This window comes from Klebsiella sp. V115_8, assembly GCF_029967715.1.
Taxonomy (GTDB): domain Bacteria; phylum Pseudomonadota; class Gammaproteobacteria; order Enterobacterales; family Enterobacteriaceae; genus Klebsiella; species Klebsiella quasipneumoniae.
In genome coordinates this window covers 1-53,452 of record NZ_JASCAR010000049.1, presented here as the reverse complement: position 1 = coordinate 53,452, position 53,452 = coordinate 1, and the positions used below count along the sequence as shown (strand labels likewise).

Sequence of the window (53,452 nt, the reverse complement as noted above, 5' to 3'; positions counted from 1 at the left end):
CGGGAAACGAGACTCGAACTCGCGACCCCGACCTTGGCAAGGTCGTGCTCTACCAACTGAGCTATTCCCGCTTAATCTTTGGCTTTCGCCCCGCATCTGCGAGATGAAATCCTTTGATCAGGATGGTGCTTTCAAATTTTGGAGCGGGAAACGAGACTCGAACTCGCGACCCCGACCTTGGCAAGGTCGTGCTCTACCAACTGAGCTATTCCCGCGTTACTGCATTTTTTGCCATATTTTGATGGCGTCGTAATTTGCATTTCTGCGTCGTTACGGGAGGCGCATTATACGAGAATTCGATGCACCTGCAACCCCCTGTTCATCACTTTTTTGCGTTTTTTGTTTAAATGGATATTTTCTCGCCACCTACGCCGCTGAATTGTATAAATAAGCGTCATTTCGGGCAAAATCGCTTTTTCCGCCCGCCTGAATGACGCAAAATCGCTCGCATCATACAGCGGTGGCGCGACGTAAAACGAGGCCACCACGCCGCCAAACAGGGAATTAGCATGAGAAAAGTCCTCACCGTCCTGCTGCTGAGCACGCTGGCCATCGGAACCGCGTCAGCCGAGACGCTCCATTTTGGCACCAGCACGGCCAATCCGCCGTTTGTCACCGCCAACGGCAAAAATCAGCCTGTCGGCTTCGATATCGATCTTGCCCAGGCCCTGTGCCAGCAGATGCAGGCGCAGTGCCAGTTCACGGCGCAGCGTTTCGATACGCTGATCCCGGCTTTACGCTTCAAGAAATTTGACGCGGTGATTGCCGGCATGGAAGTGATCCCGATGCGTGAGAAGCAGGTCGCCTTCAGCCGTCCTTATCGCCAGGCGCTCTCCGGGGTGGTGATCGTCAACAAAGATGTCGCCCATACCTTTGCCGACCTGAAAGCCAAAAAAGTCGGCGTGGTGAAAGGCACACTGCATCAACACTATCTGCGTGATAAACAGAAAGCCGTACAGGCTGTTCCTTACGACGACGTCGCCAGCGCCCTGGCCGCGCTGAAGGCCGGGCAAATAACCGGCGTCATGGGCGACTTCGCCACCCTCGACGCCTGGCAGCAGGAGAACCCTGACTACGCCATCATGGATGAACGGGCCACCGACCCGGCTTATTACGGTAAGCAGTATGCGATTGCGGTGCGCAAAGACGATCCGGAGCTACTGAATGCGATCAACGATGCCCTGACCGCGGTCATGGCGACGCCTGACTTCCAGCAGATGCAGCAGAAGTGGTTTAAATAACGCAGAAAGGTGTACCGGGCCGCGCACAGGGCCCGGTCGCGGTTTACAGCTTAATGAAATGCTCGCGGTAGTAAGCCAGCTCGGCGACTGACTCGCGGATATCATCCATCGCCTGATGGGTACCCTGCTTTTTAAAGCCGTCGAGAATTTCCGGCTTCCAGCGACGCGCCAGCTCTTTCAGCGTGCTAACGTCCAGATAGCGATAGTGGAAATAGGCTTCCAGTTGCGGCATGTACTTAAACAGGAAGCGACGATCCTGGCCGATGCTGTTGCCGCAGATCGGCGACTTGCCCGCCGGCACCCACTGCTTAAGAAACTCAATGGTCGCCAGTTCGGCGTCGTGCTCGCTGACGGCGCTGGCCTTCACGCGATCCACCAGCCCGCTGCCGGTATGCGTCCGCACATTCCACTCGTCCATCAGCGCCAGCTGGGCATCCGATTGATGCACCGCGATGGTCGGCCCCTCGGCCAGAATGTTCAGGTTGGCATCGGTCACCAGGGTGGCGATTTCAATAATGCGATCGCGCTCCGGATCCAGCCCTGTCATCTCAAGATCGATCCAAATGAGGTTGTTTTCATTTGCACTCATGCTATTTTCCACCCTTCTTGCGTGACTATATTCATCTAAAATAGCGTGTATCATAGAGGTTTTGCCCCATCAGGGCGACCAGGAGCCAGTTCGATTGAGTAAAAATAAACTCTCCAAAGGCCAGCAGCGCCGCGTCAAAGCCAACCACCAGCGCCGTCTGAAAACCACTGCGGAGAAGGCCGACTACGATGACAACCTGTTTGGCGACACGTCGGAAGGCATTGTCATCAGTCGCTTTGGCATGCATGCCGACGTCGAATCCGCTGACGGCAGCGTGCATCGCTGCAATATCCGCCGGACGATCCGTTCGCTGGTCACCGGCGACCGCGTGGTCTGGCGGCCGGGTAAAGACGCCGCCGACGGCGTAAGCGTCAAAGGGATCGTCGAAGCGGTTCACGATCGCGCCTCCGTCCTGACGCGCCCGGATTTTTACGACGGCGTGAAGCCTATCGCCGCCAATATCGACCAGATCGTGGTGGTTTCCGCGATCCTGCCTGAGCTGTCGCTGAATATTATCGATCGCTATCTGGTGGCCTGCGAGGCGCAGGATATCGAGCCGTTAATCGTCCTGAACAAAATCGATCTGCTGGATGACGATGGCCTGCGCTTCGTCAATGAGCAAATGGACATCTACCGCAACATCGGTTACCGCGTACTGCTGGTCTCCAGCCGTACTCAGGACGGCCTCAAGCCGCTGGAAGCGGCCCTGACCGACCGCATCAGCATCTTCGCCGGGCAGTCCGGGGTGGGTAAATCAAGCCTGCTGAACGCCCTGCTGGGGCTGAATGAGGATCAGATCCTCACCAATGATGTCTCGGACGTTTCCGGCTTAGGCCAGCACACCACCACCGCGGCGCGCCTCTACCACTTCCCGCACGGTGGCGATGTGATTGATTCACCGGGGGTACGTGAGTTCGGCCTGTGGCATCTGGAAGCGGAACAAATCACCAACGGCTTTGTCGAATTCCATGATTATTTAGGTCGTTGCAAATATCGCGACTGTAAACACGATACCGATCCTGGCTGTGCGCTTCGCGAAGCGGTAGAGAGCGGCAAGATCGCCGAAAGCCGTTTCGAGAACTACCACCGCATCCTGGAAAGCATGGCGCAGGTACAGGTAAAAACGCGTAAAAACTTTTCCTCGACCGATGACTGACCATTAAGCTGAGCGTCACGTCAGGCGCTGCCGGGCAGCGGTGATGACGCGGCTTACGCGGATGCCATTTGGCGAGTTTTACGTATAGAATCGTCCCCTTTTTTCAGGTCCCCGCCCGCAGGCGGGGTCAGGAACGACATATCATGGCCTGGAGGCTACTTTGTTAAACGATCTTAAACTTTCACTGCAATACATTCTGCCTAAACTGTGGCTCACCCGCCTCGCAGGCTGGGGTGCGAGCAAACGCGCAGGTTGGCTGACGAAGCTGGTCATCGATCTGTTCGTGAAATACTACAAGGTCGATATGAAAGAGGCGCAGAAGCCGGATACCGCGGCCTATCGCACCTTCAACGATTTCTTTGTGCGCCCGCTGCGCGACGACGTTCGCCCGCTGAATACCGATCCTAACGTACTGGTGATGCCGGCCGACGGCGTGATCAGCCAGCTTGGTGCCATTGAGAACGATAAAATTCTGCAGGCCAAGGGCCACGACTACAGCCTGGAAGCCTTACTGGCCGGCAACTACCAGATGGCCGCCCTGTTCCGTAACGGCAGCTTCGCCACCACCTATCTGTCGCCGCGCGACTATCACCGCGTGCACATGCCGTGCAACGGTATCCTGCGCGAAATGATCTACGTTCCTGGCGACCTGTTCTCCGTTAACCATCTGACGGCGCAGAACGTGCCGAACCTGTTCGCCCGTAACGAGCGCGTCATCTGCCTGTTTGATACTGAGTTTGGCCCGATGGCGCAAATTCTGGTGGGCGCGACTATCGTCGGCAGCATCGAGACCGTGTGGTCCGGCACCGTAACCCCGCCGCGCGAAGGCATTATTAAACGCTGGACCTGGCCCGCTGGCGACAGCGAAGGCTCCGTCGCCCTGCTGAAAGGCCAGGAGATGGGCCGCTTCAAACTGGGCTCCACCGTGATCAACCTGTTTGCCCCGGGCCAGGTGAAGCTGGTCGACACGCTGCAAAGCCTGTCCGTGACTAAAATCGGCCAACCGCTGGCGACAACGGTGGAAGCAACCACCGCCGCTGAACCGGCGCCGTTACCGGAAGAAGAGATCCGCGCCGAACATCGCGCCAGCCCGCTGGTTGACGATAAACAAGACCAAGGTTAATTCTTCAGCAAAAGGGTTATGCCGTGCGCCTGATATACACTTTCCTGTTGGCCTTGAGCCTCAGTTTCGGGGCGTACGCTGCGACAGCCCCTGATGCTAAACAGATAACCCAGGAACTGGAACAGGCGAAGGCGGCAAAGCCCGCCCAGCCTGAAACCGTTGAAGTTCTGCAGTCCGCCCTGAACGCGCTTGAGGAGCGAAAATCGTCTCTCGAGCGCGCCCGTCAGTATCAGGACGTTATCGACAATTTCCCCAAACTGTTTCAAAGCCTGCGTGCCCAGCTCAACAATCTGAGCGAAGAGCCGCGCCAGGTGCCAGTCGGCCTGACCGCCGATGCGCTGAACCAGGAGATCCTCCAGGTCAGCAGCCAGCTGCTGGAGTCAAGCCGTCAGGCGCAGCAGGAGCAGGATCGCGCGCGTGAAATCGCCGACTCCCTGAACCAGCTGCCGCAGCAGCAAACCGACGCCCGGCGTCAGCTCAATGAGGTTGAGCGCCGCATCGGCACGCAAACCGGCAACAATGCTCTCGCCCAGGCGCAAAATCTTGCCCTGCAGGCGGAATCGGCGCGCCTGAAGGCGCTGGTGGATGAGCTCGACCTCGCCCAGCTTTCCGCCAATAACCGCCAGGAGCTGTCGCGCGCCCGTTCTGAACTGGCGCAAAAGCAGAGCGAGCAGCTGGATGCCTATCTGCAGGCGCTGCGTAATCTGCAGAACAGCCAGCGCCAGCGGGAGGCGGAAAAAGCGCTGGAGAGTACCGAACTGCTGGCGGAGAACAGTGAAAACCTGCCGCCGGACATCACCGCCCAGTTTAAAGTCAACCGCGAACTCTCCCAGGCGCTGAACCAGCAGGCGCAGCGTATGGATCTGGTGGCGTCCCAGCAGCGGCAGGCGACGAATCAAACGCTGCAGGTGCGCCAGGCGTTAAACACCCTGCGCGAGCAGTCGCAGTGGCTGGGCTCCTCTAATCTGCTGGGCGAAGCCCTGCGCGCCCAGGTGGCGCGGCTGCCGGAGCGCCCTCGCCCGCAGCAGCTGGATACGGAGATGGCGCAGCTGCGCGTGCAGCGTCTGCGCTTTGAGGATTTACTCAGTAAGCAGCCGCAGCTGCGGCAGATCCGCCAGGCCGACGGCGAACCGCTGACCAGCGAGCAGAACAAGATCCTGCAGGCGCAGCTACGCACGCAGAACGAGCTGCTGAACTCGCTGCTGCGCGGCGGCGATACCCTGATGCTGGAGCTCACCAAGCTGAAGGTCGCCAACGGCCAGCTGGAAGACGCGCTGAAGGAGATCAACGAAGCCACCCACCGCTATCTGTTCTGGACTTCGGACGTCAGCCCCATCGGCTTCTCCTGGCCGCTGGAGATCGTCCAGGATCTGCGGCGCCTGATCTCCCTGGATACCATCAGCGAGCTGGGTAAAGCCAGCGCGATGATGCTCACCAGCAAAGAGACCCTGCTACCGCTGTTTGCCGCCCTGCTGCTGGTTGGCTTCAGCATCAGCTCGCGGCGCCATTTCACCCGCTTCCTTGAGCGCTCCAGCGCTCGGGTGGGGAAAGTCACCCAGGATCACTTCTGGCTGACGCTGCGCACGGTCTTCTGGTCGATACTGGTAGCTTCGCCGCTGCCGGTGCTGTGGATGACGCTCGGCTATGGTCTGCAGTCCGCCTGGCCCTTCCCGCTGGCGGTGGCGATTGGCGATGGGGTCACCGCGACGGTGCCTCTGCTGTGGGTGGTGATGATCTGCGCCACCTTCGCCCGGCCAAACGGGCTGTTTATCGCCCACTTCGGCTGGCCGCGTAACCGCGTGGCGAAAGCGATGCGCTACTACCTGATGAGCATCGGACTAATTGTGCCGCTGATAATGGCGCTGATCATGTTCGATAATCTTAACGACCGCGAGTTCTCCGCCTCGCTGGGCCGCCTGTGCTTCCTGCTGATCTGCGGCGCGCTGGCGGTGGTCACCCTCAGCCTTAAGCATGCCGGTATCCCGCTCTACCTGGATAAAGAGGGGAATGGCGACAACATGGTGAACCGCCTGCTGTGGAACCTGATGCTTGGCGCCCCGCTGGTGGCCATGCTGGCGGCCGCCGTCGGCTACCTCGCCACCGCTCAGGCGCTGCTGGCGCGTCTGGAAACCTCCGTCGCCATCTGGTTCCTGCTGCTGGTGGTCTATCACATTATCCGCCGCTGGATGCTGATCCAGCGGCGCCGACTGGCCTTCGACCGGGCCCGCCATCGTCGCGCGGAAATTCTCGCCCAGCGCGCCCGCGGCGAAGATGAGCCTGTTCACGTCAGCAGCCCGGAAGGGTCGGTGGAGACGGAGGTCAGCGAGGTCGATCTCGATGCCATCAGTACCCAGTCGCTGCGTCTCGTGCGCTCTCTGCTGATGCTGATCGCGCTGCTGTCAGTCATCGTGCTGTGGTCGGAAATTCACTCGGCGTTTGGCTTCCTCGAGAATATCTCGCTGTGGGACGTCACCTCGACGGTGCAGGGGGTGGAAAGCCTCGAGCCCATCACCCTTGGCGCGGTGCTGATTGCCATTCTGGTGCTGATCATCACCACTCAGCTGGTGCGCAACCTGCCGGCGCTGCTGGAGCTGGCGATCCTCCAGCACCTCGATTTAACGCCCGGCACCGGCTACGCCATCACCACCATCACCAAGTATTTGCTGATGCTGATCGGTGGGCTGGTGGGCTTCTCGATGATCGGCATTGAGTGGTCGAAGCTGCAGTGGCTGGTCGCCGCACTGGGTGTGGGTCTCGGGTTTGGCCTGCAGGAGATCTTCGCTAACTTTATCTCCGGCCTGATTATCCTGTTTGAAAAGCCGATCCGCATCGGCGATACGGTCACCATCCGCGACCTGACGGGCAGCGTCACCCGCATCAATACCCGCGCCACCACCATCAGCGACTGGGACCGGAAAGAGATTATCGTGCCGAACAAGGCGTTCATCACCGAACAGTTTATCAACTGGTCGCTGTCGGACTCGGTCACCCGCGTGGTGTTGACGGTGCCGGCTCCGGTGGACGCCGATACCGAAGAGGTGACCAAGATCCTCATCGCCGCGGCGCATCGCTGTTCGCTGGTCATCGATACCCCGGCGCCGGAGGCGTTTCTCGTCGACCTGCAGCAGGGGATCCAGATTTTCGAGCTGCGTATTTTTGCCGCCGAGATGGGGCACCGCATGCCGCTACGCCATGAGATGCATCAGCTGATCCTGGCGGGCTTCCGCGAGCATGGCATTGATATGCCGTTCCCTCCGTTCCAGATGCGGCTGGAAAGTATCGACGGCAGGCAAAGCAGTAAAACCATGACCTCGGCCGGGAAAACCAGCCGACGTACGGCTGGCAGCCTGTAGGCCATACCCTGCCCGGCGCCGCCGCCGGGCAGGCTTTCTAGCTCTCCATTACCAGCACACCGGACGCCAGGCGCCGACGGTAGCTTTCGTAAATGGCCAACGCCAGCAGCGAGAAGAAGATCGGCCCACCGACCATCCACAGCGTGCTGTTCCAGTCCCCGCTGTCGATGACCGGCTGAATAATGGTGAAGATATTGGCGAAGGTCACCACCAGTAGCACCACGCCGGTCGCCAGCAGCGTCGACTGGCGGTTTTTGAAAATCACGAACGGCCGATCGAGATGCGCTTTTGACTTGAAGAACGGGAAGGCGATGGTCAGGAACAGGTAAGGCAAAGTCATGGAGACATTGGCCATCAGCGTCAGCTTGTTATAAAACGCGGAAGCGCTGTCCCCACCGAACGACACCATGATAATAAACACCCCGACCAGCAAACACTGCAGCCACATCGCCGCGGCGGGCATACCATTAACGTTGAGACGGGTCATCACCGATGGCCAGAGCGCTTTTGGCGTGCCCTGGATAATCGCTTTCAGCGGCGAATAGCTGAGAGTGAAAAACGCGCCGGTATAGGCGAGAAACATCGACAGCCCGGTAATACGGGCGAACCAGATCCCGGTCAGGGCTGCCGCCTCTGGCGTCATGTGCAGAGCCTGGCCGAGCGTGTTCCCGAGGCTGGTCATCAGCACATAGGTGATGTTGCCGAGGTTGGTTGAACGCGCACCGAGCACCTGCTGCCAGTTAGCGCTCACGCCCCAAAGCACAATCGCCAGCGAATAACCAACCGAGATTACGATCGCCGCGATAATAATCCCTTTGGCAAAGTTCTTTTCCGGTTTATCGGTTTTATCCACTAAGCCGCCGACTGCCTCAATTCCGCCATAGGCGAAGATGGCAAATACCACAAATGACAGCATTGCCATACCCGACTGATAGCCCGGATTAGGCGAAAGGGCGAAGTTTAACGGTTGGGCGAAATGGCCGCCGTTGAGCAGCAGGATCGCCCCGCTCACCAGCAGCAGCACCAGATTAAGCCCCATCACCGCGATACCGCCGACGGCGGTGATCCTGGCGATTTTATTGATCCCTTTGACGGCAATAAAGGTCACGACGACCATCCAGCAGGCCGCCAGAATGCCCACCGTCTGCGTCGGGGTCAGGCTACCCAGCGCCCAGCTTTGGGTTTTGTCGGCGCCAAACAAAAAGGTAGATAGCGGCACCCAGATCTTAGCCGCGGTACTCACCATCCAGACGATGTACGACGCAAACCACATAAAGGTGCCGATAAACGCAAAGCGCGGCCCGACGCTGTGGTTCATCCAGGAGTAAATGCCGCCCTCTTCCCGACGAAAGGCTGAGCCCATCTCCGCCATCATCAGCGCAAACGGAATGAAGAAAAAGAGTGCGGAAAAAAGATAAAACGGCATAGCGCTGTAGCCCATCAGATAAAACGCCGACGGGCTGTTGGCAAAGCCAAACACCGAGGTGAAGATCATCAGAATCAGCCCAATCAGGCTCATCTTCTTGAGTTGTTGATGCATAAACCTATCCAAACGTGAGCATCGCCCGACGGGCAACGCCTGGTCTCATAAAAAGAGCGCGGATAGTAGCAAAAGCACGGAGAGAGATTGTGGGTATTCGGGCGAATGTCGGGATACCGTGCGAGGGATAGGTCAGGAGAGGCCTGTCACCTCCCTCGCCCGCAGGCGGCGGGAGGTGACAGCGCCATCAGGCGCGGTCGACCGTAAAGGCGATCACTTCGCCGATGCTTTCAGCGCCCAGCGCCAGCATCACCACGCGATCAACGCCCAATGCCACGCCGGAGCAGTCCGGCAGACCTGCCTCCAGCGCCGCCAGCAGGTTGTTATCGATGGGCTGCTGCGGGAGGCCGCGCGCGGCCCGCTTGCGGTTGTCCTGCTCAAAGCGCAGGCGCTGCTCATGGGCGTCGGTCAGCTCGTGGAAACCATTCGCCAGCTCAATACCTTTGTAATAGACCTCGAAGCGCTCAGCGACCCGATGATCTTCCGGGCTGATCTGCGCTAAAGAGGCCTGAGTCGCCGGGAAATGATAAATGAACGTCGGCCGATCTTTGCCGATGTGCGGCTCCACGCCCATGGTGAACAGCAGTTGCAGCAGCGTGTCGCGATCTTCTTCAGTATCGGCGATATTGCTCAGATCCAGCTTCGCCGCGACTTCGCGCAGCTGCGCTTTATCGGCAGAGAGCGGGTCAATATCCAGATGACGCTGGAACGCCTGCTGATAGGAGAGGCTTTCCGCCGGCTGGCACTCCAGCACCTGCTGCAGCAGATCGTCCACCTCGTTGATCAGACGATACATGTCATAGCACGGACGATACCACTCCAGCATGGTGAATTCCGGATTGTGATGCCGCCCCATCTCTTCATTACGGAAGCTGCGGCACAGCTGGAAAACCGGGCCGCAGCCCGCCGCCAGCAGGCGCTTCATATGGTATTCCGGACTGGTCATCAGGTACAGATTGAGTCCCTGTGAGTGGCCCGGGCCGACGAAACGGGTTTCAAACGGGAACAAATGGATATCCGTTACCGTCGCCTGACTCATGCAAGGCGTCTCCACCTCCAGCACGCCGCGATCGGTAAAGAACCGGCGGATTTCCGCCATCACCGCCGCGCGTTTCAACAGATTGGGAATGGGTGCGCTCGGCTGCCAGGTTGCCGTCTCGCTCATGGTACTTTCTCCGATTGCAAACAAGGGCACGAAGTCTACTCGCAACCGGCGAGTGAAACAAATTTTGTGCAATCCCCGGCAGATTACATGCCATTAATCTATCGTTAACCTAAATGCATAAATATCACTGATAAATAACCGCACATATCGATAAAAAAATCGAACACGTCAATTTTCCATACTGACCCTACGGCTATACTCCTGTACCTATAAAGGAGCAGTGATACTTTTTCGCCAGCCCGGCGGCGAAATACACTAAAACTGGAGGAATGTCGTGCACACTTTTCAAGCCGATCTCGCCGTAATTGGCGCCGGCGGGGCAGGCCTTCGCGCCGCTATCGCCGCCGCCCAGGCCAACCCCAATGCCAAAATCGCCCTGATTTCTAAAGTCTATCCGATGCGCAGCCATACGGTCGCTGCAGAAGGGGGGTCCGCAGCCGTTGCCCAGGATCACGATAGCTTTGAGTACCATTTTCACGACACCGTCGCCGGAGGCGACTGGCTGTGCGAGCAGGATGTCGTCGACTATTTCGTTCACCACTGCCCGACGGAAATGACCCAGCTGGAACAGTGGGGATGCCCGTGGAGCCGCCGCCCTGACGGCAGCGTTAACGTCCGGCGCTTCGGTGGCATGAAGATCGAACGTACCTGGTTTGCCGCCGATAAAACCGGCTTCCACATGCTGCATACCCTCTTCCAGACCTCCCTTCAGTTTCCCCAAATTCAACGCTTTGATGAACATTTCGTCCTTGATCTGCTGGTCGATGACGGCCAGGCCCGCGGCCTGGTGGCGATGAATATGATGGAAGGCACGCTGGTGCAGATCCGCGCCAACGCGGTGGTGCTGGCCACCGGCGGCGCCGGACGCGTCTATCGCTACAACACCAACGGCGGCATCGTTACCGGTGACGGGATGGGGATGGCGCTGGGCCACGGCGTGCCGCTGCGCGATATGGAATTCGTGCAGTATCACCCGACCGGTCTGCCGGGCTCCGGGATCCTGATGACCGAAGGCTGCCGTGGTGAAGGCGGGATTCTGGTCAACAAAAACGGCTATCGCTATCTGCAGGATTACGGCATGGGCCCGGAAACCCCGCTCGGCGAACCGAAGAACAAATATATGGAGCTGGGCCCACGCGACAAAGTGTCCCAGGCCTTCTGGCACGAATGGCGGAAAGGGAACACCATTCCCACGCCGCGCGGCGACGTGGTCTACCTCGATCTGCGCCACCTCGGCGAGAAAAAGCTGCTGGAGCGCCTGCCGTTTATCTGTGAGCTGGCGAAAGCCTACGTCGGCGTCGACCCGGTGAAAGAACCGATTCCGGTACGCCCGACCGCGCACTACACCATGGGCGGCATCGAAACCGATCAACAGTGCGAAACCCGCATCAAAGGGCTGTTTGCCGTGGGCGAATGCTCGTCCGTTGGTCTGCACGGCGCCAACCGCCTGGGCTCCAACTCGCTGGCCGAGCTGGTGGTCTTCGGCCGCCTGGCCGGGGAACAGGCCATGCAGCGCGCCGCGCAAGCGGGCGAGACGAACGGTTCCGCCCTCGATGCGCAGGCTGCCGATGTGGAGCGTCGTCTGAAAGATCTCGTCAACCAGGAGGGTAACGAAAACTGGGCGAAAATCCGCGACGAAATGGGGCTCTCGATGGAGGAAGGCTGCGGCATCTACCGGACGCCAGAGCTGATGCAGAAAACTATCGACAAGCTGGCTGAGCTGCAGGAGCGCTTTAAGCGCGTGCGCATTACCGACAACTCCAGCGTATTCAACACCGATCTGCTTTACACCATTGAGCTGGGACACGGTTTAAACGTTGCCGAATGTATGGCGCACTCGGCCATCGCCCGTAAAGAATCGCGCGGTGCGCACCAGCGTCTGGATGAAGGCTGTACCGAACGCGACGACGTCAACTTCCTCAAACATACGCTCGCCTTCCGCGAGGCTGATGGCACCACCCGCCTGGAATATGGCGATGTGAAGATCACCACGCTGCCGCCGGCGAAACGTGTTTATGGCGCTGAGGCGGAAGCGGCTGAGAAGAAGGAGACCACCCATGGCTGAGATGAAAAACCTGAAAGTCGAAGTGGTGCGTTACAACCCGGAGGTCGACACGGCACCGCACAGCGCGTTCTATGACGTGCCTTACGATGAGCAGACCTCGCTGCTGGACGCGCTGGGCTACATTAAAGACAACCTGGCGCCCGATCTGAGCTACCGCTGGTCCTGCCGGATGGCGATCTGCGGCTCCTGCGGCATGATGGTCAATAAGGTACCGAAGCTGGCCTGTAAAACCTTCCTGCGGGATTACACCAAAGGCATCAAGGTTGAGGCGCTGGCCAACTTCCCGATCGAGCGCGATCTGGTGGTGGATATGACCCACTTTATCGAAAGTCTGGAGGCCATTAAGCCGTATATCATCGGCAATAACCGCACCCCGGACCAGGGACCAAACAAGCAGACGCCGGCCCAGATGGCCAAATACCATCAATTCTCCGGCTGTATCAACTGCGGACTGTGCTATGCCGCCTGTCCGCAGTTCGGCCTGAATCCGGAGTTTATCGGCCCGGCGGCGATCACCCTCGCCCACCGCTATAACGAAGACAGCCGCGACCACGGCAAAAAGGAACGCATGGCGCAGCTTAACGGCCAGAACGGCGTCTGGACCTGTACTTTCGTGGGCTACTGCTCGGAAGTGTGTCCGAAGCACGTCGACCCGGCGGCCGCGATCCAGCAGGGCAAGGTGGAAAGTTCGAAAGACTTTCTTATCGCCACCCTGAAACCACGCTAAGGAGTGCATTATGACGACGAAACGCAAACCCTACGTGCGGCCGATGACCTCCACCTGGTGGAAAAAGCTGCCGTTTTATCGCTTCTACATGGTGCGGGAAGGCACGGCGGTACCGACGGTCTGGTTTAGCATTGTGCTGATTTACGGGCTGTTTGCCCTCAAGCACGGCGCCGAAAGCTGGGCGGGATATATCGGATTCCTGCAAAATCCAGTGGTGGTGATCCTCAATCTGATCACCCTGGCGGCGGCGCTGCTGCACACCAAAACCTGGTTCGAGCTGGCGCCGAAAGCCGCCAACGTCATCATCAAAGGCGAAAAAATGGGGCCAGAGCCGGTGATTAAAGGTCTCTGGGTGGTGACGGCGGTGGTCACCGTGGTGATCCTGTTTGTCGCCCTGTTCTGGTAAGGAGGCTGAGATGATTAATCCCAATCCGAAACGTTCCGATGAACCCGTTTTCTGGGGGCTGTTTGGCGCTGGCGGCATGTGGGGCGCGATTGTCGCGCCGGTGATGGTGCTGCTGGTGGGCATTTTGCTGCCGCTGGGGCTCGCCCCGGCCGACGCCTTCAGCTATGAGCGCGTGCTGGCCTTTGCCCAAAGCTTTATCGGCCGCGCGTTCATCTTTCTGATGATTGTCCTGCCGCTGTGGTGTGGGCTGCATCGTATTCACCACGCCATGCACGACCTGAAAATCCATGTGCCAAACGGCAAATGGGTCTTCTACGGTCTGGCGGCGATCCTCAGCGTCATTACTCTCGTTGGCGTACTGTTTATCTGATCCTGCAAGAGCCCGGCAGCAATTCTGCTACCGGGCTCGCTTCATAGAAAAATCTTGCCGCCTTTGCCCTGCCGGACTCTACACTTAGCTTAAAAGCCAGCAAGGAGCATACCATGCGTATCCTGCCGATAATCACCGCGGTCGCCGTCTCGTTCCTGTCTGTCGCCTGCAGCACCCCTGCCCCGCCGCCGGGCGTAACCGTGGTCACCCCCTTCGACGTTCAGCGCTATCTGGGTACCTGGTACGAAATCGCCCGCTTCGACCATCCTTTTGAAAGCGGACTTGAAAAGGTCACGATCGCCTGGCAGCCGCGCGATGACGGCGGTCTGGACGTGGTCAATAAAGGCTATAACCCCGACCGCGACATGTGGCAGAAAACGGAAGGGGTGGCGTATTTTACCGGCGAACCCAGCCGAGCCGCGCTGAAGATCTCCTTCTTCGGCCCCTTCTATGGCAGCTATAACGTCATTGCTCTGGATAAGGAGTATCGGTACGCGCTGGTCTGCGGCCCCGACCGCGACTATCTCTGGCTACTGGCGCGAGCCCCCACCATCGCCCCGGAAGTCAGGCAGCAGATGCTGGATATTGCCACCCGGCAGGGTTTTGATATCAGCAAACTGGTCTGGGTCAATCAGCGCTACAACTAGTGCGCGCTGATCTTCAGGCCAATGATGCCGACCACGATGCAGACAAGACTGGCGATACGCATAGCGCTGGCGGATTCACCTAACAGTACGATACCGGTCACAGCGGCGCCCACGGCGCCGATCCCCGTCCAGACGGCGTAAGCGGTACCCACCGGCAGGGTTTTCATCGCCCATGAAAGCAGCGCCATGCTGACGACCATCGCGACGATGGTGATGACGCTGGGAACCAGGCGGCTAAAGCCATGGGTATATTTCAGGCCGACGGCCCACACCACTTCCAGCAGGCCAGCGATAAATAAGACTATCCAGGACATAAGGCTCCTTTGCTGGGGCCGTCCCCGGATGAGAAACGCTTACGGGTCGTCCCGTAAGGTGGATGAAAAGTCGTAGTGAGTATATCCAACAGGATGGGGGAAGTGAAGAACGGTACGGCGCAAAACCGTACCGTCGAAGGCTGTTATTGCTGAGCTTTGGTTGCTGCGCCAGAGATTGCGCTGCCGCCCTCTGAAATATCCTGACCCACACCGCGCGTGGTGTTACAAGCGGTCAGTGCTGAAGAGAGGACCAAAACCGTAAAGAACGCTGCAATCGTTTTTTTCACCATAATGTCATCCTTAGTGTCAGTTTTGTTTTCATGCCCTATAAGCATAGACAAACCGTCCACAGATGAAGGGATCTTTGCGTTTTTTAAGAGAAAAGGAGTATTCGTGGAGGAAGCAGGCGCACCGCAAGGCGATCGCGGCAGGCGAAACGGAAGGAAGTCAGCTTACAGCGCGAGAGATGGCGTGACCCAGGCCCTGAATATCTTCACCGAAACCGCGGGCGGTATTGCAGCCAGACAGCAGTGCGCTGCTCAGAAACAGTAACGCCAGGAGTTTTACGCTGCGCTTCATGTGTCGTGCTCGTCGTGCCAGTACAGAAAGAGCGGCGCAGCACAGAGGCTGCGCCAGTCATCATGACGTGAAATTACTTCACGCGGGATACGTATTCGCCAGAGCGAGTATCCACTTTAATCACTTCGCCAATCTGAACGAACAGCGGCACTTTAACCACAGCGCCAGTAGACAGGGTCGCTGGTTTACCACCGGTACCCGCGGTGTCGCCTTTCAGACCTGGGTCGGTTTCAACGATTTCCAGCTCAACGAAGTTCGGCGGGGTGACCGCGATCGGCTGGCCGTTCCACAGGGTCACGATGCACTCAGCCTGATCCAGCAGCCATTTGGCATTGTCACCGATCGCTTTCGCGTCAGCAGACAGCTGTTCGAAGGTTTCGTTGTTCATGAAGTGCCAGAACTCACCGTCGTTATACAGGTAAGTCAGGTTCATATCGACAACGTCCGCGCCTTCTGCAGAATCAGTAGATTTGAAGGTTTTCTCAACGCGGGTGCCGGTCAGCAGACGGCGCAGCTTAACGCGCGCAAACGCCTGGCCTTTACCTGGTTTAACGAATTCGCTGGCTTCTACCGCATAAGGTTCGCCATCTAACATGATTTTAAGACCAGCACGAAAATCGTTGCTATAGTAAGTCGCCATAAGGCCCTCTGAAATTGTTTAACTGGTAGCTAAGCCACAAAATGGCGCATATTGTAACCCTAAATACCCCATCCAGAGAAGATTGGATAACGCAACTTGCCAATGTTGTGACCAGTCCTGATGAACTGCTGCGTCTTTTAAATGTAGACGCTGATGAAAAACTGCTCGCCGGACGTGAGGCCAGACGCCTGTTCCCGCTGCGCGTCCCGCGCGCGTTTATTGCCAGAATGGAGAAAGGCAACCCTGACGATCCGCTGCTTCGTCAGGTACTTACCGCCGAAGAGGAGTTTATCGTCGCCCCCGGCTACTCCACCGATCCGCTGGAAGAACAGCACAGCGTCGTGCCCGGCCTGTTGCACAAATATCGCAACCGGGCCCTGCTGTTGGTGAAAGGCGGTTGCGCGGTCAATTGCCGTTACTGCTTCCGCCGCCACTTCCCTTATGCCGAAAATCAGGGCACCAGGCGCAACTGGCAGACGGCAATGAATTATATCGCTGAGCATCCGCAGCTTGATGAAATCATCTTCTCCGGCGGCGACCCGTTGATGGCGAAGGACCATGAGCTTGACTGGCTAATGACCCAGCTGGAAGCCATTCCGCACGTTAAGCGTCTGCGTATTCACAGCCGCTTGCCGATCGTGATCCCGGCGCGCATCACCGAGATGCTGGCCAGCCGCTTCCACCGTTCGTCGCTGCAGGTGATCTTGGTTAACCACGTCAACCACGCTAATGAAATTGACGGCGAGTTTCGCGCGGCGATGGCCATGCTGCGTCAGGCGGGCGTCACGCTGCTTAACCAGAGCGTGCTGCTGCGCGGGGTGAACGATAACGCGCAAGCCCTGGCCGATCTCAGCAATGCGCTGTTCAATGCCGGGGTAATGCCCTACTACCTGCACGTGCTGGACCGGGTACAAGGGGCGGCACACTTTATGGTCAGCGATGATGAAGCCCGTGAAATCATGCGTGAACTATTGACCCTTATCTCCGGCTATATGGTGCCGAAGCTGGCGCGAGAGATCGGCGGCGAACTCAGCAAGACGCCGCTGGATTTAGGACTGAAGCAGCGTTAGCTCCCCTCCCTTGTCTGCCAGGTCGTGCTGGCAGACATCTTAATATGAATACACCGCCAGGTTGGGACTAACATACTCGGCAATCCACTTTACCGTTACCTTCTCGATATAAACCCCAGCGGCGGCGTATTATCGATGTAACACGATCAGTACGATAACATTGATAACTATCATCACGACAATCAGCGCGATTAACCAGGTGGGAACTTTAAAGGTTATATGTAATCGTTCCGATACTTTCTCTGCCACCTTCACGCTATTTTCCCGCCTATCATTCTCCTGGATTGCTAAATTCACTGGTAGTGGAAGACTTAATTTATGGTCAATTTTCCCCGTATCATTGAAAATGACATCAGCAGTTTTACTACTGTGAAAATGCGTTAATCTTTCCCGATTCATATTCTCGCACTCTTCATCCGAGAGCGGGATAACTAAAGTATCCGGGGCGACGCTAAAGCCTTTTTGTCTGACGGTGATAATGATATCCTCAGATAGTCCGGCTTTGAGCAGCGATTTTCTCAACAAAGAGATATTTTGATAAAATGTATTTTGCGAAACTACCACTCCCCGTGTTTCCCATACAGCCGCCAGAAATTCATCCCGAGAAATCACTTTGCCGCAATTCTGCAATAGCAGCAGCAAGCATCTGGCGGTAGGCGCATTGAGGCTGATGCTCTCCCCATTCCCGGCAAGCGGTCGCAGCTCATTCATATTGGCATTAAATATAATTTCCTGATTAATTATACAGCCATTAAATAATGCAATATCATCCATATCCTTGCCCCACGCAACCCTATTATCCATAACAAAAATAAATAATCCCAGCAAAACCATGGCGTGAACATTATCGCTTCAGACAGAAGCGGGGTCAGTTCACATTGAACTTCAGCTTTGAGGATACCGCATAAAAAATGCCACGCGATAGTTATCTTGTTTAAAAGCCACATTTTCGGATTAAATTTATCTCAACCTAACTCAACATCTCATTAGAAAAGGTCATTATTAAATTCACGTGTGCTTCATCAAGAATTCACAAGCATTTTTTGCACCAGACTTTTAAATTACCCCCGCTTCTCCATGGTTCGCTATGGCAAGTGATATTGTAGCGTCGTTCACAGGAGGGTAGGTTTCAGCACTATATAAGGAATGCTGGCGCTTATTTTCAATATCAATAGGAATGTATACTCCATTCCCATGATAACTGTTATCGATTCTACACAGGACTAAGTATCTATATATGGATTAATTAAATGAAAAAGACAATCGTAGCTGTAATGGTCGCTGCTTCTGCAGTTCTGAGTGCTCAGGTAATGGCAACCAACACCGCTCAGGTAACTGTACTGGGTGAAGTCTCTGATGCAGCTAACTCTTGCGTCGTGACTCCGACGGGTACCCTGAACAACGGTATCGTTCAGCTGATGACCGTGACCACTACCGAAGCGAATGCTGAAGCGGCTGGTGCTCTGTTTAAAACTCAGGACTTCGGTTTTGACGTGAAAGACTGCGCACAGGGTAGCGCCACTCCGGTTACTGCTGTAACCGTCAATGTGACCGGTGCCTCCAGCAACGCTAACATCCTGGACAACACCGCACCTGGCGGCGCTACCGGCATTGGTATCGGTATCCAGCGCGTACGTGATGCTCACCGCGTAGGCTTCGACGGTTCTGACCTCATGACCGAAAGCTACACTGCAGCAGGCGGCACTCAGCTGAAGTACACCACTGGTTATGTGAAAGTGAACTCCGCGACTCCGGTTACCGAAGGTCCGGTTAAAGGTGTTGCGACCTTTACTATCGATTATACCCTCTAATTTTTCCCCGAAGGGCTCCGCTTCACAGCGGGCCCTTTTTCGCATTCAGAGAAAAACCATGTTCAGGAACTTATTAAATATCACCGCATCCTGTGCATTACTCCTCAGTAGTATTGCCCATGCTGGTATTGTGATTGAATCCACACGCTACCTCTATAAAGAAGGTGCGCGTGAAATCACCGCGCAAATCGAAAATAAAGATGACATCCCTTATCTGATTAAATCCTGGGTTGAAGCGCCGGCAGGGAAAACGCCCTCTTTTATGGCTACACCTCCGTTATTCCGCCTTGAGGGTAAGCAGCAGAATACCGTGCGTCTATTTTCTACCGGAAACGTCAATGCCCCGAACGACCGGGAATCCATATACTATTTTAACGTGATGGCCATCCCGCCGGCGGACGATGAGAAAGCCAACGCCAATACTATTCAACTGGCGGTCCGCCACCGCATGCGTCTGGTCTATCGTCCAAAAGCACTTTTCGACCTTTCTCCAAACATTGAAGCCAAAAAACTCGAATGGCGGAAATCAGGCACAAAACTGACGATTAAAAATCCGACACCGTTTTTCTTCTATTTCCATAGTGTTCAGATTGGTAGCAAAGAAGTGAAGCCGGAAGTCAACTCGGTCGCTCCAATGACGACCAAAGAAGTGACATTAAAAGAAAATATCAATGCCTCCAGCGTCAACTGGAAAGTAGTTAATGATTATGGCGGAGCAGGATCGCTCTATTCCTCATCGCTGTAATAAGAATTTTATTTTATCATTATAGGGATGTGTCTATGCCAAATAAGAATAATGGATTATTCAAACTATCCGCGGTCTTCCTCGCAATGCTTCCGGCATTGCTTTCTGGTTTGAATAATAAAGCGCAAGCACGTGACTTTTTCGATCCCTCATTCATTAGCTCATTGAATGGTAGCGATCCATCAACCACTCCCGACTTATCTATTTTCCAGACGCAGAACGCACAGGCGCCAGGGGATTATCGGGTAGATATCATGTTTAATGGTCGCTATCTGGATACCAGGACAATGAAGTTTGTTGCGAATAGCCGTGCCACTGGGAATAATCGAGAGCCCGCCCTGGTGCCCTGTTTGAGCCTGAAAACATTGGCAGAGTATGGCGTACGGGTTAAAGCCTTTCCCGAACTGGTCGAGGATAAAAACGGCTGCGCCAATCTTTCAGTCATCCCGGATACCAAAGCGGATTTCGACTTTACCGTCCAGCGCTTGAATATATCCATTCCGCAGGCGGCACTATCTACCACCGCGCAGGGATATATTCCACCGGATCAGTTTGATGACGGCATCAACGCCCTGCTGGTGAACTATCAGTTCAGCGGCTCAAACGACATGCAGGCCAATGACGAATACTACAGCCTGAACCTGCAGTCTGGCCTCAACGTTGGCCCATGGCGTATCCGTAACCTCAGCACCTGGAATAAAAACAACGGCGATGCGGGTGATTGGGACTCAGCCTATCTCTACATGCAGCGCAGCATTCGTCCCATCAACAGTAACCTGGTGATGGGTGAGAGCTCGTCACTCTCAGGCATCTTTGACAGTGTACCGTTTACCGGTATTCAACTGGCCACCGATACATCAATGTTGCCGGAAAGTATGCGCGGCTATGCGCCGATTATCCGTGGTATCGCCAAAACCAACGCCCGTGTCTTCATTAAACAAAACGGCTACCAGGTATACCAGACCTACGTGGCGCCTGGCGCGTTTGAAATCACCGATATGTACCCGAGCGGCGGTAGCGGCGACCTTTACGTCACCGTGGAAGAGTCCGACGGTTCTAAGCAGGAGTTCGTCGTACCGTTCGCTACGCTGCCGGTGATGGTCCGTGAAGATCAGCTGGAATATGAAATTACGTCTGGTAAATATCGTCCTTACGACGGCGGGGTCGATGAAACGCCCTTTACGCAAGCTACCGCGACCTACGGTGTCTCAAGCAGCCTGACGCTTTATGGCGGGGTGCAGGCCGCATCGCGCTATCAGGCCCTGTCAACAGGCCTCGGCTATAACCTCGGCGAGCTTGGCGCCGCCTCGGCAGACGTCACCCAGGCCTGGTCAAAAATGAAAGACGACGAAAAGACCTCTGGGCAGTCATGGCGTGTCCGTTACGGGAAAAATATTATCGAAACCGGTACAAACGTGACTATCGCTGGCTACCGCTATTCCACCCGCGGATTTAATACCCTCTCTGAAGTGTTAGATAGCTATTCTAATGACGGCAAGTATACTCCTCGCTCGCTGCGCAACCGCACCAATCTGACGCTGAATCAAAGCCTGGGTAAAGGCCTCGGCAGTCTGTCTATCAGTGGATTGATTGAAGATTACTGGGACGATAAGCGCACCAACAAGTCGATCAGCGTGGGGTACAACGGTGGCTTCCGCAATGTAAACTATTACCTCGGGTACAGCTATAACCGCTATACCTGGAGCGGGAATAACTCCGGGAAAGACGCCCAGGACGATCAGCGTATCTCGCTGACCGTCACGCTGCCGCTGAGCAACTGGCTACCGGGCACCTATACCAGTTATCAGTTAACCAACAGTAATCCGGGGTCTACCGATCAGTCGGTCTCCATCGGTGGTAACGCGCTGGATAACGACAGCCTGGAGTGGAGCCTGCAGCAAGGATACAGCAACCGGGAATACTACAGCGGCGATATGCGCGCAACCTATAACGGTGCTCGCGGCAGCGTCAATGCCGGTTACAGCTACGATCGCGGTAGCGAGCGTATAGACTATGGCGCCAACGGCAGCATTGTCGCTCATGCCGATGGGGTCACGCTTGGTCAGGACATCACCGATGCCGCCGTACTGGTTAAGGCCCCAGGTTTGGATAACGTCAAGCTGGCCAACGATAACACCATCACCACCGACTATCGTGGTTACGCCATCGTACCTTATGTCACGCCTTATCGTCGCACCGATATCACCCTCGATAGTACTTCGCTTGGCGAAGATATGGAGCTTCCGGAAACCACGCAGAGCGTCGTTCCGACACGCGGCGCCATCGTGCGGGCCAATTATGCCGGTAATATCGGCCAGCGCGCATTTGTCCATCTGAAAACGGCCAGCGGCCAGGACGTACCTTATGGTGCGATGGTGTTACTCGCCGGGAGCAGCCAGGCACAGCCAGGCATCGTCAGCGACGCCGGGATGGTCTATATGTCCGGCCTGCAGCAAACCGGAATACTTAACGTGCAATGGGGCAAAAGCGCGGCGCAGCAGTGCAATGCTTCCTTTACTTTACCGGCCAGGGAAGGCAAAGCGGCTGGCATCAGTCAAATCGAAACAATTTGTCGCTAATATTGACCAAGGACAATAAAGAATGAGAAAAACACTGATTTTTCTATCTATATTATTATGTTGTTGTGAAGCAGCTGCCAAATGCGATTATGATGGTTCCGATGGGCAAGCAACATTTAACTTAAGTCCTAAAATCGCAACGGATCCAACAATACCCGTTGGTACAGTTTTGTATACCAAAAAAGTTGGTACCGGACACTATAAAACCTTTGAATGCAGCAAGATAATGGGTGATCAGTATATCATTACCTCATCCGCACCCGAGGTCTCTGGTGTCACGGGTATAATGGGAAAACCGGTCTATGAAACGGGGATTGATGGTATTGGTTTTTGGTTTTCAGTTTTCAGATATTCTGGACAGCAAGCATGGTTCAATTAAACCCGCAGTGGCACAATCTACGATTGTGCCAATTTTAAAGTCGAATGATGACTACAGATTTATGACAGTATGGTTAATAAAAACAAAACCTGTCATTGATACATCCGGCGTCAGTACCAATCCGGTATTTAAATTCTCAGCGGGTAACTTAAGCACCAACCCCAGGGCGTCAGATCGTCTGTTAATGACTGCGTCTCTGAAATTCAAGAGTATTTCTTATAAGGCGACCTCCTGTGATATTTCTGTGTCTGGACCGAGCCAAATCACCTTAAATACAATTGAAAAAAACACATTAATGTCAATCCCTCGGGGTGGCACAACCCCATCACAGAAAACTATCACAATGGACGTTTCATGCCCAGCGGGTTCAATTGGTAATAAACTTTACTATTGGTTTAACCCAGTTAGTGGCACCAGTCCTGCGGGGAATGGCATCATCGATAATCTGCTAACAGGAGGCGGAGCAGCAAGCAACGTTGGCATTATCTTCAAAAAAGACAATAGTCCCGTTATATTTTATGACGCAGAGACCTACAGTATTGCCAGCGCTCAAGCATCGCAAAAAATTAACTTTACCGCCGATTATTACCGAATGAGTGACAACAGCGCTGAAGTCTCGGCCGGGCATGTAAAAGCGATACTTGAGGTAGTAGTTCAGGAGGAATAAAGAGAACCATAATCTCATAAAAGGTGGATAATGATATCCACCTTTTTTATTTTTCCATACATAATCAAAAGCATTATGATATGTACGTATGAAATAATGTACTACAATTTGAATCACGTCCATAATAACAGCTTAATTTAACTTGCTAAAATTAATATTGCTTTATGAATCTGTAAGATAATTAGATTAGATTCAGAATGAATCTGAAATTTCATCAACAATTCACATTAAGTTGAGTTGATTCATACTACAGCAACGACTATCTTCTCTGCGGACCAACTTCTGGTCTGGATTGAACATATAATTTTAATTTTAGTTAAAGGACTAATCATGCATCAATTAACTGTATTTGAAATGGAAGAGATTTCTGGCGGCGCGCTGACTGATACTCTTACCGATATTATGACCTGGGCTGCTAAAGAAGTAGGCGCCATCGCTCTGGGCGCCTCTCTGGGGGCGATTTTTGGTACAGGTTACGCTGGACGTTGGGGCGGCGTAAGCGGTGGTATCTTTGGTATCGGCTCGATTGGCCAGGGTGTAGGAATGATTGCCGGGGTTATTCTCGGTGGCGTCTGCTTTGGTATTGCTGCGGGTATCGTTGGCTGGGATATGACGCTGCATTATGCAACAGGTGTAATGGATGCCGTTTATGATGGCACATTAAACTTCTGGAGCAATTAATTTACGCCTCAGCTGTTTGCTCAACGTTTTGTTGACATTCTTTACTAAGTAAATAGGGCCTGAAATATCGGGCCTTTTCATTTCATTATGTAAGTGATAATTATGTTAAGAAAAATCTATCGCAAGGAAGCGATCGAATACAAAAAGCATCACTGGAAAGGAAAGGCGTTGCTGCTAGCAGGGCTTCCGGCATGGCTTATTGCATTACTTTCTTTTGCCTTTTTAGCCATTCTAATAACCACCACAATATTTTGTACCTTTACCCAACGCATTGATGTTCGCGGGGAAGTTATTACTTTACCTCATTCTGTCAATGTTTATGCGCCACAGCAAGGGTTTGTTATTTCCCAATATGCAAAAGTCGGTGACCTTGTCGCCAAAGGACAGTCTTTATATGAAATTGACATCTCCCGAAATACAACAACAGGCAACGTCAGTACGGCGCAAATAGAAGTCATTAATGAAAAGATTGCGAACGCTGAAGATATCATCACCAAACTTTCTCATAATAAAGAAGAAACCCGATTATCTTTAGATAAACAGCTAAAAACCATCAATGATTCGTTAAAAGAAACTAACCGCATGCTGGTTAATGCGCAGACTGGTTTAAAGAAAATGCATGATAATCTTTCCAGTTACGATAAATATCTTCGTGATGGCCTTATCACCAAAGATCAGTATAACTATCAGCATTCATTATACTTTCAACAACAGAGCACCTATCAGTCTTTGGTCAGTCAGAAAATGCAACTGGAATCCCAGGTAACCCAGTTAAATAGCGATAAAATCACAAAAACGGCAGATTTTGACAACCAAATATCATCTCAGGAAAACCAGATTAATGATTACAAAAACCAGTTGGTTGAATCAAATGCCAATGGTAATGTCATTATTAAAGCAACCACAGAAGGACGCATTGAATCGCTGGCTGTAACAAAAGGACAAATGGTCGACAAAGGCAGCAGTTTAGCGCAAATCAAACCCACTGGTGATATAGAGTATTATCTTATTTTATGGTTACCTAATAATAGCATACCTTATGTCAAACCGGGTGATGTCATTAACATCCGCTATGATGCGTTCCCATCCGATAAATTTGGGCAATTCCCGGGAAAAATACTTTCAATATCTTCGGTCCCGACATCCCGACAGGAACTGTCTGAATACACTAATGTTAATAATGGAACGAATCAGCAGGAACTGGCACTCTATAAAACCATTGTCAAAATTGAAAACAAAACCTTTAATTACAATGGTAAAACGCTTTCGCTTTCTAATGGACTGAAGGCTCAAGCCGTTGTATTTCTCGAAGAGCGCCCACTTTATATGTGGATGTTTACCCCTGTGTATAAGATAACTCAAAGCATTACTGGGCCAATCCATGACTAACGAATTGTTCAAAACCATTGTTGCAAAACTAAATTTTTCTCTGGTTAACAAAACGCCTGTTATTCTACAGTCAGAATCATCGGAATGTGGAGTTGCCTGTCTGGCGATGGTCTGTGGTTATTATGGGTTAAATATCGATTTATTTAATTTTCGTCAACGATTCGGTAGCCCCTCACAGGGCTCCTCACTGCTGTCTCTAAGCAAAACAGCCGAGCAGGCTGGTTTAAAAAACCGTGCGCTAGCGCTCGACCTCGATGAAATAAAACAGCTTAAGCTTCCCTGCATCATCCACTGGGGAATGAACCACTATGTAGTCCTTACAAAAGTAAAGAAAAACGGATTTGTGATTCACGATCCCGCGCTGGGTAAACGAATCATTGGCATCAGTGAGATGTCAAATAATTTTACCGGCGTTGCGCTTGAACTCTGGCCTGACCATAACTTCCAACAAGAGGAGGCGAAATCCCGTTTACGACTCCTGGATTTAATGCATAAAATTGTTGGTTTAAAATCGGCGCTGATTAAGATCTTTGCTTTCTCTGTTGTGGTAGAAGCGATTGGCCTCCTGTTGCCTATTGGTACACAGTTAGTAACTGACCATGTGATTATGGCGCACGATGAAAGTTTACTCTCTGTTATTTGTATTGGTTTAATATTTTTCACGCTATTCCGCACGTTTATTAGCATGCTCCGAGCATGGACGTCGTTAACGTTGAATACGTTGACAAACATTCAATGGAAAACAACGCTATTCGATCATTTGGCAAGTTTGCCATTATCTTTTTTCGAGAAAAGACACTTAGGTGATATCCAGTCTCGTTTCTCGTCTCTGGATACCATTCGTTCAATTTTTACCAACAGTATCGTCACTGGCATCATCGATTCGATAATGACGATCGGTTTGTTAGTCATGCTGACATTATATGGCGGCTGGTTAGTCTGGGTCGTCATTGGCTTTACCGTCTGCTATGCGATTATGCGCTTCGCTACCTATAGTTTTTATCGGCGCGTAACGGAAGAGCAGGTCGTTAAAGGGGCGCGTGCTAACTCTCACTTTATGGAATCACTTTATGGCATTTCCACGATCAAAGCATTAAATTTAAAAGAACGTCGCTCGCAGCATTGGCTGAATCTTAACGTTGATGCCAGTAACGCAGGTATTAAGCAAACTCGCTTTGATATGATGTTTGGTGGGATTAATACCTTTATCACCTCTATCGATCAGGTGGTGGTACTGTGGTTGGGGGCCATTATGGTAATTGATAATGAGATGACGCTCGGTATGTTTATGGCATTTAATGCTTATCGAGGCCAGTTTTCTCAACGTGCATCGAATCTCATTGATTTGGTGATGCAGCTTCGTATGCTCTCGCTTCATAATGAACGTCTATCTGAAATCGCCTTTAGCGAACCGGAAAAAGAACTTCCATCCCGACGTGTGTTTACAGCAAACACCGGCGTGAAACTTGAAGTCAGGAACCTGAGTTATCAATACGATCCTTTTTCACAACCCATTTTTACCAATCTGAATATAACGGTTGCCCCAGGCGAGTCTGTCGCGCTAATTGGCCCATCTGGCGTTGGCAAAACCACGCTGTTGAAAGTCATGTGCGGTTTGCTTTCACCTGACTCCGGCGAAATACTGGCGGATAATCTGGAGATTCAAAAAATTGGTTTAAATAACTATCGTCTCGGTATCGCCTGCGTACTTCAGGAGGATCGTCTCTTTTCAGGTTCACTTATCGATAATATCAGTGGTTTTGATGATAACCCCGATTTGGAATTCGTAATGGAATGTGCCAAACATTGCAACATCCATGATGAAATCATGAAGATGGCGATGGGATACGAAACCATTGTCGGCGAACTGGGGCTGGGCATTTCCGGCGGTCAAAAGCAGCGTATCCTGATCGCTCGTGCTTTGTACCGTAAACCGAGTATTCTGTTTATGGATGAGGCAACTAGTCACCTGGATCTCAGAAATGAGTCGGTCATCAATCAGTCGATTTCAGCGTTAAGTATCACCCGAATTATTGTCGCGCACCGGCCATCAACCATTGCATCAGCCGATCGCGTTATTGACCTCTCACAATCGAAGTCGATGGCTACCGCTTAATAAAGGAGAAGATTATGCAAGGAACGTTTATTGGTTTTAATACTGCAGGAATTACTTTTGAAGAGCGTTTCCTGGCGCTGTTACTTAAGGTCAAGAAAGCGAATGATACCTGTGAGATTTTCTATCTTCAGGCACCCGTATTATCCGACCTGCTTCTGATATTGCAAAGTAGAATGGCCTTAATTTTTCAGCGACTTGAAAATAAAGGCGAGGCTTACAAAGATGAGATTATCGCTTATAACGAAACACTCGTAACCCATATCCCCACGGTAGAAATGGCTGAAATACAACAGCCTTCTCCTGAGCGGCGTATAATGTCTATTACGCTTAAACCTGGCGAAACGCAGTCAACGCTGATCCTGGTATTTCAGGATGAGCAAATTAAGGCGTTAACTATTGATGACCGACAGGTTGAAGCCCTGATAATCGGTATTCAACAGGCATTAAAAACAGTCGGCGATCAGGAACTTATCCAGTATTTAAGTTCAAATATGGATTTTTTAATGTGCTACTGCGTCGACTTAACTACTCAGCCGAATATTGATTACCAGCAGTATCCCCAGGAAGAATGGAAGCTAAACCTGTTTTCCTATTATCTGGGCGTGCTCTATTGCTGCGAGACGGACGAAGGCAAGAAAATTGTCTCCGGAGCGGTGGTAAAAACCAGTGCGCCACATTTATCTGAAATGGAAAACAGCGTGGTAGTACGCCTTATTGAGAAAAGCCCCAAGCTTAAGGCGATGCACACGGCGCTGGCGCCATGCCAAATCTTCAGTACCATTATTCCTTCCCAGCCAGGAAGAATGCTCAGCCTGGAAGAGTGTCTGCGTCCCCTGCATGCCTTCTATCTGGAGAAGAAAGCGGAGCTTAACGCCTGACCCTATTCTACCGGTCACGCCTCTCTCTACGCTCGCAGAGAGAGGCATCGCGCATCAGTTCGGGCACTTATAAACCTGGCCGTTCATCTCGCTGTCGGTGGGCACAAAGCTCGACAACAGATTTTGCGTCGGGCTGCTGACGCCATAAATCACGTTGCCGCCCATGGCTGCCGCCTGGTTACGCAGGGCGTTAGCCGCACCGCGCATGGAGCCACCCTCATCGCCATTCTGGCCGGAGAGCCAGTTGCTCTGTTTACCCGTCGCGGTCCCTAACAGCTGACACTCTGCGCCCGGCTTCTCCTGCACGAAGCGCACATTCTGGCCGGCGGAGGTTAATTCATTGCTGGAACTGCAACCTGCCAACAGTAAGGCTGCGCCGACAATCCCTGCTAAATATTTTACCTGCATGTTAATCCCCATGATCGATGAGCTGGACGCACTGGCCCGGATGTAAACCTGTCATCCTTCAAACTGCGTCGGCATGAGCCGCTTTCATTCCTTAGCCGGTCGCGCTAGTTAGTCGCTTCCGATACGGAGGTGCTTGCCGCTCTGATGCAGCTTAAATGATTTTTATGTATAAGCCTTATACTAAAAAGCGCGCCAAAAGAAAAACCCCCAGCCATTACTGGCCAGGGGTTTCTGCTTTTTTATGCCGTAGAGCGCACGATTACATCATGCCGCCCATACCGCCCATGCCGCCCATACCGCCAGCAGCACCTAAATCAGGCGCATCGCCTTTCGGCAGGTCGGTCACCATGCACTCGGTGGTGATCATCAGGCCAGCCACGGAAGCCGCGTACTGCAGTGCAGAACGGGTGACTTTGGTTGGGTCCAGGATACCGAAGTCGATCATGTTGCCGTATTCTTCAGTTGCCGCGTTGTAACCGTAGTTACCGTCGCCGGCTTTCACGTTGTTCGCCACAACAGACGGCTCTTCACCGGCGTTGGACACGATCTGACGCAGCGGCGCTTCCATTGCGCGCAGCGCAACTTTGATACCGACGTTCTGATCTTCGTTCTGACCGGTCAGGCCAGCGAGTTTCGCTGCAACGCGAACCAGCGCTACGCCGCCGCCAGCCACCACGCCTTCTTCAACCGCAGCACGAGTGGCGTGCAGGGCATCGTCGACGCGTGCTTTTTTCTCTTTCATTTCAACTTCGGTTGCCGCGCCGACTTTGATTACGGCAACGCCGCCAGCCAGTTTAGCGACACGTTCCTGCAGTTTTTCACGGTCGTAGTCGGAGGTTGCTTCTTCGATCTGCTTACGGATCTGAGCAACGCGGCCCTGGATTGCGGATTCTTCGCCAACGCCATCGATGATGGTGGTGGTGTCTTTGTTGATAACCACGCGTTTCGCCTGGCCCAGGTCTTCCAGAGTCGCTTTTTCCAGCTCCATACCGATCTCTTCAGAGATAACGGTACCGCCAGTCAGCGTCGCGATATCCTGCAGCATGGCTTTACGACGGTCGCCGAAGCCCGGCGCTTTCACCGCAGCCACTTTCACGATGCCGCGCATGGTGTTAACCACCAGGGTCGCCAGCGCTTCGCCTTCAACGTCTTCAGCGATGATAACCAGCGGTTTGCCAGCTTTCGCTACGGCTTCCAGAACCGGCAGCATTTCGCGGATGTTGGAGATTTTTTTGTCAGCCAGCAGGATGAACGGGCTTTCCAGCTCAACGGCGCCGGTGTCCGGCTTGTTGATGAAGTACGGAGACAGGTAGCCGCGGTCGAACTGCATACCTTCAACCACGTCCAGTTCGTCTTCCAGACCGGTACCGTCTTCAACGGTGATCACGCCTTCTTTGCCAACTTTATCCATCGCTTCCGCGATCAGTTTACCGACGGTTTCGTCGGAGTTAGCGGAGATGGTACCTACCTGAGCGATAGCTTTGGAGTCAGAGCACGGAACGGACAGCGCTTTCAGTTCTTCAACAGCGGCAACGACAGCTTTGTCGATACCACGTTTCAGATCCATCGGGTTCATGCCTGCAGCAACCGCTTTCAGGCCTTCGTTCACGATAGCCTGCGCCAGCACGGTTGCGGTGGTGGTACCGTCGCCTGCCGCGTCGTTCGCTTTAGAGGCAACTTCTTTCACCATCTGCGCGCCCATGTTTTCGAACTTGTCTTCCAGCTCGATTTCACGTGCAACGGAAACACCATCTTTGGTGATGGTCGGCGCGCCGAAGGATTTGTCCAGAACCACGTTACGGCCTTTCGGGCCCAGGGTCACTTTAACTGCATCTGCCAGTACGTTTACGCCGCGCAGCATTTTTACACGAGCGTCGTTACCGAATTTTACGTCTTTTGCTGCCATTTCTTATATTCCTCAAATTCGTTCAGGGTCGTGCGAATTAAGCTTCAACAATTGCCAGGATGTCGCTTTCGGACATGATCAGCACTTCTTCGTTGTCAATCTTCTCAGTCTTCACGCCGTAGCCATCGTTGAAAATCACGATGTCACCAACTTTAACGTCCAGCGGCTGCACGGTCCCGTTTTCCAGGATGCGGCCTTTACCGACAGCGATGATTTCGCCACGCGTTGACTTAGCTGCTGCAGAACCGGTCAGAACGATGCCGCCCGCAGATTTGGTTTCAACTTCTTTACGTTTGACGATCACACGATCATGTAACGGACGAATACTCATTGATAGCTCTCCTTCGAGAAAGTCATTATCAGTTATGGGTGACGCCGGGCCGAACGCGGTTTACCGGCTAGTGCAGAGAGAGATGGGGATGGCCATTTCCCGCTTCAAGGGCAAAATTAAAAAAAAATTTTTACCTTTGCGCTGGCGCGCAAAAAGCGGCGCCACCGGGCAACCGGTCATAAGGAAAAGCGATTGTGATACTCTCTTTCTTTTCACTGGCGCAGGATGGAATCATGAGTGGTTTAAAACAGGAGTTAGGGCTGGGACAGGGAGTCGGGTTGCTTTCCACCTCACTGCTGGGCACCGGCGTTTTCGCCGTTCCGGCGCTGGCGGCGCTGGTCGCTGGCGATAACAGCCTGTGGGCATGGCCGTTGCTTATCCTCCTTGTTTTTCCGATTGCCATCGTCTTCGCCCTGCTGGGCCGCCATTTCCCCAGCGCGGGCGGCGTGGCCCACTTTGTCGATATGGCCTTTGGCCCACGTCTGGCCAGCGTCACCGGCTGGCTGTTTTTATCGGTTATCCCGGTCGGACTCCCCGCCGCCCTGCACATCGCCACCGGCTTCGGCCAGGCGCTGTTCGGCTGGCATGATGCGCAGCTGCTACTGGCGGAGCTGGGTACCCTGGCCATCGTCTGGTGGGTCGGTTCACGTGGCGCCAGCTCCAGCGCCAACCTGCAGACGCTGGTTGCCGTGCTGATCGTGGCGCTGATCGTCGCCGTCTGGTGGCGCGGTGGCATAAGCCCGGCGCAGATCCCCTTCCCCGCCCCGGCGGAGATCGACCGCGGCCAGCTCTTCTCCGCGCTGTCGGTGATGTTCTGGTGCTTTGTCGGCCTGGAAGCCTTTGCCCACCTCGCCTCGGAGTTTAAACACCCCGAGCGCGATTTTCCCCGCGCGCTGATGATAGGCCTGCTGCTTGCCGGCTCGGTCTACTGGGCCTGCACCGTGCTGGTGTTGCACTTCCACGCCTTTGGCGAGGAGATGGCGGCGGCGGCGTCATTACCGAATATCGTGGTCCGCCTGTTCGGCGTCGAAGCGCTGTGGGTGGCCTGCGTCATCGGTTACCTCGCCTGTTTCGCCAGCCTCAACATCTATATTCAGAGCTTCGCCCGCCTGGTCTGGTCGCAGGCACAGCATAAGCCACAGAGCTACCTCGCGAGGCTGTCGCCGCGGCAGATCCCACGCAACGCCCTCAACGCCGTGCTGGGCTCCTGCGTGGTCAGCACCTTGTGTATCTATTTTCTCGATATCAATCTGGACGCGCTGATCGTCTATGCCAACGGCATTTTCATCATGATCTATCTGCTGTGCATGCTGGCGGGCTGTCGTTTGCTGCGCGGGCGCTATCGGCTGCTGGCGGCGGTGGGCAGCATTCTCTGTCTGCTGCTGCTGGCGATGGTCGGCTGGAAGAGTCTGTACGCGCTGGTGATGCTGGCGGTGCTGTGGTTGTTTTTACCAAGACGTAAGCTGGCGACAGGAAGCGTATAGGCGCAAAAAGAAAGCGGCCCGGTCGCGTCTGCAGACCGGGCCGATAAACGTTAATCGCGGCGATCGTCCTTGTGGTCCAGACGGTCGCGCTGTTCATCCTTGCGCTGGTATTCCCCTTCGAAGGTCTCTCCGCCGCCAGTCCCGGCGCTAAAGCCGCCGCCCGGCATCCGGCTGAAGCGCAAATGCGGCATCAGCTTCATCGTCAGGTGCTTCTGCACCGGGGGCAAAAGCAGCAGCAGGCCGAGGAAGTCGGTAAAGAACCCTGGGATCAACAGCAGCAGGCCAGCGATAATCAGCGAGACGCTCTTGATCATCTCCGCCGCCGGGCTCTCGCCCGCGGCCATCTTCTGCTGCATCAGCAGGAAGTTTTTGAAGCCCTGGTTGCGCACCAGCGACATCCCCACCACCGAGCTAAAGATCACCAGGATCAGCGTCATAAAGACGCCCAACACGTGAGCGACCTGGATAAAGATCGATATCTCAATGTAAACGTAAAGAAAAAAGGCAATAAACGGAATCCAACGCACCGGCGTCTCCTTCATCGACAGGCGCCGAATTCGGCCCCCGTAGTCATCAATTTGCTGATCGCATCCCACTAAGATGGGGATGCTGAGCGGCTTTTCAATCAGCGGAAATGCTTATTTTTTCCAAGAATAGGAAAGCGGTGACCCATTTCACAGATTAATAAATCTTCTCACACCCGCGATGTAATAAGTGATCAAGCTTACTGATATTCGCTATCATCAGCATATGATCTTGGGCACCGGGCCGGTTAAGGAAATAATCGTCGGCCAGAAAATATACTGAATCCTGGATATTCTGTGTATTTGGTGAATTCATTGGCAGCTTGAAAAGAAGGTTCACATGTTAAACAACATTCGTATCGAAGAAGATCTGTTGGGCACCAGGGAAGTTCCCGCGGACGCTTACTACGGCGTTCATACTCTGCGAGCGATTGAAAACTTCTACATTAGCAACAGCAAAATCAGCGACATACCAGAATTCGTGCGCGGCATGGTGATGGTGAAGAAAGCCGCCGCGCTGGCGAACAAGGAGCTGCAGACCATTCCCAAAAGCGCGGCAAATGCGATTATCGCCGCCTGTGACGAAGTCCTGAATAACGGCAAATGCATGGACCAGTTCCCGGTCGATGTCTTCCAGGGCGGGGCCGGCACCTCCGTAAACATGAACACCAACGAAGTCCTGGCAAACATCGGCCTCGAGCTGATGGGCCACCAGAAAGGCGAATACCAGTACCTGAACCCAAACGATCACGTCAACAAATGCCAGTCCACCAACGATGCCTACCCGACCGGGTTCCGCATTGCGGTGTATGCCTCTATCCTCAAGTTAATCGATGCGATTAAGCAGCTGGGCGAAGGTTTCCAGGCGAAAGCCGAGGAGTTCCAGGACATCCTCAAGATGGGCCGCACCCAGCTGCAGGACGCAGTGCCGATGACCCTCGGTCAGGAGTTCCATGCCTTCAATGTGCTGCTCAATGAAGAGACCAAAAGCATTCTGCGCACTGCGGAGCTGCTGCTGGAGGTGAACCTTGGCGCAACCGCCATCGGCACACGCCTCAACACCCCGGACGGTTATCAACAGCTGGCGGTGCAGAAGCTGGCGGAAGTGAGCAACTTACCGGTCGTTCCGGCGGAAGATCTGATCGAAGCCACCTCGGACTGCGGGGCGTACGTCATGGTTCACAGCTCGCTGAAACGCCTGGCGGTGAAACTGTCCAAGATCTGTAACGACCTGCGCCTGCTCTCTTCCGGACCGCGCGCGGGCCTCAACGAAATTAACCTGCCTGAGCTGCAGGCTGGCTCTTCTATTATGCCGGCGAAGGTTAACCCGGTGGTGCCGGAGGTGGTCAACCAGGTCTGCTTTAAAGTGATCGGCAACGACACCACGGTGACCATGGCCTCCGAAGCCGGGCAGCTGCAGCTGAACGTGATGGAGCCGGTGATCGGCCAGGCGATGTTCGAGTCTATCCACATTCTGACCAACGCCTGCTACAACCTGCTGGAGAAATGCGTCAACGGCATTACTGCCAACAAAGCGGTGTGCGAAGGTTACGTCTATAACTCCATCGGCATCGTCACCTACCTCAACCCGTTTATCGGCCACCACAATGGCGATATCGTCGGCAAGATCTGCGCCGAAACCGGGAAGAGCGTGCGGGAAGTGGTGCTGGAACGTGGGCTGCTGACGGCGGCGGAGCTGGATGACATTTTCTCCGCGCAAAACCTGATGCATCCCGCTTATAAAGCGAAGCGTTATACCGATGAAAGCGAACAGTAATCTTTCCGGATAGTCATTCAAAGGCATGTCAGCGATGACATGCCTTTTTGCTTTTTAGTTTTACTAAAATACAACAATCCAATATCAACTTGTTAAAAAACAAGGAAGGCATATATGTTTGGTGCAGAACTGGTTATTGTCCTGCTGGCGATTTATCTCGGCGCCCGGCTCGGCGGCATCGGTATCGGCTTTGCCGGTGGCCTTGGCGTCCTTGTCCTGACGCTTATTTTTCAAATTAAACCGGGTGCGATCCCCTTCGACGTTATTGAAATCATTATGGCGGTGATTGCCGCTATCGCCGCCATGCAGGTCGCAGGCGGAATGGATTACCTGGTCAGCCTCGCCGAACGGATGCTGCGTCGCCACCCGAAATATATTACCTTCCTTGCCCCGCTGGTGACCTGGTTTATGACCGTGCTCGCCGGCACCGGCCATACCGCCTTCTCCACGCTGCCGGTGATCACCGAAGTGGCCAAAGAGCAAGGCATCCGTCCGTCTCGTCCGCTGTCGATTGCGGTGGTGGCCTCCCAGATAGCGATCACCGCTTCGCCCATCTCCGCCGCGGTAGTGTTCTTTGCCGGGATCCTGGAGCCGCTGGGCGTTAGCTACCTGATGCTGCTGGCTATCTGTATTCCGGTCACCCTGCTCGCGGTGATGCTCACCGCTATCGTCTGCAATTTCCTCGGCTGCGAACTGAAAGACGACCCGGTTTACCAGGAGCGGCTGGCCAAGGGTGAGGTCAGACTGCGCGGCAGCCAGGTGTTTGAGCTGAAGCCGCACGCCAAACGTTCCGTTCTGCTGTTTCTGATCGGCATCGTGGCGGTGATGTTCTACGCCACGGCCATCAGCGATACCGTCGGTCTGATCAAAAACCCGGTACTACCGCGTAACGAGGCGATCGTGGTGTTTATGCTGACCATCGCCACGCTGATCAGCATCACCTGCAAAATCGACCCCGGCGAAGTGCTCAATGCCAGCACCTTTAAGTCCGGCATGAGCGCCTGCGTCTGCGTGCTCGGCGTCGCCTGGCTGGGGGATACCTTCGTTAAAGCGCATATCAGCGATATCCAGGCCGTGGCCGGCGACCTGCTGCATAACTACCCGTGGCTGCTGGCGGTGGTGCTGTTCTTTGCCGCCACGCTGCTCTACTCGCAGGCGGCCACCACCAAAGCGCTGATGCCCGCCGCGTTGATGCTGGGCGTGAGCCCTCTCACTGCCATCGCCTCGTTTGCCGCCGTCTCCGCCCTTTTCGTTCTCCCGACCTACCCCACCCTGCTGGCGGCGGTCGAAATGGATGACACCGGCTCCACCCGCATCGGTAAATACGTCTTCAACCACGCCTTCCTGATCCCCGGCGTCATCGCCATTACGCTGTGCGTGATCCTCGGGTTTATTTTTGGCGGCATCATGCTGTAAATCTCTTCAAATTCGGGCCAGATCCTGGCCCGTTTCGTTAATCCTCCCCACCTTGCGTGCTATAGTGCCTCTTTTCGCTGATACGAGGTTCATGATGACTACGCCTGATGCTGTTGTTGTGCTCTGTACCGCGCCGGATGAAGCGACCGCCCAGGATCTGGCGGCAAAAGCGCTGGCCGAAAAGCTGGCCGCCTGCGCCACGCTCCTGCCGGGCGCCACCTCGCTCTATTACTGGGAAGGGAAGCTGGAGCAGGAGTATGAAGTTCAGATGCTGCTCAAAACCGATCTTGCCCATCAGCAGGCGCTGCTGGACTGCCTGAAGTCTCACCACCCGTATCAAACCCCTGAACTGCTGGTTCTGCCCGTCACGTATGGAGACAACGATTACCTCTCATGGCTTACCGCATCTTTACGCTGATCCTGCTGCTGTGCAGCGCGTCAGCCACCGCCGGGTTATTCGACGCGCCGGGGCGCTCGAACTTTGTGCCTGCTGACCAGGCCTTCGCCTTTGACTTTCAGCAGCAACAGCATGACCTCAACCTGAGCTGGCAAATCAAGGATGGTTACTATCTTTATCGTCAACAATTTACCTTCCGCGCCGCCGGGGCGACGATCGCCGAACCGGCGCTGCCGGCGGGCGAGTGGCATGAGGATGAGTTTTACGGCAAAAGCGAGATCTTTCGTCAGCGTCTGACTATCCCGGTCACGGTGAAGCAGGCGGACAAAGACGCCACCCTCACCGTCACCTGGCAGGGCTGCGCCGATGCCGGATTCTGTTATCCGCCGGAGACCAAAGTGATCCCGCTGAGCGCCGTGCTGGCGGCTTCGGCAGATGGCCGGGCGACCACCATTGCCCCTGCGCCGCCGGCGAGCAGCCGTCCGGCGTTCAACCCGCCGCTGCCGGTTGAGCCGCGTCCGGCCCCGGAGGTCGCCACTTCACCTGCGCCTGCCTCAGCGCCGCCCGCTGACGCCCCCGCCCGCCTGCCTTTCACCGCCCTGTGGGCGCTGCTGATAGGCATTGGTATCGCCTTCACCCCCTGCGTGCTGCCGATGTACCCGCTGATTTCCGGCATCGTGCTGGGCGGCAAACAGCGGCTTTCCACCTCGCGCGCCCTGCTGCTGGCCTTTATTTATGTCCAGGGCATGGCCTTAACCTATACCGCGCTGGGGCTGGTGGTGGCCGCCGCCGGGCTGCAGTTCCAGGCGGCCCTGCAGCACCCGTATGTGCTGGTGGGTCTGTCGGCAGTGTTTATACTGCTGGCGCTCTCCATGTTCGGCCTGTTCACGCTACAGCTACCCTCCTCGCTGCAGACGCGGCTGGCGCTGCTCAGCAATAAGCGCCAGGGCGGCTCGCCCGGCGGAGTCTTTGCGATGGGCGCTATTGCCGGGCTGATCTGCTCCCCCTGCACCACTGCGCCGCTGAGCGCCATCCTGTTATATATCGCCCAGAGCGGTAATCTGTGGCTGGGCGGCGGCACGCTGTACCTCTACGCGCTGGGCATGGGCCTGCCGTTGATTCTCGTCACCGTGTTTGGCAACCGTCTGCTGCCGAAGAGCGGCCCGTGGATGAGCCATGTGAAGACCGCCTTCGGATTCGTGATCCTGGCTCTGCCCGTTTTCCTGCTGGAGCGCATCCTCGGCGACCAGTGGGGATTACGTCTGTGGTCAATGCTTGGCGTCGCCTTCTTCAGCTGGGCGTTCATCACCTCGCTGGGCGCGACCCGGCCGTGGATGCGGCTGGCGCAAATCATTCTTCTTGCCGCCGCGCTGGTTAGCGCCCGTCCGCTGCAGGACTGGGCGTTTGGCGCCCCGGCGCCCGAGCAGCAGGCGCATCTGGCCTTCACCCGCGTCAGCTCGGTGACCGAGCTTGATCGGGCGCTGGGGCAGGCAAAAGGCCAGCCGGTGATGCTCGATCTCTACGCCGACTGGTGTGTAGCCTGCAAAGAGTTTGAAAAATACACCTTTCGTTCACCTGACGTGCAGCAGGCGCTGAAAGGCGTCGTGTTATTACAGGTTGATGTGACAAAAAACAGTCCGCAAGACGCCGCGCTGCTGAAGCGCCTGCAGGTACTCGGTCTGCCGACGATCCTGTTCTTCAACGCGCAGGGCCAGGAACAACCCGACCGGCGGGTCACCGGCTTTATGGATGCTGCGGCATTCAGCGCCCATTTGCGCGATTGGCAAGCGTGAGCGACACTTTAGGAGGAAAGATGGAGGAGAACACCGTGCTACGTGAAGACGTCCTGGCAGAAGCCATTAAAATTCTTGAAATTGAAGGTATCGCCAACACGTCGCTGGAGATGGTCGCTGAGCGCGTGTCCTGTCCGACGAGCGACCTGAAACGCTTCTGGCCCGATCGCGAAGCGCTGCTCTACGACGCGCTTCGCTATCTGAGCCACCAGGTGGATGCCTGGCGCCGTCAGCTGCTGCTGGACGACACCTTAAGCGCAGAGCAAAAGCTGCTGGCGCGCTATAGCGCGCTTACCACCTGCGTCAGCAACCAGCGCTACCCCGGCTGTTTATTTATCGCCGCCTGCACCTTCTATCCGGATGCCCAGCACCCGATCCACCAGCTGGCGGAACAGCAGAAGCAGGCTTCGCTGGCCTACACCCATGAGCTGCTGACCCAGCTGGAGGTGGATGATCCGGAAATGGTCGCCAAGCAGATGGAGCTGATTGTCGAGGGCTGTCTGAGCCGTCTGCTGATCAAGCGTAGCCAGACGGATGTCGATACGGCGCGGCGGCTGGCAGAAGATATTCTGCGCTTCGCCCAGTGCCGTATGGGCGGGGCCTTAACCTGATTCTGATATCCTAACCGCCACGTCGCGCCTATAATTTCCCCCTCACTGATTGCTGACAGGGATTGATATGCGCGCGTTCTTCTGGGCTGCCTGGCTGGGGCTGTGCTCCACACCTCTGCTGGCGGCGCCCCTGCAAGGTTTTTCCTTTGCGCAAAAAGACTGGGAGCTCGCCTGCGATAACACTGGCACCTGCCGGGCGGCAGGTTACGGCGTCCGCATGGGCGAGGTCAGCGTGCTGTTGACCCGCAACGCCGGCAGCGAACAGCACCTCACCGCCACGGCCACCTTCGCGCAGATCGAACACGATATCCCCGCCGACTCCACCGCCAGCCTGCTGATCGACGACCGGGACCTCGGCTCGCTGGATGCCGTGGATGACAGCCACTTCCGTCTGGACAGCGATCAGACCTCCGCCGTGCTGCAGGCCCTGGCGAACCAGCGCAAAATCGAATTCACGCTTAACGGCCAGCACCTGCCGCTTTCCAGCGCCGGCAGCCGCGAGGTGCTGAGTAAAATGGATGCGTTTCAGCGACGAACCGGCACCGCCGACGCGCTGCTGGATAAAGGCGACGCGGGCGACGATGCCATTTTGCCCGCGGCCCCCGCCCCGGAAATCATCGCCGCGCCGGTGATCCACAACGCGCAACCTGTACCGCTGAGCATGCTCCAGCGCCAGAAGCTGTTGCCCGCCCTGACGCCGCTGCTGAACCAGCGCTGTGAAGACTGGCAGAACCCGGCCATTCCGGCGGCAGAGCGCCAGATCACCCTCACCGCGCTGGATAAAACCCATTCGTTGGCGCAGGCGCTCTGCTGGCGAGCGCCCTATAACGATGGCTATGCCCTGTGGCTGGTCGATAACGCCCAGTTGAGCAAACCGCGGCTGCTCACTACCGAGGCCTCCAGCTACGCCAACGGCACGCTGGTCTTCCTGCACAAAGAGCGGGGCATGGCCGACTGCGTAACCGGCGAGACGCGCGTCTGGGAGGGTAAAACCTTCGTTCCCAGCCTGAAGTACAGCACCGGTATGTGCCGGGAAATCACCCCGGGCGGCACCTGGATGCTGCCGACCTTTGTCAGCCAGGTGATCCCGAAGCAGCAGAAAGAAGCGGATAACCTGGCCCTGCGAACGCTGTACAACGCGGTGCTGAAAGCGCAAAAAAGCGATCCGGAACTGGCGCTGAACCGGGTCGCCGAGCAGTTTCCGTTAACCGGCCATATTACCGACTTCACGCTCACTTACGCCGATGACAGCCTGGTGACGACCAGCAAACCGTCCCCGGATATCAGCGATGACGAGTGGCAGGCGTTTCTGCGCTCCGCAATTAGCGCAGATTCAGAAAACGGTAAAGTCAGCTTTACGCTTATCGACCTCGACGGCGACGGCAAACGCGATCTGATCATCGACAGCTACGTGGGCGGCACCGGGCTCTTCAGCTACACCGGGGTACTCCGGCGCGGCGATGATGATTTTGCCGCCGTCAACGATAGCGACAGTGATAATGGCGATGATTTCGATGCCGGGGTGCCCGGCGCCCTCTTTTCGATCAATGGCCGCGGGGCCAACCAATGGAACCACTGGGTCAAAATCAACGGCCAGGTGTATGCCCTGTGGTACAACGGCCAGTTTGGCGAAGATAATCTCTATCTGCTGCGCCCGTTCAGCACCGCCAGCCAGACGCCCGCGGTGACGGTTCGCTACCGCTATACGCTGAACAGCATCCGCTCCCCGGAGAAAGACCAACCGCTGACCCCCAGCCTGAGCGACAGCGATAAAGCGGATCTGCTGCGCTCGCTGGAGGTGATGCAGGGCAACCTGCTGAAAGACAAACCCGCCAGCGACAACGATGCGCCGATCTGCCCCATTCCGCCCGGCGCCTCCGCCGACGAGGCGGACAACTATTACAGCGGCGTTGCCGTTAACTATATCTATGAGACGGTGGCCTATATTCCGGTCTGGCTGAATGGAAAATGTTATATCGGCACCATTTTCAGCCATCATGGCGCCTATCGTCACGGCGTGGATGCGGAAATTACGCTGAGCTCGCCGCGGGAAGATGAAGAGGTCATTGGTGATTACCTGATCTCCGGGTTGCGCCACGTTATCTCCGTCACCAGCGGCTGGAAAAGCCGTGAAGGCGATAACGGCATGCAGTGATATTGAGTCAAAATGCGCCTTTGAATGCGGAATTGCCGCAAAGATAAGCAATCGACAAGTAATTTAAGAAATTTGGTTGACGGGGTGGGCGGATTACGGTTTAATGCGCCCCGTTGCCCGGATAGCTCAGTCGGTAGAGCAGGGGATTGAAAATCCCCGTGTCCTTGGTTCGATTCCGAGTCCGGGCACCACTATTTAAAGAACCCGCCCAAAAGGCGGGTTTTTGCTTTTCTGCATCCGGACTTTTTCATCGAACTCCACTCTATGATCCCCTGCCCGGCGGCGCTGCGCTTGCGCGGGCCTACGCTTTTTGAGCCTGCGCGAGGACCCGTAGGCCGGATAAGGCATTGATGCCGCCATCCGGCACAACCGCGGGTACGGCGTCTGATGTATATCGCCCGGTGGCGCTGCGCTTGCGCGGGCCAACGCTGTTTGAACCTGCGGGAGGACCCGTAGGCCGGATAAGACATTTATGCCGCCATCCGGCACAACCGCGGGTACGGCGTCTGATGTATATCGCCCGGCGGCGCTGCGCTTGCGCGGGCCTACGCTGTTTGAGCCTGCGGGAGGCCCCGTAGGCCGGATAAGGCATTTATGCCGCCATCCGGCACAACCGCGGGTACGGCGTCTGATGTATATCGCCCGGCGGCGCTGCGTTTGCGCGGGCCTACGCTGTTTGAGCCTGCGGGAGGACCCGTAGGCCGGATAAGACATTTATGCCGCCATCCGGCACAACTGCGGGTACGGCGTCTGATGTATATCGCCCGGTGGCGCTGCGCTTGCGCGGGCCTACGCTGTTTGAGCCTGCGGGAGGACCCGTAGGCCGGATAAGGCATTGATGCCGCCATCCGGCACAAACGCGGGTACGGCGTCTGATGTATATCGCCCGGCGGCGCTGCGCTTGCGCGGGCCTACGCTGTTTGAACCTGCGGGAGGACCCGTAGGCCGGATAAGGCATTTATGCCGCCATCCGGCACAACCGCGGGTACGGCGTCTGATGTATATCGCCCGGCGACGCTGCGCTTGCGCGGGCCTGGGGGTCAATGAAACGTCTGCACAAACGCAGTGGAGAAAGGTATTACTCGGCGGCGGTTTTCCCTTTGCCGGGCAGCCTGAACGCTTCGCCATAGGGCTTCGCAATGCCCATGCGATACTGCGTCTCCTTTGCCGCCTGGTGGAGATCAGCGAACTCCTCTTTCGGCGCCGGCGGACGTTGCGCCTTTTTCAGACACTGATTGCGATGGTGACGGATCCACTCTCGGTCCTCATCGTCCAGGCAACGCTGCATCACCTCAATCCATCTGGATGCCGCCCGACGGTAGAGCCCACAGGCTTCTAACCGCTCCGCAATACTGTCCCTTATTCTCATCCACCTCGCTCCTCTGATGCTTTCACGATATCTCATGGTATTCCGACGCGTGAGTCGGAATACCATGGTAGAGTTAATTTATGACAAAACTATTCCTCTGCGGCGCAAGGAATATAATCATTATAATAATCGCTGTGCATAGCAAACCGCCATGGCGGTAATTACTTCCAAAGAGCTCCGGAATTATATGCCGGGCGCCGCCCTGGATACCGACTGGTATCGACGGTTGTACCTATCAATATCTATTTAATTTATTACATTTCCATCGTCACATACCTTGCGATATCACCTGTTCCCTGTACAACCACGCCTTATGGCGATCGACCGGACTGGTCCAGCAGTTTATTTTTGAAGATAAATAAGCAGGCTTCATTAAAATTATCTAACCCCAGTCGCTCATAAAGCGCGGTCCGCTTGCGGTAAAGGCTTTTTAGCGAAGTATTCAGATTCACCGCCACCTCCTCCATTGTCATCCCCGCCCCAAGAAAACGCAGCATCAGCTGCTCTGTCATACTTAAGCGCAGATTGTCGAACCACTCTTTGGTCAGCCGCTTGCTCTTCATCTCGAGAAAAAGCCCAAATAAGGTCGCCATATCGGCGGGTGATAATGACATGTTTAAAAACGATTTCAGACTGAGTAAATGCTCTTCCCGATGGCGCATATCGAGGACAATACAGCATATTCGCTTTCTGGATTGTGCCGCCTCCATGACCAGATAATCGTAATGACAAAGCGGCGAACGGCTATCAACCAGCAGAGAGAGTTCATCAACCTCATTATCTAAAATCGCTTTTCCGCTAGAATCTAACTGAATGATATCAGGAAAGAAATTCTTAACTCCTTGAAAAAGATAGTGATCCTGGGTAACTAATATCATTGAATTTGCCACAAGTCTTCCCTTTAACATTTAATCAACAAATTCTCGTCAACCAGACGTTTTCCTTGCCCCTGGGGAACGCTCCGCATGGCGGTAAAAATAACGAGATCTGTGATTTATCATTAGCGCGGCATCTGAATCTGGCTGTGAAAAACCTCCCTGGGTGCGGACAGAAAATAAACGGATTAATTATAAATAAAAAAATCCCACAGAAAAGATGCTTTTTTTGCTATTGAGAATTTTTGTCAGAAATCATCTTAAATATCCATGAAAAACCTTTCTCTTCACTGCAATATAAGCCATCCAACAAAATTAAAACAAAATTTCAGCCAACTCCATTTTTTATTTATTTCAGTAAGTTAAAGGAACTCGCTTCAACATGGCGATTCGAATTAAACCATTTTTACAGATTTATCTTAAAACGCAGTTCGTCATTTAACCATATTTATCCGCTGCGGTATCGGGTATAAATTATCCATTCAATTATCCACAGGAGATATGTTTATTACTTTGCAATAAGTCATTCACCCGCAGTGCCAGTCAGCTAAATGGGACCATCCTCATCCTTTAACTCACCGTCAAAGGACGGTCGTGTTGTGCAATGGATTCTTGATGAACATATGGCAAATAGAAATGGAAAGATCACCTTATTCAAATACGTTATTGTTTAATCGCAACACGAAACTCTCGCTGTCAATCGGCGTGCTTTTGCTCTTCCCGACGCTGGTTCAGGGAGCGGACTCGCTCTATGACCAGCAGATCCTGCAAGCGCGTCAAGGCCAGTACGCCCCCTTTCTCTCATATCTTCAGCAATACCAGCTGCGGCATGCCTTAACCCCTTCTCAGGTTGCAGACTGGCTGCAGGTAGCCCTCTGGGCCGGCCAGGACGACGAGGTGGTGAAAGTCTGGCGACGCTATCAGGTCTATATGCCGCTTCCCGCACGGGGCACCGCCGCCGCGGCGCAGGCGATGCGCAACCAGAAACAGTGGCAAGCCTCGCTCCTCCTCTGGCAGCAGGCTCTCAGCCAGGCCCCCGACAGTGACGACTATCGTATCGGCTATATCAAGACGCTGGCCGATGCCCGCAAGGACGGCGAGGCGCTCAGCGAAGCGCGTCGCCTGGTGGCGGAGCAGGCGAGCATTGCCCACCTGCAGACCCTCTCTTATGTCTACCTGCGGCTTGGCAAGAGCTGGGACCAGCTGCTGGTGGACACGCAGATCTTCGATCGCGAACCGCAGAATAAAGCCGCGCTGGCGAGCCTGATGGCGACCCTGACCCGCAACCGGATCGACTCCCCCGCCCTCGGCCTCGCGAATAACGTCGAACTGACGCCCGCGGAAAAGCGCAACCTGCAGCTGAACGCCGCCGCCGAACTGGTGCGCCTTGCCGATACGCCTTCCCGTGAAGAAAATGCGCGTTACGCGCTGGCCCGCACGGCGCTGGCGCAATACGACGCGATGATCGCCGCCTGGCGTCCCGACCCGCAGGCCGCCCCGGACATCATCCGGGCGCGCATTGACCGTCTGGGCGCGCTGTACGCCTACGCAGACTACGCGCAGGTTATCCGCGAATACCAAAGCCTGATGGCGCAGCAGCAGGCGGTTCCCGACTGGGCCATCGGCTGGGTTATCTCCTCTTATATCGCGCTTAAGCAGATTGAGCCTGCGTTGGCGCTTATTCATCAGCATCCCTCGTGGCTGACGAGCCAACAGAATGAAGAACATGAGCTTTTCTACGCCCTGCTGGACACCGCTCAGTACCCGGCGGCGCAGCGGTATGTCGCCCGACTCACCCGGAATGCGCCCTATATCCGTCATCTCTACGGCTCGCCGACGCCCCAGCCGAACGACGACTGGCTCACCGCGCAGTCGCTTAACGTGCACTATCTCTCCGCCACCAACGCCCTGCCGCAGGCCGAAGCCCGTATGCAGCGCCTGGCGGCGACGGCCCCCGGCAACCAGGGGCTGCAGATCGACTATGCCGCCCTGCTGCAGGACAGAGGGCTGCCGCGGGCAGCCGAACGCCAGCTGAAAGCGGCGGAAGCCCTGGAGCCCACCAGCCTGCAGCTGGAGCGCCAGCAGGCCTGGGTCGCCCTCGATCTGCAGGAGTGGCGGCAGATGGATCTGCTGACCGACGACGTTATCGCCCGTTCGCCACGGGATCTGAATACCCAGCGCCTGGCCAGAGCCCGCGAAATCCATCATTTCTCCGAGCTGCGCCTGAGCGTCGGCAAAGGGCTGCATTCCGACAACCCGGTGAGCGGTACCCACGACCTCAGTTTTGAGACGGCGATCTACAGCCCGCCGATAGCCGACAGCTGGCGATTGTTTGGCGGCCACCGCTTTGCCCAAGGCAATTTTGAAGAGGGGAAAGGCAGCCGTCGCCAGCTGTTCGCCGGTATTGAATGGCGTCCGCGCGACGCCTGGGGAGAACTTGAACTCTCCAGCGTCAATTTTCACGGCGAGAATAAGCCCGGCGTCCGCCTTTCCGCCGCGCACGACGTCAACGATCGCTGGCAGCTGGGCGGCGAGCTGGAGCGGATTTCGCAGCAGACGCCGCTGCGCGCGTTACGCAACGGCGTCAGCGCCAACCGCGGCGAAGGCTGGCTGCGCTGGTATCAAAACGAGCGCCGGGAGTACCGCGTCAGCGCGGCCGCCAGCCGCTTTACCGACCACAACCGTCGTCAGGAGTACACCCTCTCTGGTAAAGAGCGCCTCTGGCAGACCCCGTGGCTAACGCTGGATCTGCAGCCCGGTCTGTCGGCCAGCGCCAATAGCCGCACCGACACCGCGTATTACAGTCCGGCCCGCGACCTCGCGGCCACCGCGGCGCTGGCGGTCGATCACACGCTTTACCAGCGGTATGACACCGTCTGGAGTCAGCAGCTGCTCGCCGGCGGCGGCAGCTACTGGCAAAAAAATCACGCCGCCGGCGCGATAACGACGCTGGGCTACGGGCAGCGTCTGCGCTGGAACAACCTCGTCGACGCCGGGGTGATGCTGAACTGGGACAAACGCCCCTACGACGGTAAACGTGAAAACAACCTCGCTATCACTGTTGATGCAAACATACGGTTTTAAGGATGACCATGCTGAACACGACCCTGCGCAACGGCCTGATGCTTCTCGGCTGGCTGTGCCTTATCTTCAGCGTGCGTGCTGAGGAGGTCCCCTTCCTCGCCCCGCAGCAACGACCCCAGCTGGAGGCCAATAACCCCTGGCCGGCGGATCGCTTTCTGGTGCTGGCCTATCATGACGTCGAAGACGACGCCGCCGACCAGCGTTACCTTTCGGTGCGTACCAGCGCGCTTAATGAGCAGATCGCCTGGCTGCTGCATCACGGCTACCATGCCGTGAGCGTTCAGGACATTCTGGACGCCCATCATGGACTTAAGCCGCTGCCGCCTAAGGCTTTTCTTCTCAGCTTCGACGATGGCTATAGCAGTTTTTACACTCGCGTCTGGCCGCTGCTTAAAGCCTGGAACGTTCCGGCGCTGTGGGCGCCGGTGGGCAGCTGGGTGGACACTCCCGCCAACCAGCCCGTTAATTTTGGCGGCCTGATGACGCCGCGCGATCGCTTCGCCACCTGGGAGATGGTGCGCGAGCTTAGTCGCTCGCCGCTGGTGGAGATCGGCGCGCACACCTGGGCCTCGCACTACGGCCTGCCGGCCAATCCGCAGGGCAGCCGCGAGCCCGCCGCCGCTAACCGCGGCTGGGATAAAACCACCGGCCGCTATGAAAGCGACGCGCAGTTTACCCGGCGAATGGCCGATGACGTGCAGAAAGTGACGGCGAAAATCCATGACGTCGCCGGGAAAGCGCCGCGCGCCTGGGTGTGGCCCTACGGCGCCGCCAGCGGCAGCACCCTGGCCATCGCCAAACAGCAGGGGTATCAGCTGGCGTTTACGCTGAACGACGGCCTGGGCAACGTAAAGGATCTGGATAATATTCCGCGCATGCTGATCGCCGGTAACCCGTCGATCAAGGCCTTTGCCAACGCAGTGGCGCAGATTCAGGAAGCCGATCCTGTTCGGGTGATGCATGTGGATCTGGACTATGTCTATGACCCCAATCCCGTCCAGCAGGCAAAGAATATCGATAAGCTGGTGCAGCGCGTCTATGACATGAAAATCAGCCACGTCTTTCTGCAGGCCTTCTCCGACCCGCAGGGTGACGGCACGGTCAAGTCGCTCTATTTCCCCAACCGCTGGCTGCCGATGCGCGCCGACCTGTTTAACTTCGTCTCCTGGCAGCTGCAGACCCGCGGCGGGGTGAAGGTTTATGCCTGGATGCCGGTGCTGGCCTTCGATCTCTCGTCCGATCTGCCGCGCGTTCAGCGCTGGGATCCGCAAACCGGGAAGGCGTTACTTGCCCGTCAGCCCTATGTCCGCCTGTCACCCTGGGATCCCCGGGTTCGCCAGCAGATCACCGACATCTATGAGGATCTGGCCCGACACGCCAGCTTCAGCGGGATTCTGTTCCACGACGACGCCGTGCTGACCGATTTTGAAGACGTGAGCCCGGAGGCGGTCGCCGCCTGGCGGCAGAGTGGCCTGGCGCACGATGCCGGCCCGGTGCCCCAAAGTCCGCAAGAGCGCCAGGCATGGATGCGTTTCAAAAGCCAAACCCTGACCCGCTTCACTCTGCAGCTGCGCCAGTCGGTGCAGGCCATCCGCGGCCCGCAGGTAAAAACGGCGCGTAATCTCTTCGCCCTGCCGATCCTTGAGCCGCAGAGCGAAGCCTGGTTTGCGCAAAATCTGGATGACTTCCTTGCCGCCTATGACTGGACGGTCCCCATGGCGATGCCGCTGATGGAGTCCGTGCCGATTGACGCCAGCCAGGCCTGGCTGACGCGGCTGGTGCAGGCCGTCGCCCGCCGCCCGGGCGCGCTGAAGAAAACCATCTTTGAGCTACAGGCCAGAGACTGGAACCGACGCCAACGCAACGCCATTCCCGACCAGCAGCTGGCGGACTGGATGCATTTGCTGCGGCTAAACGGCGTCAAAAACTACGGCTACTACCCAGACGATTTCATTAACAATCAGCCAGATATCTCTCGTATCAGACCGCAATTTTCTTCCTGGTGGTACCCTGACCATGACTGATCGCATTATCGCATTGTGCATTTTATGCCTCGTTTTCGGGCTGCCGTTAGGCGTCGCAGCGGTGTTTACCGGCGAGCTTATCCTCGACTTTGTCTTTTTCTGGCCGCTGTTTATGTCGGTGCTATGGATCACCGGGGGTCTGTACTTCTGGTTCCAGCTGGAGCGCCACTGGCCGTGGGGAGAGGATACCCCGCCGCCGTCGCTGCCGGGCAATCCGCTGATCTCGATCCTGATCCCCTGCTTTAACGAGGAGAAAAACGCCCGGGAGACCATCAGCGCGGCGCTGGCCCAGCGTTACGCCAACCTCGAAGTGATCGCGATTAACGACGGCTCTTCGGACAACACCGCCCAGGTGCTCCAGCAATTGGCGCAGGAGGAGCCAAGGCTGCGGGTGATCCACCTGGCCGCCAATCAGGGAAAAGCGGTGGCGCTCAAAGCGGGCGCCGCCGCCGCGCGCGGCGATCTGCTGGTCTGCATCGATGGCGACGCCCTGCTGGACCGGGATACCGCGGCCTGGCTGGTCGCCCCGCTGATCCACTACCCGCACGTCGGGGCGGTCACCGGCAATCCGCGGATCCGCACCCGATCCACGCTGATCGGCCGCATTCAGGTAGGGGAGTTCTCGTCGATCATTGGCCTTATCAAGCGGACGCAGCGGATCTATGGCCGGGTCTTTACTGTCTCCGGCGTGATCGCCGCCTTCCGGCGTCAGGCTCTGGCGGACGTCGGCTACTGGAGCCCGGATATGATCACTGAAGATATTGATATCAGCTGGAAGCTTCAGCTCCGCCACTGGGACATCTTTTTCGAGCCGCGGGCGCTGTGCTGGATCCTGATGCCTGAGACCCTCAAAGGGTTATGGAAGCAGCGTCTGCGCTGGGCCCAGGGCGGGGCCGAAGTCTTTCTGGTCAACCTGCGCCGCCTGTTTCACTGGCAGCATCATCGGATGTGGCCGCTGTTTCTGGAGTATGCCTGCTCCACGCTGTGGGCCTTTGCCTACGCGGTCACCATCCTGCTGTTTATCCTCAGCCGCCTGATGCCATTGCCGGACAACCTGACAGTGCACAGCCTGTTTCCGCCTGAGTTCACCGGCATGCTGCTCGGCCTGATGTGCCTGCTGCAGTTCGTCGCCAGCCTGTATATCGAACGGCGCTATGAGAAAAAGGTCGCCAAATCCCTGTTCTGGGTGATCTGGTTCCCGATGGTTTACTGGATGATCGGCCTGCTGACCACGCTGGTCGCTTTTCCGAAAGTGATGTTGAAACGTCAACGTTCCCGCGCGCGCTGGGTGAGCCCGGACCGGGGAAAAGGAAGCCTGCGATGAATGAAAATACGCTCATCTTAACCGAACACCGCGTGCTGCCCCGGTTGGTGGACGCCGGCTTAACGCTGCTGGCCTGGCTCGGTTTTCTGTTCTTTCTCTACGCCAATTTGCTGATGCAGTTCATCGCGCCGCCCTCCCCGCGCTGGTCATCGCTGATGGACTCCCTGAATACGGCGCTGGTGTATTTATTGATTGCCGCGCTGAACGGCTGGCTGCTGATCCTCTGGTACCACTATAACCGACGCCGCGCCCATACCCGGCGTCACACCGCGGTGCTTACCTTGCGAGATGAGGAGCTGGCCAGCAGCTTTAACGTCGCCCCGCAGATCATCTCCGAGATGAGTCGCTATAATTTGCTGACCGTTTACCACGATCACATTGGCCAGATTATTGATTTAAAAAGCCACGCGCTGCCGCCGCCCGAGGAGAGGGATCAGGAATGATAGCAGGGCCGCCCCCGGCGGCCCTGACTGGGTAACGACGCCGCCGATCAGCCGCCGGCCTTTTTAATGGCGGCTTCGAGCGAGGCTTTATCCGCCAGCCCCGGGAAGACGGTGATGCTGGCTTCCGTGGCGCCAGTAGTCGGCATCACGATCACGCCCGGCGTGCCGCTGAGACCAATCTCCTGCGCCAGGTCGTTAATGCTCTGCAGCACCGGTTCGACGTCGGTGGCCTTCTTCGCATCAAAGCCGGCTTTCTTCGCCTGCTGCTGGATATCCGCCGTCGTCAGCTTGCCTTCGTTATGTCCGGTGGCGTAGATCCCGTTATGGTAGGCCAGATAGGCATCCGCCCCTTTCTGCTGATAGATCTGCAGGCCGGTTTTCGCTGCTTCCAGCGAGCTTTCCCAGCGGCCGCCGAAGATAGGCCACTCTTTAAAAGCGAAGCGGGTCTGCGGATGCGCTTTAATCACCTGCTCCATCACCGGCGCCAGCCGGCTGCAGTAGACGCACTGGTAGTCAAAGAACTCAATCACCGTGACTTTGCCGTTGGCCGGGCCGTAGGTCGGGGTATTTTTATCCTGGGTCAGCAAGGCGGCATTCTTCAGCACCGCCTGGGTGGCCGCGCTGGCCTGCTGCTCAGCCTGAATTTGCTGCAGTTTCTGGCTTGCCTGCAGGAGAACTTCCGGGTGGGCGACCAGGTAATCGGCGGCAATTTTGCCGATTTGCGCCTCCTGTTCCGCGGTGAAAGTCGCCGGCGCGTCAGCGGCAGAAGCCATCGCCGGCAGTAAGACAGCGCTCAGCAGGGCGACAGAGAGGTATTTCTTGTGGCCAGACATAGTGGGGATCCTTGCGATAAGTGAACAGCAGGTGAGTCTGTATGACAAAATATCACCCTTTTTCGCCGAAGCCTTGCCCGACGGCGCGTTGATTCGTAACTTTATTTTTCAGGCTCAGGTTTCCCGCGCGACGGCGCGGACCGGCGCCAGTGGTCAACGCTCCACGGGCGGAGCCCCCGGCGCAACGGCTTTTCGTGGTATTTATTTCAGGTGGTTTCACTCGATATGTATGCGTTTCTTCAACAATGGGACATGGCGGTGATTATGCTGCAGATTGTCGCCATCGACTTACTGCTGGGCGGCGACAACGCCGTGGTGATCGCCATGGCCTGTCGCAAACTGCCGCCACAAAAACGCACCAAAGCGATCGTCATCGGCACCGTAGGCGCCATCCTGGCGCGCATCCTGCTGCTGGCGATCGCCCTGTATCTCCTGTCGCTGCCGTGGCTGAAAATAGTCGGCGCGCTGCTCCTGATGTGGATTGGCATCAGGCTGGTCAGTAATGAGGAGGACGAGAGCGAGGTTGCCAGCTCCGGCAGCCTGTGGCGCACCGCAGTCACCATCACCGTCGCCGATGTGATCATGTCGCTGGATAACGTGCTGGCGGTGGCCGCCGCAGGCAAAGGACACATTGCGCTGGTCGCCCTCGGCGTGGCGATCAGCATTCCGGTTATCGTCGCCGGCAGCAAGCTGGTGCTGGCCCTGCTCACTCGCTTTCCCGCGGTGGTGCTGCTGGGCGGGATGCTCATCGGCTGGATTGCCGGGTCAATGCTGGTCAGCGACCCTACCCTTCGCCAGCTGTTTCCCACCGCCGGCGACGGCATTGCGCGCCTGGCCGGCGCCATCGGCGCGCTGCTGGTGCTGTTCGCAGGCTGGCGCCGTCGTCCGCGGCCGCAGGTGAAAGACTAGCTGCGCCCACGACGCCGTTGACCCCGACGGCGTCAAGTTTCCGCCACTTTTCTTCCCCTTCAGGGCGCATTTGCCCTACGCTTTATACAGACGCCTGATCCAGGGAATATGTAACTACCGCACTGAGCATAGATGAGATAACAGCATGGAATTGAAGGATTATTATGCCATTCTCGGGGTGCAACCAACCGACGATCTGAAAACCATCAAGACCGCCTACCGCCGCCTGGCGCGCAAGTACCACCCCGACGTCAGTAAAGAAAACGATGCCGAAGCCAAATTTAAGGATCTCGCCGAAGCCTGGGAAGTCCTGAAAGATGAGCAACGGCGCGCGGAATACGATCAGCTCTGGCAGCATCGCAACGATCCCGGGTTCGGTCGCCAGCAGCAGACCCACGAGCAGAGCTACAGCCAGCAGGATTTCGACGACATCTTTTCCTCCATGTTTGGCCAGCAGGCGCATCAGCGTCGCCGTCAGCACGCGTCGCGCGGCCACGACCTGGAGATCGAGGTCGCGGTGTTCCTTGAAGAGACGCTGGCTGAGCAGACCCGCACCATCAGCTATAACCTGCCGGTGTATAACGTGTTCGGCATGATCGAAAGCGAGACGCCAAAAACGCTGAATGTGAAGATCCCCGCCGGGGTGGCCGATGGTCAGCGCATCCGCCTGAAAGGCCAGGGGACGCCGGGCGAAAACGGCGGCCCGAACGGCGATCTGTGGCTGGTGATCCACATCGCCCCGCACCCGCTGTTCGACATCGTGGGACATAACCTGGAGATCGTCCTGCCGCTGGCGCCGTGGGAGGCCGCGCTGGGCGCCAAAGTCACGGTGCCCACCCTGAAAGAGAGCATTCTGCTGACGGTGCCGCCGGGTAGCCAGGCAGGGCAGCGCCTGCGTATCAAGGGCAAAGGGCTGGTGAGCAAAACCCACACCGGTGATTTGTTCGCCGTTATTAAAATTGTGATGCCGCCAAAACCAGATGAAAAAGCGCGTGAGCTCTGGCAACAGCTGGCCACCGCCGAAGCCAGCTTCGATCCGCGTAAGACATGGGGGAAAGCCTGATGGCTACAGTAACAGTGACGTTTACCATTACCGAATTGTGCCTGCGTACCGGGGTGTCGGAAGAGGAGCTGACGGAGATTGTCGGCTTAGGCATGATTGAACCGCACCAGCCGCAGGCGGACGCCTGGCTGTTCGACGACAGCGCGGTGACGATTGTCCATCGCGCGGTGCGCCTGCGTAACGAGCTGGAGCTGGACTGGCCGGGGATTGCGGTGGCGCTGACGCTGCTGGATGAGAACGCGCGGCTGACCCGCGAAAATCGCCTGCTGCAGCAGCGCCTGGCCCGCTTTCTCGCCCACGGATAGGGGCGACATCCCGGGTGGCGGCGTACCGTCTTACTGCCGGGTGGCGGCTACGCCTGACCCGGCCTACAAACTAAGCACAGCGCAAGCCGGGGAATTTCCCGGGTCGCGGCGTTCCGCCTTACCCGGGCTACCGGACCAGGCCCACCATTGCACTGGATCCGTAGGCCCGCGCAAGCGTAGCGCCGCCGGGC

At 55.9% G+C, this 53,452-nt stretch carries 46 protein-coding genes, 2 tRNA genes and 1 pseudogene; 33 read left to right on the top strand and 16 right to left on the bottom strand.

The features are described from left to right. Positions 1–139: 139 nt before the first annotated feature. Positions 140–215 (bottom strand) — tRNA-Gly (locus tag QLG03_RS24660). Positions 216–509: 294 nt separating this feature from the next. On the opposite strand from QLG03_RS24660, the gene QLG03_RS24655 reads away from it, so the two are divergent. Continuing rightward, positions 510–1,241, top strand: coding sequence for a transporter substrate-binding domain-containing protein (locus QLG03_RS24655; protein ID WP_004206436.1), 732 nt, complete (start codon positions 510–512; stop codon positions 1,239–1,241). Between the two features lie 43 nt (positions 1,242–1,284). Here the strand turns inward: QLG03_RS24655 and orn are convergent, their stop codons facing one another. Continuing rightward, positions 1,285–1,830 (bottom strand): oligoribonuclease, encoded by a 546-nt coding sequence (gene orn, locus QLG03_RS24650; RefSeq protein ID WP_004206435.1) that lies wholly within the window; start codon positions 1,828–1,830, stop codon positions 1,285–1,287. A gap of 94 nt (positions 1,831–1,924) precedes the next feature. Between orn and rsgA the strand changes: the two genes are divergently transcribed. The 3 genes from rsgA to mscM all read left to right on the top strand — a co-directional run bounded on the left by rsgA (position 1,925) and on the right by mscM (position 7,462). Continuing rightward, entirely contained in the window at positions 1,925–2,986 is a 1,062-nt protein-coding gene (rsgA, locus tag QLG03_RS24645; protein ID WP_023291707.1) for a small ribosomal subunit biogenesis GTPase RsgA, read from the top strand. A 160-nt stretch (positions 2,987–3,146) separates the two neighbouring features. Next, complete coding sequence (gene asd / locus QLG03_RS24640) at positions 3,147–4,109, top strand: archaetidylserine decarboxylase (protein WP_178944917.1); 963 nt, start codon at positions 3,147–3,149, stop codon at positions 4,107–4,109. Between the two features lie 23 nt (positions 4,110–4,132). Beyond that, positions 4,133–7,462 (top strand): miniconductance mechanosensitive channel MscM, encoded by a 3,330-nt coding sequence (gene mscM / locus QLG03_RS24635; protein ID WP_017900929.1) that lies wholly within the window; start codon positions 4,133–4,135, stop codon positions 7,460–7,462. A gap of 37 nt (positions 7,463–7,499) precedes the next feature. Here the strand turns inward: mscM and yjeM are convergent, their stop codons facing one another. Then, on the bottom strand, positions 7,500–9,002 hold the full coding sequence (yjeM, locus tag QLG03_RS24630) for a glutamate/gamma-aminobutyrate family transporter YjeM (RefSeq protein WP_072422326.1): 1,503 nt from the start codon (positions 9,000–9,002) through the stop codon (positions 7,500–7,502). A 187-nt stretch (positions 9,003–9,189) separates the two neighbouring features. Next, the gene (gene epmA / locus QLG03_RS24625) at positions 9,190–10,167 is read right to left on the bottom strand and encodes an elongation factor P--(R)-beta-lysine ligase (protein WP_004206428.1); all 978 of its coding nucleotides are present in this window, start codon (positions 10,165–10,167) and stop codon (positions 9,190–9,192) included. Between the two features lie 274 nt (positions 10,168–10,441). Here epmA and frdA point away from each other — a divergent pair, with 274 nt between their 5' ends. From frdA to QLG03_RS24600, 5 genes are all read left to right on the top strand, one after another. Next, a complete protein-coding gene (gene frdA, locus QLG03_RS24620) occupies positions 10,442–12,232 on the top strand; it encodes a fumarate reductase (quinol) flavoprotein subunit (protein ID WP_032454622.1) in 1,791 nt (596 codons plus the stop codon). After that, positions 12,225–12,959, top strand: coding sequence for a fumarate reductase iron-sulfur protein (frdB, locus tag QLG03_RS24615; protein WP_004177729.1), 735 nt, complete (start codon positions 12,225–12,227; stop codon positions 12,957–12,959). The genes frdA and frdB overlap by 8 nt, the downstream gene beginning before the upstream one ends. 10 nt (positions 12,960–12,969) lie before the next feature. Beyond that, positions 12,970–13,365, top strand: coding sequence for a fumarate reductase subunit FrdC (frdC, locus tag QLG03_RS24610; protein ID WP_002885530.1), 396 nt, complete (start codon positions 12,970–12,972; stop codon positions 13,363–13,365). A 10-nt stretch (positions 13,366–13,375) separates the two neighbouring features. Then, the gene (gene frdD / locus QLG03_RS24605) at positions 13,376–13,735 is read left to right on the top strand and encodes a fumarate reductase subunit FrdD (protein WP_002885526.1); all 360 of its coding nucleotides are present in this window, start codon (positions 13,376–13,378) and stop codon (positions 13,733–13,735) included. A gap of 113 nt (positions 13,736–13,848) precedes the next feature. Continuing rightward, entirely contained in the window at positions 13,849–14,382 is a 534-nt protein-coding gene (locus QLG03_RS24600; RefSeq protein WP_023291704.1) for a lipocalin family protein, read from the top strand. Here QLG03_RS24600 and sugE read toward each other — a convergent pair. The 4 genes from sugE to efp all read right to left on the bottom strand — a co-directional run bounded on the left by sugE (position 14,379) and on the right by efp (position 15,915). Next, positions 14,379–14,696: a quaternary ammonium compound efflux SMR transporter SugE gene (sugE, locus tag QLG03_RS24595; RefSeq protein ID WP_004206425.1), complete on the bottom strand. Its 318-nt coding sequence runs from the start codon at positions 14,694–14,696 to the stop codon at positions 14,379–14,381. The two genes, QLG03_RS24600 and sugE, sit on opposite strands and share 4 nt — an antisense overlap. A 143-nt stretch (positions 14,697–14,839) precedes the next feature. Beyond that, positions 14,840–14,986, bottom strand: coding sequence for a lipoprotein toxin entericidin B (gene ecnB, locus QLG03_RS24590; protein ID WP_004206423.1), 147 nt, complete (start codon positions 14,984–14,986; stop codon positions 14,840–14,842). 157 nt (positions 14,987–15,143) lie between these two features. Next, positions 15,144–15,275 carry an entericidin A/B family lipoprotein gene (locus tag QLG03_RS24585; protein WP_004206422.1) on the bottom strand — a complete coding sequence of 44 codons (132 nt, stop codon included), beginning with the start codon at positions 15,273–15,275 and terminating at the stop codon, positions 15,144–15,146. A gap of 73 nt (positions 15,276–15,348) precedes the next feature. Next, positions 15,349–15,915 carry an elongation factor P gene (efp, locus tag QLG03_RS24580; RefSeq protein ID WP_004206421.1) on the bottom strand — a complete coding sequence of 189 codons (567 nt, stop codon included), beginning with the start codon at positions 15,913–15,915 and terminating at the stop codon, positions 15,349–15,351. Between the two features lie 41 nt (positions 15,916–15,956). Here efp and epmB point away from each other — a divergent pair, with 41 nt between their 5' ends. Continuing rightward, positions 15,957–16,985, top strand: coding sequence for an EF-P beta-lysylation protein EpmB (epmB, locus tag QLG03_RS24575; RefSeq protein ID WP_255989480.1), 1,029 nt, complete (start codon positions 15,957–15,959; stop codon positions 16,983–16,985). 129 nt (positions 16,986–17,114) lie between these two features. Here epmB and QLG03_RS24570 read toward each other — a convergent pair whose 3' ends face one another. Then, positions 17,115–17,759, bottom strand: coding sequence for a winged helix-turn-helix domain-containing protein (locus QLG03_RS24570; RefSeq protein WP_044525214.1), 645 nt, complete (start codon positions 17,757–17,759; stop codon positions 17,115–17,117). A gap of 476 nt (positions 17,760–18,235) precedes the next feature. On the opposite strand from QLG03_RS24570, the gene QLG03_RS24565 reads away from it, so the two are divergent. The 8 genes and pseudogenes from QLG03_RS24565 (at position 18,236) to yjeJ (ending at position 28,230) form a co-directional block, all read left to right on the top strand. Next, positions 18,236–18,796, top strand: a complete 561-nt coding sequence (locus QLG03_RS24565; RefSeq protein ID WP_004206418.1) for a fimbrial protein — start codon at positions 18,236–18,238, stop codon at positions 18,794–18,796. A 58-nt stretch (positions 18,797–18,854) separates the two neighbouring features. Beyond that, a complete protein-coding gene (locus tag QLG03_RS24560) occupies positions 18,855–19,541 on the top strand; it encodes a molecular chaperone (protein WP_004206417.1) in 687 nt (228 codons plus the stop codon). A gap of 35 nt (positions 19,542–19,576) precedes the next feature. Continuing rightward, positions 19,577–22,120, top strand: a complete 2,544-nt coding sequence (locus tag QLG03_RS24555) for a fimbria/pilus outer membrane usher protein (protein WP_023291699.1) — start codon at positions 19,577–19,579, stop codon at positions 22,118–22,120. 22 nt (positions 22,121–22,142) lie between these two features. Beyond that, a pseudogene (locus tag QLG03_RS24550) lies at positions 22,143–23,166 on the top strand (fimbrial protein). Between the two features lie 330 nt (positions 23,167–23,496). Further along, positions 23,497–23,847, top strand: a complete 351-nt coding sequence (locus QLG03_RS24545; protein ID WP_043519271.1) for a hypothetical protein — start codon at positions 23,497–23,499, stop codon at positions 23,845–23,847. A 102-nt stretch (positions 23,848–23,949) separates the two neighbouring features. Continuing rightward, positions 23,950–25,236: an HlyD family secretion protein gene (locus tag QLG03_RS24540; protein WP_023291696.1), complete on the top strand. Its 1,287-nt coding sequence runs from the start codon at positions 23,950–23,952 to the stop codon at positions 25,234–25,236. Continuing rightward, a complete protein-coding gene (locus QLG03_RS24535; RefSeq protein ID WP_044525176.1) occupies positions 25,229–27,352 on the top strand; it encodes a peptidase domain-containing ABC transporter in 2,124 nt (707 codons plus the stop codon). The genes QLG03_RS24540 and QLG03_RS24535 overlap by 8 nt, the downstream gene beginning before the upstream one ends. A gap of 14 nt (positions 27,353–27,366) precedes the next feature. Continuing rightward, the gene (yjeJ, locus tag QLG03_RS24530) at positions 27,367–28,230 is read left to right on the top strand and encodes a YjeJ family protein (protein WP_282473676.1); all 864 of its coding nucleotides are present in this window, start codon (positions 27,367–27,369) and stop codon (positions 28,228–28,230) included. Positions 28,231–28,284: 54 nt separating this feature from the next. Here yjeJ and QLG03_RS24525 read toward each other — a convergent pair whose 3' ends face one another. The 3 genes from QLG03_RS24525 to QLG03_RS24515 form a co-directional block, all read right to left on the bottom strand. Further along, positions 28,285–28,638: a DUF4156 domain-containing protein gene (locus tag QLG03_RS24525; protein WP_004152419.1), complete on the bottom strand. Its 354-nt coding sequence runs from the start codon at positions 28,636–28,638 to the stop codon at positions 28,285–28,287. Positions 28,639–28,897: 259 nt separating this feature from the next. Further along, entirely contained in the window at positions 28,898–30,544 is a 1,647-nt protein-coding gene (gene groL / locus QLG03_RS24520) for a chaperonin GroEL (RefSeq protein WP_023291693.1), read from the bottom strand. 37 nt (positions 30,545–30,581) lie between these two features. Then, positions 30,582–30,875 (bottom strand): co-chaperone GroES, encoded by a 294-nt coding sequence (locus tag QLG03_RS24515; RefSeq protein ID WP_004152420.1) that lies wholly within the window; start codon positions 30,873–30,875, stop codon positions 30,582–30,584. 233 nt (positions 30,876–31,108) lie between these two features. On the opposite strand from QLG03_RS24515, the gene yjeH reads away from it, so the two are divergent. Continuing rightward, positions 31,109–32,359: an L-methionine/branched-chain amino acid transporter gene (yjeH, locus tag QLG03_RS24510; protein ID WP_086075967.1), complete on the top strand. Its 1,251-nt coding sequence runs from the start codon at positions 31,109–31,111 to the stop codon at positions 32,357–32,359. Positions 32,360–32,409: 50 nt separating this feature from the next. Here the strand turns inward: yjeH and QLG03_RS24505 are convergent, their stop codons facing one another. After that, positions 32,410–32,886, bottom strand: coding sequence for an FxsA family protein (locus QLG03_RS24505; protein ID WP_023291691.1), 477 nt, complete (start codon positions 32,884–32,886; stop codon positions 32,410–32,412). A gap of 337 nt (positions 32,887–33,223) precedes the next feature. Here QLG03_RS24505 and aspA point away from each other — a divergent pair, with 337 nt between their 5' ends. From aspA to QLG03_RS24470, 7 genes are all read left to right on the top strand, one after another. Continuing rightward, the gene (gene aspA / locus QLG03_RS24500; RefSeq protein WP_004177762.1) at positions 33,224–34,660 is read left to right on the top strand and encodes an aspartate ammonia-lyase; all 1,437 of its coding nucleotides are present in this window, start codon (positions 33,224–33,226) and stop codon (positions 34,658–34,660) included. Positions 34,661–34,774: 114 nt separating this feature from the next. Then, entirely contained in the window at positions 34,775–36,076 is a 1,302-nt protein-coding gene (locus tag QLG03_RS24495) for an anaerobic C4-dicarboxylate transporter (protein ID WP_255989489.1), read from the top strand. A gap of 94 nt (positions 36,077–36,170) precedes the next feature. After that, positions 36,171–36,494, top strand: coding sequence for a divalent cation tolerance protein CutA (gene cutA, locus QLG03_RS24490; protein WP_004206404.1), 324 nt, complete (start codon positions 36,171–36,173; stop codon positions 36,492–36,494). Next, entirely contained in the window at positions 36,470–38,266 is a 1,797-nt protein-coding gene (locus QLG03_RS24485; protein WP_255989491.1) for a protein-disulfide reductase DsbD, read from the top strand. Before cutA ends, QLG03_RS24485 begins: the two co-directional genes overlap by 25 nt. Positions 38,267–38,286: 20 nt before the next feature. Beyond that, positions 38,287–38,877, top strand: a complete 591-nt coding sequence (locus QLG03_RS24480; RefSeq protein WP_023291688.1) for a transcriptional regulator — start codon at positions 38,287–38,289, stop codon at positions 38,875–38,877. A 67-nt stretch (positions 38,878–38,944) separates the two neighbouring features. Then, positions 38,945–41,032: a DUF1176 domain-containing protein gene (locus tag QLG03_RS24475; protein WP_048336471.1), complete on the top strand. Its 2,088-nt coding sequence runs from the start codon at positions 38,945–38,947 to the stop codon at positions 41,030–41,032. A 115-nt stretch (positions 41,033–41,147) separates the two neighbouring features. Beyond that, a tRNA-Phe gene (locus QLG03_RS24470) sits at positions 41,148–41,223 on the top strand. An 887-nt stretch (positions 41,224–42,110) separates the two neighbouring features. Here QLG03_RS24470 and QLG03_RS24465 read toward each other — a convergent pair. Both QLG03_RS24465 and QLG03_RS24460 read right to left on the bottom strand, forming a co-directional pair. After that, entirely contained in the window at positions 42,111–42,401 is a 291-nt protein-coding gene (locus tag QLG03_RS24465) for a PerC family transcriptional regulator (RefSeq protein ID WP_004153693.1), read from the bottom strand. Positions 42,402–42,712: 311 nt separating this feature from the next. Then, positions 42,713–43,279 (bottom strand): LuxR C-terminal-related transcriptional regulator, encoded by a 567-nt coding sequence (locus tag QLG03_RS24460; protein WP_032454598.1) that lies wholly within the window; start codon positions 43,277–43,279, stop codon positions 42,713–42,715. 633 nt (positions 43,280–43,912) lie between these two features. Between QLG03_RS24460 and pgaA the strand changes: the two genes are divergently transcribed. From pgaA to pgaD, 4 genes are read left to right on the top strand one after another with little or no spacing between them, the layout of a single operon-like run. Next, positions 43,913–46,360: a poly-beta-1,6 N-acetyl-D-glucosamine export porin PgaA gene (gene pgaA, locus QLG03_RS24455; protein WP_187142941.1), complete on the top strand. Its 2,448-nt coding sequence runs from the start codon at positions 43,913–43,915 to the stop codon at positions 46,358–46,360. A gap of 8 nt (positions 46,361–46,368) precedes the next feature. Further along, positions 46,369–48,384: a poly-beta-1,6-N-acetyl-D-glucosamine N-deacetylase PgaB gene (gene pgaB, locus QLG03_RS24450; protein WP_064155518.1), complete on the top strand. Its 2,016-nt coding sequence runs from the start codon at positions 46,369–46,371 to the stop codon at positions 48,382–48,384. Beyond that, entirely contained in the window at positions 48,377–49,708 is a 1,332-nt protein-coding gene (gene pgaC / locus QLG03_RS24445; RefSeq protein ID WP_023291682.1) for a poly-beta-1,6-N-acetyl-D-glucosamine synthase, read from the top strand. The genes pgaB and pgaC overlap by 8 nt, the downstream gene beginning before the upstream one ends. Further along, entirely contained in the window at positions 49,705–50,151 is a 447-nt protein-coding gene (gene pgaD / locus QLG03_RS24440; protein ID WP_023291681.1) for a poly-beta-1,6-N-acetyl-D-glucosamine biosynthesis protein PgaD, read from the top strand. Before pgaC ends, pgaD begins: the two co-directional genes overlap by 4 nt. A gap of 47 nt (positions 50,152–50,198) precedes the next feature. Here the strand turns inward: pgaD and QLG03_RS24435 are convergent, their stop codons facing one another. After that, positions 50,199–50,984 (bottom strand): DsbA family protein, encoded by a 786-nt coding sequence (locus tag QLG03_RS24435; protein WP_023291680.1) that lies wholly within the window; start codon positions 50,982–50,984, stop codon positions 50,199–50,201. Positions 50,985–51,209: 225 nt separating this feature from the next. Here QLG03_RS24435 and QLG03_RS24430 point away from each other — a divergent pair, with 225 nt between their 5' ends. The 3 genes from QLG03_RS24430 to cbpM all read left to right on the top strand — a co-directional run bounded on the left by QLG03_RS24430 (position 51,210) and on the right by cbpM (position 53,261). After that, entirely contained in the window at positions 51,210–51,893 is a 684-nt protein-coding gene (locus tag QLG03_RS24430; RefSeq protein WP_032454594.1) for a TerC family protein, read from the top strand. Between the two features lie 145 nt (positions 51,894–52,038). Beyond that, positions 52,039–52,956, top strand: a complete 918-nt coding sequence (gene cbpA, locus QLG03_RS24425; RefSeq protein WP_023291678.1) for a curved DNA-binding protein — start codon at positions 52,039–52,041, stop codon at positions 52,954–52,956. Next, complete coding sequence (cbpM, locus tag QLG03_RS24420) at positions 52,956–53,261, top strand: chaperone modulator CbpM (RefSeq protein ID WP_020481009.1); 306 nt, start codon at positions 52,956–52,958, stop codon at positions 53,259–53,261. The genes cbpA and cbpM overlap by 1 nt, the downstream gene beginning before the upstream one ends. Positions 53,262–53,452: the final 191 nt, after the last annotated feature.

What these genes read in the sequence shown, in the direction of transcription:
- QLG03_RS24655 (WP_004206436.1), top strand. Translation starts at nt 510, where the DNA reads ATGAGAAAAGTCCTCACCGTCCTGCTGCTGAGCACGCTGGCCATCGGA.
- orn (WP_004206435.1), bottom strand. Translation starts at nt 1,830, where the DNA reads ATGAGTGCAAATGAAAACAACCTCATTTGGATCGATCTTGAGATGACA.
- yjeM (WP_072422326.1), bottom strand. Translation starts at nt 9,002, where the DNA reads ATGCATCAACAACTCAAGAAGATGAGCCTGATTGGGCTGATTCTGATG.
- epmA (WP_004206428.1), bottom strand. Translation starts at nt 10,167, where the DNA reads ATGAGCGAGACGGCAACCTGGCAGCCGAGCGCACCCATTCCCAATCTG.
- frdB (WP_004177729.1), top strand. Translation starts at nt 12,225, where the DNA reads ATGGCTGAGATGAAAAACCTGAAAGTCGAAGTGGTGCGTTACAACCCG.
- frdC (WP_002885530.1), top strand. Translation starts at nt 12,970, where the DNA reads ATGACGACGAAACGCAAACCCTACGTGCGGCCGATGACCTCCACCTGG.
- frdD (WP_002885526.1), top strand. Translation starts at nt 13,376, where the DNA reads ATGATTAATCCCAATCCGAAACGTTCCGATGAACCCGTTTTCTGGGGG.
- QLG03_RS24600 (WP_023291704.1), top strand. Translation starts at nt 13,849, where the DNA reads ATGCGTATCCTGCCGATAATCACCGCGGTCGCCGTCTCGTTCCTGTCT.
- sugE (WP_004206425.1), bottom strand. Translation starts at nt 14,696, where the DNA reads ATGTCCTGGATAGTCTTATTTATCGCTGGCCTGCTGGAAGTGGTGTGG.
- ecnB (WP_004206423.1), bottom strand. Translation starts at nt 14,986, where the DNA reads ATGGTGAAAAAAACGATTGCAGCGTTCTTTACGGTTTTGGTCCTCTCT.
- QLG03_RS24585 (WP_004206422.1), bottom strand. Translation starts at nt 15,275, where the DNA reads ATGAAGCGCAGCGTAAAACTCCTGGCGTTACTGTTTCTGAGCAGCGCA.
- efp (WP_004206421.1), bottom strand. Translation starts at nt 15,915, where the DNA reads ATGGCGACTTACTATAGCAACGATTTTCGTGCTGGTCTTAAAATCATG.
- epmB (WP_255989480.1), top strand. Translation starts at nt 15,957, where the DNA reads ATGGCGCATATTGTAACCCTAAATACCCCATCCAGAGAAGATTGGATA.
- QLG03_RS24570 (WP_044525214.1), bottom strand. Translation starts at nt 17,759, where the DNA reads ATGGATGATATTGCATTATTTAATGGCTGTATAATTAATCAGGAAATT.
- QLG03_RS24565 (WP_004206418.1), top strand. Translation starts at nt 18,236, where the DNA reads ATGAAAAAGACAATCGTAGCTGTAATGGTCGCTGCTTCTGCAGTTCTG.
- QLG03_RS24560 (WP_004206417.1), top strand. Translation starts at nt 18,855, where the DNA reads ATGTTCAGGAACTTATTAAATATCACCGCATCCTGTGCATTACTCCTC.
- QLG03_RS24555 (WP_023291699.1), top strand. Translation starts at nt 19,577, where the DNA reads ATGCCAAATAAGAATAATGGATTATTCAAACTATCCGCGGTCTTCCTC.
- QLG03_RS24545 (WP_043519271.1), top strand. Translation starts at nt 23,497, where the DNA reads ATGCATCAATTAACTGTATTTGAAATGGAAGAGATTTCTGGCGGCGCG.
- QLG03_RS24540 (WP_023291696.1), top strand. Translation starts at nt 23,950, where the DNA reads ATGTTAAGAAAAATCTATCGCAAGGAAGCGATCGAATACAAAAAGCAT.
- QLG03_RS24535 (WP_044525176.1), top strand. Translation starts at nt 25,229, where the DNA reads ATGACTAACGAATTGTTCAAAACCATTGTTGCAAAACTAAATTTTTCT.
- yjeJ (WP_282473676.1), top strand. Translation starts at nt 27,367, where the DNA reads ATGCAAGGAACGTTTATTGGTTTTAATACTGCAGGAATTACTTTTGAA.
- QLG03_RS24525 (WP_004152419.1), bottom strand. Translation starts at nt 28,638, where the DNA reads ATGCAGGTAAAATATTTAGCAGGGATTGTCGGCGCAGCCTTACTGTTG.
- groL (WP_023291693.1), bottom strand. Translation starts at nt 30,544, where the DNA reads ATGGCAGCAAAAGACGTAAAATTCGGTAACGACGCTCGTGTAAAAATG.
- QLG03_RS24515 (WP_004152420.1), bottom strand. Translation starts at nt 30,875, where the DNA reads ATGAGTATTCGTCCGTTACATGATCGTGTGATCGTCAAACGTAAAGAA.
- yjeH (WP_086075967.1), top strand. Translation starts at nt 31,109, where the DNA reads ATGAGTGGTTTAAAACAGGAGTTAGGGCTGGGACAGGGAGTCGGGTTG.
- aspA (WP_004177762.1), top strand. Translation starts at nt 33,224, where the DNA reads ATGTTAAACAACATTCGTATCGAAGAAGATCTGTTGGGCACCAGGGAA.
- QLG03_RS24495 (WP_255989489.1), top strand. Translation starts at nt 34,775, where the DNA reads ATGTTTGGTGCAGAACTGGTTATTGTCCTGCTGGCGATTTATCTCGGC.
- cutA (WP_004206404.1), top strand. Translation starts at nt 36,171, where the DNA reads ATGACTACGCCTGATGCTGTTGTTGTGCTCTGTACCGCGCCGGATGAA.
- QLG03_RS24485 (WP_255989491.1), top strand. Translation starts at nt 36,470, where the DNA reads ATGGCTTACCGCATCTTTACGCTGATCCTGCTGCTGTGCAGCGCGTCA.
- QLG03_RS24480 (WP_023291688.1), top strand. Translation starts at nt 38,287, where the DNA reads ATGGAGGAGAACACCGTGCTACGTGAAGACGTCCTGGCAGAAGCCATT.
- QLG03_RS24475 (WP_048336471.1), top strand. Translation starts at nt 38,945, where the DNA reads ATGCGCGCGTTCTTCTGGGCTGCCTGGCTGGGGCTGTGCTCCACACCT.
- QLG03_RS24465 (WP_004153693.1), bottom strand. Translation starts at nt 42,401, where the DNA reads ATGAGAATAAGGGACAGTATTGCGGAGCGGTTAGAAGCCTGTGGGCTC.
- QLG03_RS24460 (WP_032454598.1), bottom strand. Translation starts at nt 43,279, where the DNA reads ATGATATTAGTTACCCAGGATCACTATCTTTTTCAAGGAGTTAAGAAT.
- pgaA (WP_187142941.1), top strand. Translation starts at nt 43,913, where the DNA reads ATGGAAAGATCACCTTATTCAAATACGTTATTGTTTAATCGCAACACG.
- pgaB (WP_064155518.1), top strand. Translation starts at nt 46,369, where the DNA reads ATGCTGAACACGACCCTGCGCAACGGCCTGATGCTTCTCGGCTGGCTG.
- pgaC (WP_023291682.1), top strand. Translation starts at nt 48,377, where the DNA reads ATGACTGATCGCATTATCGCATTGTGCATTTTATGCCTCGTTTTCGGG.
- pgaD (WP_023291681.1), top strand. Translation starts at nt 49,705, where the DNA reads ATGAATGAAAATACGCTCATCTTAACCGAACACCGCGTGCTGCCCCGG.
- QLG03_RS24435 (WP_023291680.1), bottom strand. Translation starts at nt 50,984, where the DNA reads ATGTCTGGCCACAAGAAATACCTCTCTGTCGCCCTGCTGAGCGCTGTC.
- QLG03_RS24430 (WP_032454594.1), top strand. Translation starts at nt 51,210, where the DNA reads ATGTATGCGTTTCTTCAACAATGGGACATGGCGGTGATTATGCTGCAG.
- cbpA (WP_023291678.1), top strand. Translation starts at nt 52,039, where the DNA reads ATGGAATTGAAGGATTATTATGCCATTCTCGGGGTGCAACCAACCGAC.
- cbpM (WP_020481009.1), top strand. Translation starts at nt 52,956, where the DNA reads ATGGCTACAGTAACAGTGACGTTTACCATTACCGAATTGTGCCTGCGT.